The sequence below is a fragment of the Candidatus Pandoraea novymonadis genome (assembly GCF_003004665.1).
Taxonomy (GTDB): domain Bacteria; phylum Pseudomonadota; class Gammaproteobacteria; order Burkholderiales; family Burkholderiaceae; genus Pandoraea; species Pandoraea novymonadis.
This window is the reverse complement of record NZ_MUHY01000003.1, coordinates 1-57,671: the sequence shown is the minus strand read 5'-3', so window position 1 is coordinate 57,671 and position 57,671 is coordinate 1. Positions and strand designations below refer to the sequence as shown.

Here is a 57,671-nt window from a genome sequence, read left to right as displayed (position 1 = left end):
CTAGAGGATGTCAAACTGCGGTCGATTTTTCATTTTTTATTTATTGATATTTACTGAGGCTGGAGTGAGGAATAGTGCTTCGCACTCACATGGGACTCAAAATATGATATCGGAGGCATCGATTTCATGCGGAAATTGTTTTTCGGAGTACTTTTTACCTTAAATCTTGTTTTTCTGAGTCCGGTCGCCCATGCTGTAATGCCCGATGGGGGAAACTTAAATGTTTTCTGGACTTTACCTTTTGTGGGATTGCTTTTATCTATCGCGATTGGGCCATTGTTTGCCCCAGCGGTATGGAATCATCATTTTGGAAAGATTTCAGTATTCTGGACACTGATGTTTTTTGTGCCATTTTCCCTGATTAATGACATTAATGCGGCATGGCACCATGTGGTGCATGCGTTGGTGGAGGAGTACATTCCGTTTATTGTGTTGCTGACTGCGTTGTTTACGACATCCGGTGGTATTTGTTTGCAAGGTAATCTGAGTGGCTCGGCAAAACTGAATGTGGGGTTATTGTTGTTAGGAACTGTGCTATCGAGCATGATGGGGACAACGGGTGCTGCGATGCTGCTGATTCGTCCGTTGATTTATGCGAACAATAATCGAAAACACAATGTACATGTGTTTGTATTCTTTATTTTTCTTGTCGCGAATGCAGGTGGATTACTGACTCCTCTTGGAGATCCCCCATTATTTTTGGGCTTTCTACAAGGCATTGATTTCTTTTGGACCACAATACATTTGTGGAAAGAAATGCTAATTGCGTGTGCGTATCTTCTGGTGATATTTTTCATTATTGACGTTTACTATTGGCGCAAGCCGGGAGAATCTCATATTAAAGGGCATGATTTCATGCTGGATCTAGTGAGTGTGCGTCTTGATGGAAAGCGAAATTTTTTTTTGCTCGCGGCGGTGGTTGGTTTGGTACTGATGAGCGGTTTTTGGCACTCCTGTATTGTATTTAATTTATTTGGTACGTTGATCCAACTACAGAATCTAGTACGTGATGTTGGTTTAATCGTAATTACATTAATATCACTTTTCATTACACCGAAGACAGCGCGTAGGGGTAACAATTTCGATTGGGAGCCGATGAAGGAAGTAGCGAGGTTGTTCGCTGGTATTTTTTTAACTATTATTCCTGTTGCACAGATTTTACGAGAGGGTGAAGCAGGGGCGCTCGGGTGGATGATCCGTTTGCTGACGGATTCGAGTGGTTTACCGAACAATGCAATGTATTTTTGGGCAACAGGTTTGTTGTCGTCATTTCTTGATAACACACCAACCTATTTGGTATTTTTCAACACAATAGGAGGTGATGTTGACGCTCTGATGACGGTCAGTGCGGTCACATTGAAAGCAATTTCTGCTGGCGCGGTACTTATGGGAGCGAACACTTATATTGGTAATGCGCCAAACTTTATGATTAAAGTAATTGCCGAGCAGCATGGCATCAAGATGCCGAGTTTCTTCGGTTATATGTTGTGGTCGGGAGGAGTGCTATTGCCGTTATTTGCCATGATGACAATATTTTTTTTCTAGTCAAACTTAGTAAAGTTAATAAGTTTTTGCACTGCACTTACTATCTTCTCTGATGTGATTTTTAGCTATTCGATCCATAGATCACTCCGAGCGTGAAATGTATTAAGCCAATGTGGTTTGTTTACGGAAGGCATTGGCAAAAAAGCTTATGTGGGGGGTGTTCTGGTGTTCGTTGTGCTATGGGCACATGAAATACATTGTGTATTAAAACACACTTCTCTTGAGATAGGTTGAGTTGCAGGACTCTATGATTGCCAGTATATAGGTAAATTCAATCACAACGTAGCCTATGACGGTGAGTTTATGGACAGATACTTTACCTAATGAATTAGTTATATTTGACGTGTGACTGGTAGGCTAGTCCTTAGGGTGGCTGAAGGGAAAGGATAATTAGCAGTGGAAATGATATTGATAGCACTAGTTGCACTTAGTTTTTTGGTTACTCTTGTATTGGCGGCACGCCTTTGTAAGGGTCCTGGCGGCCGTATTTTTCTCGATGCGATTGTCAGTACTCGGGAGGATTTGCTTCGAGCATTGGAACGTATGGAACGTGGGTTGCGTGAGGAGTTTTATGATACAGCTCGTGCTGGGCGCAGTGAGCAAAATCAGCAGATGGCTCAATTTCAGCAGACATTAATGTCACAAATGACGAGCGTAGTGACTGTGCAAAACCAACAAATTGACAATTTCGCGAGGCAGCTTGCGAAACTCACGGAGACAAATGCTCAGCAGCTGGATGCCATGCGTTTGAGTTTTTTACAAAATGGACAGCAAATGCGTGAGGAACAGACCAAAGTCCTTCGTCAATTTGGTGAGGCACAGTGTCAGCAACTTACACAATTGAGTGAAGGCAACGAGCGACGTCTTACGGAAGTTCGATCTACAATTGAGAAGAAGCTCAAGGATATTGAAGTCGGTAATGCAGTAAAACTCGAGGAAATGCGCCGTACTGTAGATGAAAAACTGCATGCAACGCTTGAATACCGCTTAGGCGAATCATTTAAGTTGGTGTCGGCTAGGCTTGAGCAGGTGCATCGTGGCTTAGGCGAAATGCATACGTTGGCTGCGGGTGTGGGAGATCTCAAGCGGGTGCTAACTAATGTCAAGACGCGTGGTATCTGGGGTGAAGTTCAATTAGAAGCGTTGTTGGAGCAATTACTGACACGTGATCAATTTGCTAAGAACGTGGTGACAGTGCCAGGCAGTACCGAGCGTGTCGAATTTGCGATTGCGTTACCAGGAGTGAATGGTAAGGAAAGCTCACCTATATGGTTACCAATTGACGCGAAATTTCCTCGAGAAGACTATGAGCGTTTGCTTGATGCACAGGAACGCGCCGATGTTCGAGCTATCGAAGATGCATCGAAGGCGCTCGAAGCGAGGGTTCGTTTCGAGGCTCGTCAGATTGCTGAAAAGTATCTTGCACCTCCTAATACGACAGATTTTGCGTTATTGTTTCTGCCTACGGAAGGTCTTTACGCAGAAGTGCTCCGTCGCCCTGGCTTGTCTGATTTCTTACAACGTGATTTTCGTGTTACTTTGGCAGGCCCGACTACACTGACGGCATTATTAAATAGCTTGCAAATGGGTTTCCAGACATTGGCTATCGAGCGACGTTCTAGCGAAGTATGGCAAGTGCTGAGTGCAGTAAAAACTGAATTTACAAAGTTTGGAGATGTGCTGTCAAAAACGAAATTACAGTTGGAAAGTGTCACACGTTCTATCGATCAGGCTGAAGTCCGTACTCGGCAAATGGCTCGAAAACTTAAGACAGTTGAAGCTATGCCTGGAGAACAAGCTGCGGAGTTACTTAGTGTGGGTGAGCTTGCTGAGAAAGATTAGATAAGTTTTTTTATCTGGCAATTTTTGAAGGTGGGCAGTTTCCCCAACTGTCATAGTTGGATTCGTCTATTTATTTTCTTAGAAATTGATATCTTGGCTTGACTCAAATCTATCACGTCCTACTGATTGAAGGCTAAGATTGTCATTCCAAAAGAATTTTGTACGTATGTATTTTCCAAACAGAGCTTAGTATTGCTCTAGGAGCTGTATTCTTGTCATGTTGACGAATATTATTTGCTTTAGGATTTGTTTTGCTGACCTATTGGTCGTAAGGTAATAGGTTACTTCTGGTCGCGGAGGTCAGATAGTGTGATTTCGATACCACCGAAGCGTTCTGCGACCCAGTTGTATGCGTGGCAGGCTATCCATAGCAAAATAAAACCTAAGACTGCATTGAGAAGTAATGCACTAAACAAAGCGATGCCTGGTAATTCGCCATATCGTATGAACGTGGCTAGGAAAGCAAGCAATACTAGCGGAATGCTGAAGGTGAGGTAAATTAGCACCAAGGCTTTCGCTGTCTGGCCTGGGCTGATGTAAGTGATTTGTTTTTTCATATTGGACATTGGGGGATTTTAATTTCAATGGATTAGACTCAGATGAGAATTTCTGCACGTATAGCAATCATAGATGGGGTGTGTTAGACGAGTGCATGAAAAAAGACAATTGTGTGTCGGGAGTTTTACGAGAAAAAAATATCTTTTTTCGTTTTCTTTGTTACAAAGCAGTGGTTTGAGAGATGGTATTCAGGACATCTCTTTTTTCTTATCTAATAAGATCTTTGATGAATAGGCCGGAAGGTTTGTGACTTGTGACTATTGGTAGTGCTCAGGTAGCATTTTCGTGTTCAGAGATTGTGGGATAACACCTATTTATCTACGGTTCATGCACATTGCATGATCAGATGGAAGTGTGAGTGAGTGTGCTATGCTCCAAAAAACATTTTCCGTCCTTGGTTGAATTGCTTTTGGATGAAATCATAATTTACATATGAACTGTGCGTGCGAGTAGTGGCAAAGCACACTTCGTAGCATGAAAGATTCGATTATATTCGCTCGACGGATTGAATGTTAGAGGGCTAGTCTGTTAGGGAGATGAGATAGGGTGAGATTGAGCGTGCAGAGGTCTCTTCACCCAAATCTCTATAGCTTATTGATGATTTTTATTCTATCCTTGCGGTCCGTTTTTTGTGAGCACATATTGCGACTAGATTAGTGCAGTAATATGAAGATCAGATGTTCGCTAATTCCTCTTTATTGCATATAGGATATCTTGTATTTGTAAGAGTCGTCCTATGCTCCTGGTCGTGTGAGGAAATCTTCTGACAACGATGGGTGAAACGGTGCGCTCAGCGAGAATTGGACGGCATAAAATTTAGCCGTCCAATAGTCTCTGTTGGTACTGTTCATTAGCTTGGCATTATTCGGAGTGTGTCTCGATTTGCTCCATTTTTTGGATGTTCAGTTGCTTTACAACACGACGCTCACGTCGTGTGCGCGAGGTTTTTATGCTTTTTTGTAAGTTCTCAATCTGTGCGGCTTTCGCCTTACTGGGCTCTGTTTGTACAAAAACCAGCCCAGTGTTAGTTAACACTGATTGGAGAGATGTTTTTTGAACTGATGCTGATTCGATTTGTTTAATCGGTTTTGTTACGATCTGTGTCAATTGGCTAGTGTTTGGAACAGTTGTCAAACTAGGCGCTGTCTCCACGATGGTAGGTAGTTTAAGCGGGGCTATGGCTACGGTGCGGTCCACAGATTCTGTGAAGGTTTCGATTGAAGCATTATATGGCTCAACTTCTGTCGGGAGATTGACAGGCAGCTGGGAGAGGTTCGTTGGAGTGATTACTTGCTGGGGGGTAGCCGGCAATGAAAGGTTTACGACTTTTTCGCTTGCGTTTTCGATGTAGGCTTCGCCATTAAAGTTGTTTTGCATTTCACGATCACGGCGTCCACCACGACGGCCGCGACGACGGCCGCGACGACGATTTTCACTGTTTTCGATATCTTCAGTACGAAGATTTTGTTGTATCTTTTCTAAAGATGAGGACATGGTTCCGTCTTCTGTCACACTCGCAATTTCAGTGACAGTTGATTCGAATATAGTTTGCGGATCATCAACGGCAACTTTTTCCTGTGGGCGACGTTCACGACGTTCTTGCTGCTCACGACGATGGCTGCTACGATTACCACGTTCCCGTCCTTCACGAGGTTCTCGGGATTTTTCGGTTGTTCGTATTTCTACTTTGACAGAGGAGTGACGTTGCGATGCATCATGTTCCTGTGTCTGACAGGCTTCTTTGTTTTGACGCTCACCATGCAAATTATTGTGTTTTTCACGACCTTCTCGTGGTTCAATGGCGATCATGATATCCTCCTTCTTCACCCTATCTTCACGAGAGTCTCGTCGGGTGAGCTTTTTCCCCGAGTGTTGACGTACATGACTTTCCGTACAAGTGGCTGGTTTAGTTGAGATTTTAGTTGTGTCCTCGCTGCAGGATGCCGTTTCGATGTAGAGTAGGCGCTTGATCCAGTGAAAAAATTTGCCAGGGACTATGTATCGCGAAGTGATTTTTTTTGAATTTGAGCGACGTATCGGTGCCGCAGGCGCAGGTTTTACTGGTGTGATGCTTTTGACCGCAGCCTCTTGACGTGGTCTTATTTCTTCTTTCCATTTGCCGTGACTAATATCGTCCGCTGGAGTTCGGGAAACTTCTTCAGTGAGAGTATAACTTGCTATCGGATCCTCCAGGCGTGGATCTTCGAAACGAAGACGTTCGAGCTTGTAATGCGGCGTTTCAAGGTGTTTGTTGGGGATCATTAGTACGTTGACTTTAAAGCGCGCTTCAATTTTATTGATTTCTTGGCGTTTTTCATTGAGAAGGAATGCGGCGACTTCGAGCGGTACTTGTGTGTGAATTGCTGCTGTATGTTCCTTCAATGCTTCTTCCTGGATGATACGCAGGACCTGAAGCGCTGAGGATTCTGCATCGCGGATGTGACCTGTCCCATTACAGCGAGGGCAGGTGATATGTGTGCCTTCCGAAAGTGATGGACGCAGGCGCTGGCGAGATAGTTCCATTAGACCGAAACGTGAAATTTTACCCATCTGAACACGGGCACGGTCGTGCTTGAGTGCATCTTTGACACGTTGCTCAACTTCGCGCTGACTCTTGGTTGACTCCATATCGATGAAGTCGATTACAATTAGGCCACCAAGATCGCGTAGGCGGAGCTGACGAGTGACTTCGTCGGCAGCCTCCAGATTTGTACGTAGAGCAGTTTCTTCTATATCTAAGCCATTGGTGGCTCGCGCTGAGTTTACGTCGATAGAAACCAATGCTTCGGTATGGTCGATGACAATACTACCGCCTGATGGCAGAGGGACCTGACGGGAATAAGCTGTCTCAATCTGATGTTCAATCTGAAAACGTGAAAAAAGCGGAACATCGTCGCGGTACTGTTTCACACGGTTCAGGTGATCTGGCATGACTACCTGCATGAAATTACGTGCTTGTTCTGAAATTTCCTCAGTATCGATCAGGATTTCACCAATATCAGGTTGGAAATAGTCCCGGATAGCGCGGATCACGAGGCTCGATTCAAGATAAATTAAAGCTGAATCTCTTGGCAGCAAGATATGTTCGGCAGCGCTCTCTACCGCATGCCAAAGTTGAAGAAGATAGTTCAAATCCCACTGGAGCTCTTCCACTGAACGTCCAATACCGGCAGTTCTCGCGATAATGCTCATGCCTTCGGGTATTTTCAACCGGCCTATCGTCTCCCTTAATTCCTGGCGATCTTCACCTTCGATGCGACGTGATACCCCGCCTCCTCTTGGGTTGTTTGGCATCAGTACCAAATAACGACCGGCCAACGAGATAAAAGTTGTCAGCGCTGCGCCTTTGTTGCCACGTTCTTCCTTCTCTACTTGAACGATTAGCTCTTGACCTTCCAAAAGAGCATCCTGAATTCGTGCATTACGAAGATCGACACCCTTTTTAAAAAAGGCACGAGCGACTTCTTTAAATGAGAGAAAACCGTGCCTACCTTCACCGTAATTGACAAAGCAGGCCTCGAGAGAAGGTTCAATACGGGTAATAGTACCCTTATAAATATTGCCTTTTCGCTGTTCTCGACCAGCTGTTTCGATATCGATATCGACAAGTTTCTGTCCATCGACGATTGCTACGCGCAATTCTTCTTGTTGTGTGGCATTAAATAACATGCGTTTCATGAAAACGACTCCCACCCGCCGGAGCTCACAATATCGTGAATAAATCGTCGGGTATGTAATTACGCTGATTATTGAAAACGCATGGTTGGAGTCACCGGGTGAGAAGAATTGCCGAGTAGTCCAGCCTTTTCATGGCATAGGACATAAAGGCATCTGTAAAAATGTTCACACGGTTCGTGCCAAGAAGAGCAACACGATTGCCTACGTCGGTTCCTTGTGAATGATTGCAGATTCGCATTCTGAAACTCGAGAAGCACCATCGTTTTTTCTTCGGGCGTTTGCCAGCACGTGTCATTCTTGTGGCAACGCCTCAATGTTTGACTTTGAGCGTGAGTATTATTTACAAAGCGGCCAGCCTTCTGAAACTCTATAGGTTGTCCGCCAAATTCCATATCCAGTAACTCTATCCGCGGCACTCTAATACAACTGAATCGGCCTATGGGCTCGTTTCTTGCCGTCACTGATGTGCCATACGTCTATCTCTCTGCTCTTTTATATTCCGGGCGAGCAGCCGACCCAGGGTACAAGTAAAATAACGCTTTTGTACTTATACCGGCAAAGATGGGGATTGAGTTTCTTTGCTACCGCCAATCTTTGTTCCACAAATTATATTCATAATGAATGAGTTAGGCAAAAACCGAGAAGAATTATCTTCATTCGTAGCTGTACCTCAGGCGCGAATGCTGCAGATTGACGAAGGTTCTGCTGGTCAGCGAATTGATAATTTCTTGTTGCATGAGTTTAAAGGTGTACCAAAAAGCCATGTTTATCGCATCATGCGCAGTGGCGAAGTGCGTGTCAATAAAGGGCGTATAGATGCTACATATCGATTGATTTTGGGTGATATCGTGCGTGTTCCACCAGTTCGTATGCCGAAGCGTGATGCCCTTTTTGAGGTTCCGAAAGAAAAATTTCCTGTCCTATTTGAGGACGACTATATATTGGCAATTCACAAGCCATCCGGAGTAGCTGTGCATGGAGGCAGTGGAGTCTCATTTGGAGTAATAGAACAGTTGCGTCAATCGCTATCACATCTGAAATTTCTCGAGTTAGTACATCGTCTCGACAGAGAGACATCGGGTATCCTTTTATTGGCAAAAAAAAGGTCAGCTTTACTTGGCTTGCATGAACAGATCCGCAATAATAGACTGGATAAGAGGTATATTGCTTGCGTTGGAAGAGAATGGGTTGAACGTCAGTGTACTGTGAAGTTGCCTCTCTGTAAGTACATCACTGCCGGCGGAGAGCGTCGTGTTCGAGTGCAAAAAGACGGACAAGCCGCGCATACAGTATTTCGGCGAATAGAGTCTTTGCCACCTTATACTTTGCTGGAAGCAGAACTGAAAACCGGTCGCACACATCAGATTCGTGTGCATTTAGCGCATTTGGGCTCGCCGATTTTGGGCGATGATAAGTATGGTGATTTTTCCTTGAACAAAGTCTTAGCTAAACCAGGCCTAAAACCAGGCATTAAACGGATGTTTTTACACGCATGGCGATTGCGTTTTACACACCCTGTGTTGGGGAAATCGATTGCCTTGGAGGCTCCTTTGCCAGAGGATTGCGAACAATTTTTGAAACAACTTCGTGACACTTTGACTAATGCAAAGACCTGAATTTGAAATGATCGCCTTCGACTGGGACGGGACGTTGATGGATTCGACGCCTAGTATTCGCTGTATACAGGAAGTCTGTCGAGATTTTCATTTGCCGGTGCCGGCGTATGAATGTGCTGATCGTATAATTGGCTTTAGTCTGTACGATGCTTTGCAAATAGCTGTTCCAACACTCAATCGGATGTATTATTCACGTTTTTCGGAGCGTTATCGTTATCATCACTTAAGGAGCCGCAGTACTATTGTTCTATTTGAGGGTGTGCGTGAACTATTGGATGAGCTGCACACTCGAGGATGTTTTTTGACTGTAGCTACAGGAAAATCGCGCGTCGGCTTGAATCGTGCGCTTGAGGAAACTGGTCTGATGGGTTTATTTGATGCTACTCGCTGTGCCGACGAGACTTTTTCTAAGCCGCATCCTTCTATGCTTCAAGAGCTTGCATTGGAGTTGGGGCAGGATCTCAGTCGAACAGTGATGATTGGGGATACGACGGACGATTTACAGATGGCTAAAAATGCTGGTGCCGCGAGCGTTGGAGTATGCTATGGGGGAGCGTATTCACGAGAACAGTTGGAGGCTTTTTCGCCAAACTACATTGCCAGCAGTGTGTTTGAACTGTACGAATGGTTGTTGGAGCGTGCCTGATGATTGATATATCTGTAGTCCAAATTTGCCGCGGCGTTGATTTGGTCGATCGTGGACGTGGTGTGCGTTTTGAAATTGAGATTGATGGACACGTTACACCCGCTTTCGTGATTCGGTATGATGGTGCGGTTTTTGGCTACGTCAATCAGTGTGTACATATGTCGATGGAGTTAGATTGGCAGGAAGGTGAATTCTTCGAAAAAACAGGACAATATCTAATATGTGCAACCCACGGTGTAATATTCGAACCGAATACTGGTCGCTGTGTGACTGATTTATGCAGCGGCTCATGGCTACGCAAGCTAAATATTGTAGAGCGTGGCACAGGCGCTGATTCCGTTATTTTTTTTGTTCAGACTGATACTGGAACGTCTATAGACGTTCCAGTATCGTGTGATCATAGTTTGTCTTGATGTAATAAATTTTATTTATTGAACGGGAAGTGTGTTTTTCAGCGTATCGCGCACGTGCTTTTATTTTTGGTGTCGTCGTAGAATGCGCGATTTATGTTTTCACTGGAATTTATATGACTGACAATTTTCTGTCTGATGTCCTTCATCGCAAGTCTATGTCTGTTGGACTTGGGAGTGATCAGGGGACTCATGGGGAGATCGGATCTGCTGGGGAGACAAAGGCGTGGGAGCGTGAAATGCTCGAAAAAGTTTTGATGGAGAGTATCAAGGAACAGCGTCGAGCAAGACGCTGGAAAATTTTTTTCCGTTTTTTTGTATTTGCAATTATTGGTTTGATTGCGTGCTATGTGTTCGATTTTGGCGTTGGTAGTTCCACCGTTGTGGCGGGTAGTGGAAGGCATACTGCTCTTGTCTCGTTGAATGGTGAGATTGGCACAGAAGGGAAGGCCAGTGCAGAAAACATTAATAATGCTTTGGCTTCTGCTTTTGATGATGCGAAAGCTGCAGCGGTGATATTACGTATTAATAGCCCTGGGGGTAGTCCAGTCCAGGCTGGTATTATTTACGACGATATTATGCGCTTGCGGGTCAAATATCCAAAGAAGCCACTCTATGTTGTGGTAGAGGAGATCTGCACGTCAGGTGGATATTATGTTGCCTCCGCCGCAACTCGAATCTACGTTGATAAAGCAAGCCTTGTGGGTTCGATTGGTGTATTGATGGATGGTTTTGGTTTTACGGGGTTGATGGATAAATTGGGAGTCGAGCGTCGATTGCTGACGGCTGGTAAAAATAAGGGTTTCCTCGATCTTTTTTCACCTCAGTCAGATGGACAAAAAGTTCATGCTCAAAATATGTTGGATGAGATTCATCAACAGTTTATCGATGCAGTTAGGAAAGGCCGAGGGGATCGTCTAAAAGACAATCCGGAGATTTTTACAGGACTTTTCTGGACAGGACAGAAAAGTGTTGATCTCGGGCTGGCGGATGGTTTTGGAAGTGTGAGTAGTGTTGCGCGTGATATCGTCAAGGCGCCTCACTTAGTCGACTATACTGTGAAATATGGGTTTCCTGAGCTTATGGTTCGACGATTTTTGGCATTCGTCGGCACGTTTACTATGAATGCATTAATTGCCGAGCTTCCTTTTTTCAGTATGCGTTAGGTGTTTTCTGGAGGTACACCTATCGATTAATAGTACATCAATCGTATTTTGAAATGCCAAGCACTCTTCTTATGTCAATGTGTAAGCACTTATAAAAATGATTTTTTGGCTAGCGTATCGTGGGTGAGATAGATGACGTTGTTTTTTTCGCTCTTGGTAATTTAATACCCACATTCATTAGCATAGTAGTCAGCGTAATTAAAGGTAAGCCGATTAGCGCCGTTGGGTCATCGCTTTCGATTTTTTCCAATAGAATGATGCCCATCGCCTCTGACTTTAGGCCGCCAGCGCAATCGTACGGCATTTCTGCGTGAAGGTATGCATCCAGAATGCTTTCAGGTAAATCGCGAAACTTTACCACTGTAACTACATCTTTTACTTGTGAGAATTTTGTGCGTGCGTCCAATACACAGAGTGCCGAATGAAACTCAACTACTTGTGCTTGCATCATGCGTAATTGAGCCATTGCCGTTTCATGACTAATTGGCTTGCCAATTTGGTGATTATCTAGAGTGACGATCTGGTCCGAACCAATTACGATTGCATCGGGGTGTTTGAGGGCAACGAATTCTGCTTTTTGGCGAGCTAAACGCAACGAGGTATTAGTTGCCGATTCTCCAGTGAGAGGTGTTTCGTCGACGTTTGGTGTGCAAACTTCGAAGTCTAATTGTAGTCGACCCAGTAATTCACGACGGTACTGTGAACTAGAGGCAAGAACCAACGGTGGCGGATTGTTGCCTAAAGTGAGGGAGTAAGTTTGTTGCAACATCGTGTTTTTGTTGTTTGACGAAAAGAAAAAAATTACCTACAATCTTAGCCTCATTTTCTGTCTTCAACGGAAGAATACTACGAAAGAAGAGTAAAATGGTGTGAAATTTCCTGTATTTTTTGTGGTCTTAGGGAATAATTTTGCATTGTGCGTGTTCATTGATTTTCTAAGATGAAGAACATGAATCACGGATACATCATCGATTTGTTTGAGTTCGCACGGAATGGTCGTCTTGTTACAGGGGATGTGCATTTGATGGCGTTGTCCCGTATGTTGACTGCAGTTCCGGAAGATGTTGCAGAAGCTGAATTGGCATCGCAGGTTTTTCATTGGCGTATTGAAGGCTTTGAAAATCTTGTTCCACGGGTCAATAGCATGCCGCAGTCTGAACTTTTTCTTAAATTAGCGCTGAATGGCCCTATGTGGTTAGAGTGTCAACGATGTTTGATGCCATACCAAGAGTTTCTTACATCTGAGACAACATTTAAGATCGTAACTCACGAAGTGAAAGCTGATGATATTTCTCTAGTGGGCCAGGATAAATTCGAAGTGCTTGTTGGATCAAAGCAGTTCGATATGAAAATTTTGATTGAAGAAGAATTATTGCTTTCTATGCCCATAGTCCCCAAGCATTCTGTTTGTCCTGTTGTACATGCCAGCTTAGTTACAGGAAGTGATGGTTTGGTCGAGCCGTTGCCCCAAACTTCGAAAAAAAAGAGAGAAATATGCTCTCCGTTCTCGGTTTTGGCATCGTTGAAGCGACCGTTGGGTAAGCATGGAAAGTAGAGGGTAATATATTTACGTAAGTAGCACAGAATGCATTGGTCGACACCAAAATCGACACTGAACTGTGTTAGAATCCTAAAGCATTTTGAGGAGTTACAATGGCAGTTCAACAGAATAAGAAATCCCCATCAAAGAGGGGTATGCATCGTTCTCACGATTTTTTAACTGGGCCATCGACGGCTGTTGAGCCGACCTCGGGTGAGGTCCATCTGCGTCACCACATCTCGTTAAATGGTTTTTACCGTGGTCGAAAGGTTGTCAAAACGAAGAACGATTAATCGGTCCCCCCGCGAGTCGAATTCGCGTTTTCTCAAATCACTGTGGATACACGAATTGATCGACAAATTTTTCAAAAATGGCTGCAGTGATTCTGCTGCCATTTTTTTTCTCTCAATGTAAGACTCATCAAAAAACGGCGATACGCATGACTGTCACAATGACCATTGACTGCATGGGCGGTGATTATGGCCCATCGGTTACGGTGCCCGCTGCAGTTCTTTTTGTACAGTCCACCTACGATGTTTCGCTTTTGCTCGTGGGGAAGGAACCGGCTATCAACGAGCAGCTTATGAAGTTGCAAGTGACTTCCCATCCGCGTTTGTCTGTGATTAATGCAGACGAAGTGGTCACAATGGATGATTCTGTAGAGACTGCCTTGCGCAGGAAGAAAAATTCTTCGATGCGAATTGCGTTGAATCTTGTGAAAGAGGGGCGTGCGCAAGCTTGTATTTCTGCTGGAAATACAGGGGCACTTATGGCAGTTTCACGTTATGTTTTGAAAACTTTAGCTGGGATTGAGCGTCCTGCAATCGCTACGGTTTTTCCTAATCAGAAGAGCGGTTATACCACGATGCTTGATTTGGGTGCCAATGTTAATTGCCAAGCGACCCACTTGCTTCAATTTGCTGAGATGGGTCACGCGCTTGTAGGGGCTCTCGATGGCAAAGAATCACCGACTATTGGCTTGCTTAATATCGGAGAAGAAGTACTTAAGGGTAATGACGTTATTAAACATGCTGCTGAGTTACTGCGGGCGTCTACTCTCAACTTCTATGGCAATGTTGAAGGCAACGATATCTATAAGGGGACCACTGACATCGTCATCTGTGATGGTTTTGTCGGTAATGTGGCACTCAAAACTTCTGAAGGGTTGGCCCAGATGTTAGGTGACATGATAAAGGAAGAGTTTTATCGCGTTTGGTGGACAAAGTTCATAGCTATGCTTGCCATGCCAGTGTTGAAACGGTTCAAGCATCGTGTTGATCATCGTTGCTATAACGGAGCTGCTTTACTTGGGTTGAGGGGTTTGGTTATAAAAAGTCATGGTTCTGCTGATTCATTCGCATTTGAATGGGCTATTAAACGGGGTTATGATGCAGTTCGAAATGGCGTACTTGAACGCTTGTCTGCCGCTATGAATGAAAATCAAATGGATCTTGAAGGGGCAATTCCCCTGTCGAGCATTGCCCCGTTTTAACCATTGATATAATGACCCAGTCTGCGATGTATTCTCGTGTTATTGGTACTGGAAGTTATTTGCCGCTTTGTCGTGTTACTAATCAACAATTAGTTGATGAGTTGGCTAGGCGTGGTATTCAGACGAGCGACGAGTGGATCGTTTCTCGTACGGGCATTCGGGCGCGTCATTTTTCCGCCCCCGAGCAGACCAGTAGCGACATGGCACTCGAAGCGGCGTGCCGCGCTCTTGAAATGGCGAAGCTGAAGGCAAGCGAGATTGACTTGATCATCGTTGCCACGTCTACACCTGACTTTGTTTTTCCGAGTACTGCTTGTCTGGTGCAGTCGAAGCTTGGTATTAAGAATGGCGGCGCGGCGTTCGACATTCAGGCAGTGTGCTCTGGTTTTGTCTATGCATTCTCGATGGCGGATAATTTGATTCGTTCAGGGGTATACCGTAATGCACTTGTGATCGGTACGGAAGTGTTTTCTCGTCTCCTCGATTTCAATGACCGCACTACGTGTGTACTGTTCGGGGATGGTGCAGGTGCGATTGTTTTACAACAATCGAGGCAGCCTGGTGTGTTGTCGAGTGTATTACACGCTGATGGCAGTCATGCAAATATTCTCTGTGTTCCGGGCAATGTTCAGGGTGGTATGGTTGCAGGGCAGGCATTTCTCCAGATGGATGGTCAAGCGGTTTTTAAACTTGCTGTGAAGGTGCTTGAGAAAGTGGCGCATGAAGTGCTTGATAAAGCAGGAATTGATAGTTCATTGATCGATTGGTTGATTCCTCATCAAGCGAATCTACGAATCATGACAAGCACGGCGAAGAAGCTTGGTGTCTCAGATGAAAAGATGGTGATTACTGTAGATCAGCACGGAAATACCTCTGCAGCGTCAATTCCACTTGCACTGGATGTGGCTGTTCGGGATGGTCGTATTCATTCGGGTCATCGTGTGATGGTCCAGGGAGTAGGTGGGGGTTTTACATGGGGTGCTATTCTGTTCTGCATGTAAATTAGATAAGCGATTTTTTCTGGATGGGATTTTTATCATAGTATTTTACCATCTCAGTGCTTTTCAGAAGCCGATATAGAAGTAATCAACATGATATATGCTTTTGTTTTTCCTGGACAAGGTTCCCAAACAGTCGGTATGCTCGACTCCTTCGGAGATAACGATGCTGTGCGTGAGACGCTTGCCGAAGCTTCGGAGGCCATTGGGCAGGATTTGGAAAAATTGATCTCAATAGGGCCTGCCGAAGATCTGAATTTGACAATCAATACACAGCCTGCGATGTTGGCGGCGGCCTGTGCTATTTACCGTGCGTGGCTTGCAGAAGGTGGTGCTGCACCAGCATTCGTTGCCGGGCATAGTCTAGGCGAATATGCTGCGCTTGTCGCGTCTGGTGTTATTTCATTCAGGGATGCTGTGCCTTTAGTACGCTACCGTGCGCAAGCTATGCAAGATGCTGTATTAGTGGGACAGGGAGGAATGGCTGCCGTACTGGGGCTTGACGATGATGTTGTACGTCAAGTATGTTTGGTAGCATCAGCTGTTGGTCTTGTTGAGCCCGTTAATTTTAATGCACCAGCACAAGTGGTGATCGCTGGTGAGAGGGCTGGCGTGGATAGAGCCTGTGTATTGGCGAAACTTGCTGGCGCCAGGCGCGCACTCGTACTCCCGGTTTCTGCGCCATTTCATTCATCGTTGCTCAAACCGTCATCTGATTATTTGCGTGATTATCTTGCGAGACTAACGTTTACAACTCCGAAAATTCCGTTGATCAATAACGTGGATGTTGCGATTGAGACGGACGTTGACCGCATCAAGGACGCACTTGTGCGTCAAGCTGCATCCCCAGTCTTTTGGGCAGATAGTGTGCAGATGCTTGCAGCTAACGGCGTAACGCATGTGGTGGAATGCGGTCCAGGCAGAGTGTTGACTGGGCTCACCAAGCGTATCAATGGTGAACTTGTTGGCCTATCTATCAACGATCCAGTTTCGTTAACCGAAGCCATGACACTGCTAAAATAAAATCTCGGAGATATTGATGAGCAAGCAACTCGAAAACCAAATGGCGTTAGTCACTGGTGCTTCTCGAGGCATTGGTCGCGCTATTGTATTGGAATTGGCGCGGCAGGGTGCTTTTGTGATTGGAACGGCTACTAGTGATGTAGGCGCTGAAGGTATCAGTGCTTATCTTGCTGAAGCTAACTTGAGTGGTATTGGTATTGTGATGGATGTGACCGATGCTGAAGGTGTAGCTGCTGCAATCAAGAATCTAATATCAATCTACGGTAAGTTAGACATTTTGGTCAACAATGCCGGCATTACACGCGACAATTTGGTGATGCGTATGAAGGACGATGAATGGGATGACGTCATTGACACTAATCTTAAGGCTGTTTTCCGTTTGTCGCGCGCTGGGTTGAAATTGATGATGAAGACGCGTTATGGCCGCATTATCAATATTACATCGGTTGTTGGAGCGGTAGGAAATCCTGGACAAGCTAACTATGCGGGAGCTAAGGCGGGTGTTTCAGGTATGGCGCGTGCGTTGGCGCGTGAGATCGGTAGTCGAAATATTACTGTTAACTGTGTGTCGCCGGGCTTTATCGATACAGACATGACAAAAGTACTGGGGGACACTCAGCATGAGGTATTGAAGCAACAAATTCCGCTTGGCCGTCTGGGGAAACCTGAGGAGGTTGCCTATGCTGTCGGATTCCTCGCGTCGTCACAGGCTTCTTATATTACTGGCGTCACCTTACACGTGAATGGTGGAATGTTTATGGGTTAATTCAAATTTAAGTACGTTATTAAATTTTTAATAATTTTTTGTGTGGTCATGTAGTTTTTTGTGAGCTGGCTTTGTCTGTTAAACCTGTTAAAATGCGCGCATTTCTCTGAATTAATTACCCGGAGGGTCGCATGGATAACATTGAGCAACGCGTCAAGAAGATCGTCGCCGAACAACTCGGCGTTGCAGAAGCAGAAATCAAGAACGAGTCTTCGTTCGTGAACGATCTTGGCGCTGACTCGCTCGATACCGTTGAGCTGGTGATGGCACTGGAAGAAGAGTTCGGGATGGAAATTCCGGACGAAGAGGCTGAAAAGATCACAACAGTGCAGCAAGCAGTTGATTATGCAACTGCTAATGTCAAAGCATAAACTGGTTCGGTGACTTCGTCGCCGGCCGAGGTATCGATAACCCGCAAGCCTGTTAGCTTCAGTGAGCGTAGGGTGGGTATCCTGCCGCTTTTGTGGCTTTTTGATTGTATGAAGCAGCAGAAAAACAAGAGGGAGTATCGTGAGCCGTCGCCGAGTTGTCATTACTGGCCTGGGATTGATTTCACCTGTTGGCAACACTGTTGCAGATGGGTGGTCCAATATTATTGCTGGTCATTCAGGCATCGCTAATATTACGAAGTTCAATGCCGCGAGTTTTCCTGTGCGTTTTGCCGGTGAAGTCAAAGGTTTTGATGTGACGAAATATCTGTCCGTCAAGGATACGCGTCGCATGGATACCTTTATACACTACGGCCTTGCTGCAGGCATTCAGGCTATGGAAGATAGCGGTTTGGAAATCACGGAGGCGAATTCTGAACGGATAGGTGTGATTGTTGGCTCTGGCATTGGTGGTCTGCCGATGATAGAGCAAACACAAACTGATTTGATTAACGGCGGGCCACGTAAAATTTCCCCTTTCTTTGTGCCTGGCTCGATCATTAATATGATCTCCGGGCACTTGTCGATTAAGTACGGTATGAAAGGCCCTAATTTAGCGCTTGTTACCGCTTGTACCACGGGATTGCATTGTATTGGCCAGGCAGCAAGAATAATTCAATACGGCGATGCAGATGCGATGCTAGCAGGGGGTGCTGAGTCGACGGTGTCACCTCTCGGGATTGGTGGATTTGGTGCCATGCGGGCTCTTTCGACACGTAATGATGATCCCATGACGGCTAGCCGTCCTTGGGATAAAGACCGTGATGGTTTTGTGCTTGGTGAAGGTGCTGGCGTAATGATGATTGAGGAATACGAGCATGCAAAGAAGCGTGGTGCAAATATTTACGCTGAATTGATCGGATTTAGTATGAGTGCTGATGCATATCACATGACTGCGCCGTGCGAAGATGGAGATGGTGGACTACGTTCGATGCGTGCTGCATTGCGTGATGCTGGTTTGAGTGCTGATTCTGTGCACTACGTCAATGCACATGGAACATCGACTCCGTTAGGAGATGTCGCAGAAACTCTCGCTGTCAAGCGTTTGATGGGAAGCTTAAAAAAACAGGTAGTTGTTAATTCGACAAAATCGATGACGGGCCACTTACTCGGTGGTGCTGGTGGTTTGGAGTCTGTTTTTACAGTGCTTGCTGTCCATCATCAAATTTCGCCTCCAACCATTAATATCTTCAATCAAGATCCGAATTGTGATTTGGACTACTGTGCCAATGTAGCCAGAGATATGAAGATTGATGTTGCATTGAAGAACTCTTTCGGGTTTGGTGGCACTAACGGTACTCTCGTTTTTAAGCATATCTAACACATAGTGAGTGCCTGTTTGATTTTTATGCTTTCTTAATAATTTTAATGTTGTTGTGAATGGTATTTTTCATCCATATGACTTATCGTTTTTTGTAGATGCGGCGATTGTTGTGGAATTTGATAATCCTTTTTTTCTGCTGGATGGTCTTTACACTGGAAGTTTTTACAGACTCGAGACTTTATGTGTTATCTATAATACAGGTTTACTATTGTAAAAATTTTACAACTCTGCGCATCATAGGCGGTCGATTGTCGTTTGGTATAGATGGCGATATGATGATGTTATTCCAATAATTAATGTTTTGTTGTCATGTCGTGACTGGAAAAGAATTTCTCCAAGGAATGGAGATCTCACGCCCTTAATGAATAGAAGAACGTAGGGGTGATCTGGCTTCATCATATGGGAGTGATTGCTGCATCATTATCAATGTGTATGTTGCTGATGGGGTGAAAAGTATTTTCATCACACTTACCAAGCGTTGCGCTTTGCCATTTAATCTTAAAAATATAAGCACGGTCGCGATCATCAGGGAAAGCGATGTGATTTTGACTGTTTATTCAAACTTTACAAACTTTATGTTGCCATAAATCTGGGAATGTTCTGGATTGATCAATGTGCATGGTTTCATTGTTGTGTTCGTCAGGGGAATCATTGTGAATATTTATGATTCACCGATTTTTCAAAGAGCTCGAAGTATATGGGTGTGAAGTATTGTTGAGTCTAGGTGATACCGAGATTACGTCGGCCAAGTAGTTAAAGGAGATTGTTAAAGCACTTGATGGAAACTACGTAGTGGAATCCTTTTGCGCTGTAGCGGTATTATTCAGTTTGATCTGCTGCATTCGTGAGTGTCATGAGCGAAATAATTTCTACCAAGCGAGAAAATGAATGTATCAATGGTCGTTGCTGATGCTATATCTTCCCCCTGGAATCTTATTTTTTGATGCTTACTGTCGCTTATTAAAACCATTAAGCTTGCTATTTTTTATGAATGTTCAGTTCTACTGTCAACAGATTCCTTGATGTATTTTCTTTCAGCTAAAATTTGGCTGATTTTTTGTGGTTGCCTGATTAAGCTAAATTATTCAGTGCTGCTTTATTTTATTTTTGCTTTATGGATCATATTCGTAATTTTTCGATCATCGCTCATATTGATCATGGAAAATCAACCCTGGCTGATCGCATTATCCAGTTGAGCGGTGGTTTGTCCGGGCGGGAAATGGAAGCCCGAGTGCTTGATTCGATGGATCTTGAGCGTGAGCGAGGGATCACGATCAAAGCACAAACAGCAGCGCTGCAATATAAGGCATGTGATGGTGTTGTTTATCAATTGAATTTAATCGATACACCAGGACATGTGGACTTCTCGTATGAAGTTAGCCGCTCGTTGTCCGCATGTGAAGGGGCATTACTTGTTGTTGATGCTACACAAGGTGTTGAAGCACAGACTGTTGCGAATTGCTATACAGCGATTGAGCTCGGTGTAGAAGTGGTGCCGGTACTCAATAAGATTGACCTACCATCATCGAATCCTGAGAGAGCGATTCAGGAAATTGAAGATGTGATTGGTATAGACGCTACTGATGCTATGCGTTGCTCAGCAAAGACAGGCGATGGAGTAATCGATGTACTTGAGGCTCTGATTAATAAAGTGCCGCCACCTAAAGGCAATCCGGAAGCCCTGTTGCAGGCGCTGATTATCGATTCCTGGTTCGATAACTACGTAGGTGTAGTGATGCTTGTTCGCATCATCAACGGTACGATTAAGCCAAAGGAAAAGATTCAGTTGATGGCAACTGGTGCAGCCTATTTAGTTGAGCAAGTCGGTGTATTTACACCAAAATCTCAATGTCGAAAATCCTTGTCGGCGGGAGAAGTGGGTTTCATTGTTTCCGGTATAAAAGAATTGAGTGCGGCTAAGGTGGGAGATACTGTGACGCATTCTCTTACCACGACAACGCGGCCAGCACAAGAACCTCTTCCCGGTTTTAAGGAAGTGAAGCCGCAGGTGTTCGCTGGTTTGTATCCAATTGAATCCAATCAGTATGGCATTTTGCGCGAATCTTTAGAAAAGCTTCATCTCAACGATGCAGCTTTAAAGTATGAGCCAGAAGTTTCAGAAGCACTAGGTTTTGGTTTTCGTTGTGGTTTTCTTGGTCTGTTGCACATGGAAATTGTGCAAGAGCGTCTTGAACGCGAATTTGATATGAACCTCATCACCACCGCTCCCACAGTGGTCTATGAGGTTGCAAGGCGTGACGGTACGACGGTTATCGTGGAAAATCCATCAAAGATGCCAGATCCATGGGATATTGACGCGGTACTAGAGCCAATTGTCACTGTGAATTTATATATGCCTCAGGAGTATGTGGGATCAGTTATCGGATTGTGTATGGAGAAGCGTGGCGTGCAAATTAATATGAGTTATCACGGTCGCCAGGTGCAGCTGACCTATGAAATGCCCATGGCTGAAATTGTACTCGATTTCTTCGATCGCTTGAAATCCGTATCGCGTGGTTATGCTTCCATGGACTACGAGTTTAAGGAGTATCGTGTCGCAGACGTTGTGAAAGTTGATATGTTGATTAACAGTGAGAAAGTCGATGCTCTGTCAATCGTTGTGCATCGATCGGTTAGCCAGCAGCGCGGACGTCAGATAGCTGCTAGGATGCGTGAGATCATTCCGCGTCAGATGTACGATGTGGCAATTCAAGCAGCAATCGGTGCCAATATTATTGCACGTGAAAACATCAAGGCATTGCGGAAGAATGTGCTGGCCAAGTGTTATGGTGGTGATATCTCTCGTAAGAAAAAGTTGCTCGAAAAGCAAAAAGAAGGTAAGAAGCGTATGAAACAAGTGGGTTCAGTTGAGATCCCGCAGGAAGCTTTTCTTGCCATTTTGCAAGTGGAAGATGACTAATAGTAGGCTTTAAATAAAAGCGGATAGAAGATTTGCGAATGAATTTTACCCTGATTCTCTTCATTCTAGTGATCGTGACAGGCGTAGCCTGGGTAACGGAAAAATTGTTATTGCAACCGAAACGCTTCCGTGCTGCTCGCGCGGCTTTGGTTGATTTTGATCAACAGCAGATTTCGACGGCAGTATCTGGAACCGATAGTGTTCCGTTGCCAGATGAGGTTATGCAGGCTCGAGACAAAGTACAAAACGATCTTTTGCGCGAACCTTGGTGGATCGAATATTCCGCCAGTTTTTTTCCAGTAATCTTTATGGTATTCATTCTGCGCTCTTTTGTTGTCGAACCGTTTAAGATTCCATCGAGCTCTATGGGGCCGACATTGCTTCCTGGTGATTTTATTCTTGTGAATAAGTATCAGTACGGCATTCGTTTACCAGTGATCAACAAAAAGATATTTGATATTGGTGATCCTAAGCGCGGTGACGTAATGGTTTTCCGTTACTCGAAAGATGAATCGATAGATTACATTAAGCGAGTGGTGGGTTTGCCAGGTGATGTTATTGCATACCAGAGTAAACACTTGACGATCAATGGCAAGTCAGTGCCAGAAATTCCCGTATCTGACTACTTTGATACTGAGCACATTGCTTATTTCAAGCAGTACGAAGAAGAGATTGGTGCGGTAAAGCATCGTATTCTTAAAGATCCGAATATGCCGTCTTATATCCTAAATACTGAAGATTTCCCATTTCGTGAGAATTGTACTTATAACAAGGAGGGTGTCATCTGTAATGTACCACTTGGTTATTACTTTATGATGGGGGACAATCGTGATAATAGTGCGGACAGTCGTTATTGGGGGTTTGTGCCCGATAAGAATATTGTTGGCCGTGCATTCTTCATTTGGATGAATTTTTTGGATTTAAAGCGTTTGGGTGTCTTACATTGACGTTTAATGAACGCAAGTTACTGCACTCGTGCGGGGTTTCGAAATATTTATGAATCTTAATAATTCAATATATTTTTGAGTTAGAGTGATTTTTTATGTAGGCATCTTAGGAAACAATGAAATGTTGGCGTACTGTCTGATAGGTAAATCGTTGCTAGATGATTACCTATTCTCCTTGTGAAGACTTTCCTTGATGTATATTTAAAAAGTTTGTTCTTGGCTATGTTTCACACTGGAGCCAGACCCATTACTCTATACTTACTGCATGTCTCAAGTTCTTAATTTGCTGGAAGAACGCCTCCAGTATCATTTTCATGATGCGGAATTGTTGTCCCAAGCACTAACACATCGCAGTCACAGTGCCATGAACAATGAACGTATGGAGTTCCTTGGAGACTCTATCCTGAACTTTGCAGTGGCAATCTTCCTATTTCGTCGCTACCCAAAACTCGACGAGGGTGATCTTTCGCGTGTACGAGCTAATCTTGTCAAACAGCAATCCTTGTGCGAGATTGCACAAATACTTGGGCTTTCCGATTTCCTACGGCTTGGCGAAGGTGAGCTCAAAAGTGGTGGTTTCCGTCGACCTTCGATTCTTGCTGATGCACTTGAGGCATTGTTTGGCGCTGTGTGTCTCGATGGTGGTTTCGATGCGGCTTATGCTCTCATCGAGAGACTTTATGTTGGAGTGCTGGATCGTGTGGATCTCAAAACCTTGGGAAAGGATGCGAAGACCCTATTGCAAGAGTATTTACAGGGATACAAGATTGCATTACCGCAATATTCGGTGATTGCGATACATGGGACTGCCCATAATCAGCAATTTGAGGTGGAGTGTATCGTGCCTAAGCTCAATGTGAAGGTGGACGGATCCGGCCCAAGTCGCCGTGCGGCTGAACAGGTGGCAGCGAAGAAAGCGATTGAAGCAGCAGAGAAAACATTGGCACTTACGTATCCTAAGGCTGAGCGAAAAAAAGAGTGTGTCGCGAAAGTACGTTAACATCTTCGATAGATTTGGATTCGATGCCTCACTGAGCCCCGTGGATTCATGATGAGTGCAAGGAGTTTTAAATGATGGCATGGTAGCTGTGTCTTTTACCATAGAGATTCTCAATGCTGTAATTCTTATTAAGGACACGTTGTACTACTACTGGCCAACGCTTCAAGTGTTGAGTTTGGATATTGTTGATTCCTATTGCGCTGATTCAGCTGCTTTTGTACCTAAAGAAAGAGACTGACATGAATGAAATCTCAGATTTTCGCTGCGGTACGTTGGCGATTGTCGGGCGTCCCAACGTGGGCAAATCAACGTTGCTGAATGCATTGGTTGGCCAGAAAATTAGCATTACGTCACGTAAGGTACAGACGACGCGGCATTGTATTATCGGTATACGCACTACTGATGATGCACAATTCGTATTTATTGATACTCCTGGTTTCCAAACTCGGCATACTACGCCCTTGAATCGCTCACTCAATCGTGCAGTGACATCAACCCTTTCGGGTGTTGATGTTGTGGTGTTTGTAATTGAAGCAGGTAAATTTGGCGTAGACGACGAGAGGGTACTTAAATTATTGCCAAATAATGTTTCAATTATTCTCTTGCTCAATAAGATGGATCGTATCTATGACAAGCGTAGCTTTTTTGCTTTCCTGCAAAAAATGAGCGAATTGCGTGATTTTCGGGAGGTTATTCCTATGTTTGCGAAACGTCAGGATTACATTGAGCGTTTGCTGGTGAGTTTGCGTCCATATCTTTTAGAAGGGAAACCGATGTATGGTGTAGATGACCTTACCGATCGTAGTGAGCGTTTTTTGGCTGCCGAAATTTTGCGGGAGAAGATTTTTCGTTCGATGGGTGATGAGCTGCCTTATACCAGTACGGTTATCATTGATAGGTTTGAGCAGGAAGGCAAGCTGCGTCGTATTTTTGCAACTATTTTGGTCAATCGTGATAGTCATAAAGTCATAATCATTGGTGCGAAGGGGGTAAAGCTTAAGAAGATCAGCACCGAAGCCCGACTCGATATGGTGAAGCTATTCGATGGACCGGTATATCTCGAAGTCTTTATTAAGGTCAAGAGCGGTTGGGCAGATAACGAGACAAGTTTACGAACGTATGGCTATGAATGACATTGATGCCGATGGTGCCGCAGTTGCTTCTCATGTTAGCGTTAGTGTCGTACCTGATTTGTTGGAAAAAAGAGAACTAAAGTCAACTGTTCCTCGAGGTTCATCACGTCGGACAGTGCATCTAAACACACGCGTGTTAGAGCAGCCTGCATTTGTGCTGCATAGCTATCCATATCGTGAAACTAGTTTAATTATTGATGTACTTACCCGTGATTATGGGAGGTTGGCTCTAATCGCAAAAGGCGCAAAGCGTCCACATTCTGCTTTGCGTGGTGTGCTGCAGAAGTTCCAGCCGTTTGCTTTAGCATGGAGCGGTAAAGCTGAACTTCGGACACTCATTAAAGCCGAGTGGGTTGGTGGTTTACGGCCACTTGAAGGTGATGCGTTGTTATCGGGTTTTTATCTGAATGAGCTGATCGTTAGGTTCTGTGCCCGTGAAGATTCCCATGAAAAACTTTTCAACCGTTATCTTGCGACACTGCATCATTTGGCGCAAGATGAGTCACCTGGCATTATTTTACGTGTATTTGAGCGCGTGTTACTGTGTGAGACTGGCTATGCTGTCGCATTCGATCGATGCGTTCAGACGGGCTCACGTGTATTACCGGAACGGCATTATGTGTTTGATCCAGAATGTGGTGTTCGGCCGACGTATGGTGATGAGCCTGTGGAGTGGCCCATTGTTACAGGACAAACGCTCATCGATATTCAACAGGATGACTACTCGCGAGTGAAGACTGTGCAACAATGCAAATCCTTAATGAGATTTTTGCTTAATTATCATTTGGGTGGAGTACCGTTGAACACGCGAAAAATCCTACTAGATCTTCAAAAATTCTAATTTTATGAATCTTTTCCATCATTCTTCTGGCATCAATTTGGGTGTGAATATCGATCATGTCGCAACCTTGCGGAATGCACGTGGTACTGTTTATCCTGATCCCATTCAAGCTGCGTTGCTCGCTGAAATGGCAGGTGCTGACTTCATTACGTTGCACTTACGGGAGGATCGTCGTCATATTAAGGATGTTGATGTGATTAATCTGCGCACTCGACTGGTCACCCGAATGAATCTAGAGTGTGCAGTCACGGAAGAGATGTTGAGTATCGCTTGCCAAGTAAAGCCGCAAGACGTTTGCCTTGTGCCGGAGAAGCGTGAAGAATTGACTACTGAGGGAGGGCTCGACATTCTGGGATTGTACGACAGTGTTGCTGCTGCGGTTGAACGACTGACAGCAGTTGACAGTCGTGTTTCATTATTCATTGATCCTGATGAAGTATCTATTCGTGCGGCTGCTCGTATAGGTGTACCGGTGATTGAGCTGCATACCGGTCGTTATGCTGCAGCGCATGATGAAGAAATGCGGCAACTAGAATTATTACGTATTGAGCGTAGCGTATTACTGGGACTATCGCTTGGACTCAAGGTGAATGCGGGACATGGGTTACATTATCAGAATGTAGAGGCGATCGCAGCGATCCAGGGGATTACTGAGCTGAATATCGGTCATGCGATTGTTGCGCACGCTATCTTTTGTGGTTGGGAAAACGCCGTACGTGAGATGAAGGCAATTATTATTGGTAGCAGATTGTCGGCGAGGCACTGATTAAGATGATCACTGTGTTTTTCAAAAAAAACATGTCTTAATATGATCTACGGAATTGGTACGGATATTCTGGATATAAGGCGAATCGTTCGTGTGATGGAGCTCACGAAAGGTCGTTTCGCTACGCGTGTACTTGGTCCTGATGAATTGAAGATTTATCATGAGCGTAATGCATGCTCGGTGATGCGTGGACTTGCTTATATATCGACGCGTTTTGCGGCTAAAGAGGCCGTATCCAAGGCGATTGGTCTTGGTATGCACATGCCGATGACGTGGCGTTCGATGCAAACGTTGAATGAGCCATCCGGTCGACCACTGGCAATTGTTTCTGGTGTGTTGGCTGATTGGCTGGCAGCTCGTGATCTTGTGGTCGATATTACGATTACAGATGAGAAAAACTATGCAGTCGCGTTTGCGATCGCTTCGATCACCTCCCCTGAGAGGATTGGTCGAAAATAATCAAATGCAAACTGGGTCCCGTGATGCTTTATATTAGTGCTACTAACACTTGGCCAGTATGAAATAGCCACCCACAAAATATTAATTGCAGACTAAGGTGTTAGTACGGTTCTGTATTAGATCAATTTTGAAGATTGATCTAATCTCTTTACGTTGAAAAAGAATATTTACCCCGTAATAAAAAAAGAAAAATATTGTGTTTACGATGAAACACTGTGCGCAGCAATTCCGTATATTGTGCATTTGAGTTCCACACCCGTGCGGGATTCCGATTACGGTGTATCAGAGGTGATGGCGAGCGTACGTTCGATCGCCATATGTATCTCGTTTAGCTATAGCTGTTAGTATGTGCGGTACTGCGATTGATTTTGACAAGGACCTCCCTTAGCCAAGATTTCGTGGCGAGTGATTCACATCAGAGATTTTGACCGACCAGTATGCGTTTGATTGTATCCCGTCCCTCTCTGTACTGACGCGATGCCTTGGGCTTTTTATTCGCAACGTCGACTTAACTCTAGTCTAGAAAAAATGGGATGGAAATAAATAAATCCCAATATTTTTCTTGAGGGGGTGACTATTGCTAAGAACTGGTCAGTATTCGCTGTTCGCTTACTTCGCACCTTATGTACTTTGCACTTATCTCTAAAAAGTAGTTTGTAGTTACTCGGATCATCTTAGTGATTATATAAGTTGCGTATTTTAATAACATTTACCGATGAGAGTGTTAAGCACTCAAAACTGTAATAGCGATCTTGGTGGGGAAAGTTTATCTTAATTAGGAAATTTTGGTGAGATAAGACAACCTGTTATTGGTGGAATCTGATAAATATTTCTAACTATGTCATTCATATACGCAGACTCGCATCGGCTAGGAGGGCACTGGCGCGGTCGGTAGACTCCCACGAGAATTCAAACTCTTCACGACCGAAGTGGCCGTAGGCAGCGGATTTTTCGTAAATGGGGCGCAGGAGGTTGAGCATGTGGATAATGCCCTTCGGACGCAGGTCGAAATGCTTCTCGACCAATTGCGTGATTTTGGTGTCACTGATTTTTCCAGTGCCGAAGCTATTGACCATCACTGATGTAGGACGGGCCACCCCAATGGCATAGGATACTTGGATCAAGCACTTCGAAGCGAGTCCAGCAGCGACGATGTTTTTCGCCACGTAACGGCTGGCGTAGGCGGCTGACCGATCTACCTTCGAAGGATCCTTCCCAGAGAATGCACCCCCGCCGTGTGGCGCAGCACCGCCATAAGTGTCGACGATAATTTTACGACCGGTCAAACCAGCGTCCCCTTGCGGACCACCGATGACGAAACGGCCTGTTGGATTGACCAGAAATTTGATATCGCCTTTGACTAAATTTTTTGGTAAGACCGGTTTGATGATTTCCTCGATTACGGCTTCACGCAATGTCTTGAGTGAGACATCTGGATAATGCTGTGTCGATAGTACGATGGTATCAATGCTGTACGGTTGTTCGTTAACATAGCGAATAGTAACCTGGGATTTCGCATCTGGGCGTAACCATTTTAGACGTCCGTCACGTCTAACCTGAGACTGTCGTTCTACTAAACGGTGTGCCAGGTGGATTGGAAGTGGCATAAGTTCGGGTGTTTCATCACATGCGTAACCAAACATTAATCCTTGATCACCGGCTCCTTGGTCAAAATTATCATCCTGTGCAGAGTCAACGCCTTGTGCGATGTCAGGCGACTGGCGATCGTAAGCGACCAGGACCGCACAACCTTTATAGTCGATACCGTAGTCCGTATTGTTATAACCAATGCGGCGGATTGTTTCACGCGCAATCTGCTGATAGTCGACAGTAGCGGTGGTGGTGATTTCGCCTGCGAGTACCACTAAACCTGTGTTGCATAATGTTTCAGCGGCGACACGGGCGTATTTATCCTTGGATAGGATCGCGTCGAGTACGGCGTCAGAAATTTGATCTGCCACTTTGTCCGGATGGCCCTCGGAAACAGATTCAGAGGTAAATAAATAATTGTTTGCCACTTCGAATTCCTCAAATGATGAAAGTGAAGTCACGTGGCCGTCATCGGAGTGTGAAGCGGCGACGATTTAGCGGAAAAATAGGCTTTCAAGTAAAAAATAAACTTTCGCAGCCTTAATGAAGGACATCGCCCCGCAATTTGTCATTTAACTCGGCGATGTCGGTTATTATATCTCATTGTGGTACATGGCAATAGTCTCTTAACCAGTAGTGTTTGATTCCCATATTCCTCTATTCTAAGTATATAAGGAAAAATTTGATGCCAACCAAAAAAACTATTGTCCATTACTGCATGTATTTTTTACGGGGGCTGAATTTATTACCTTATAGTTGGATCGCACGTTTTGGAGTAGGTTTAGGGTACTTACTTTATATAATTCCTAGTCAACGGCGCCGTGTTGTTCATGCTAATTTACGCTTGTGCTTTCCTGATTGGGATGAGGCCACACGAGAGCGAGTTGCCTGTGCAGCATTTGTTCATGCTATTCGTAGTTATGTTGAACGTAGTGTGCAATGGTTTGCGAGTGCGAATAAGCTAACTCGGTTAATTGAGGTTGATTCAGTGGTAGATCTGAGTGATCCGAATTTGCCCCCGACTATTTTTTTAGGTTTTCACTTTGTTGCCATTGAAGCAGGCTCACTTTTTTTGAATTACTCGTTGAAACGCCCTTGTGTTTCACTTTATACCCCGATGTCGAATGTGGCTTGTGATATTACGGCAAAGCGCCAGCGGGCGCGTTTCGATGCGGAAATGATTCCACGTGCCGACAGCGCTCGTGATGTACTGCGTGCTTTGAAAAAGCGTAAACCGGTGATGCTCGCAGCAGATATGGATTATGGTGTGCGCAACTCCACGTTTGTATCATTTTTCGGGGTGCAGACGTGTACTTTGACGGCGATTTCACGATTAGCAAAAGCGGGTCGTGCTCAAGTGGTGCCATTCATTACTGAGGTATTGTCGGGCTACCGAGGGTATCGGATCAAAATTTTCCCGGCCTGGACGAATTATCCGACAGGGGATGCAACAGCCGATGCGCGTTTTATGATGATTTTTCTTGAACAGCAAATTCTGAAAATGCCGGAGCAGTACTACTGGATGCATAGACGTTTCAAAACTCGACCAGCAGGTGAGCCGGGAGTATATTGAACGGGGTATCTTTTGCATTTCACTTACTTGTTGAGTCTGACATCTCTGGGGATTAATGCATGACTAACTCTATTATAGTAGCATCATGAAGCTCAAATTCACGAAGATGCATGGGACGGGCAATGATTTTGTCGTAATTAATGGCATCCATCAGACCATCAATTTTTCTTCTGAGCAATGGCGAGCGCTTGCCGATCGGCATTTTGGTATTGGTGCGGATCAGCTATTGTTAGTTGAGAGCTCAAAACTTGATGATGTTGATTTCCGCTATCGCATTTTCAATGCTGATGGCACTGAGGTCGAGCATTGTGGCAATGGAGCTCGCTGTTTCCTGAAATTTGTTCGTGAAAGAGGGTTAACCAATAAATGCTCGGTACGTGTACAAGTGCAGCAAGGTGTGATCATTCTTACGATGCGTGAAGATGGTCAGGTTAACGTCGATATGGGGGTGCCGAAGCTCACGCCATCAGAAATTCCTTTCGATGCCAGCGATTTGACTGGTCGGCAGGAAGGTGCTGATACTTTATGGCCCCTGGTAATCAGGGATAAGACCGTGTGGGTTTCTGTTGTATCGATGGGTAACCCTCACGCGGTGCAGGTGGTCGAAAATATTGATACCGAGCCGGTCGAATTTGATGGGCCGTTGATAGAGGGTCATTTGCGTTTTCAGAAAGGTGTGAATGCTGGATTTTTGGAGATTGTTGATTATCATCGTGCTCGCTTGCGAGTCCATGAACGTGGCGTAGGAGAGACACTTGCGTGTGGTACAGGCGCTTGTGCAGCCGCAGTCGCGGGGATTCGTAGAGGTTTACTGATGACGCCTGTGACTATTGAAATGTATGGAGGTGCATTAGTCATCGATTGGGATGGTGGACAGGGTGCTGTTGTCATGAGAGGTCCGGCCGTCACGGTTTTTGAAGGTGAAATTGATCTTGCTGATGTTGAACGACAGTATGCATGCAGTGCGTAATACTTTAACTCATGCATTTTCTGTTCCTATTGGATGGGTATGTAATGAAATAACGGATCAGAATGGATATCCTATAGATATTGATCAACGAACGAAACGGTATCCTGAATTTTTCAGTTTTGTCCGCATATATGGCCATATATTGAAGTATGGAGCGATAAAACCAAGGAAATTGAAGGCCGTTCCGATTAATTGCTGAGAGTCTAGTGACGGCATGCGGTGGATAAATAATAGTTTTGATGTAGCTAATCCTATAGCTTGGTATATCGAGTTTCCCCCCGGTATTTGGTCTGATCGTGATGATTAAGGAAGATTCTGGCCATGTTAATTTGAGAGTATGTTGACATTTTTTGGTCAGCTTATCGAGCTGGCTATCTTTGTAACTGGTTAAGTTCGGCGTACACGATTAATTAAGAGGTTGATTCTGACGATAATCCATAAAGCTTCTGTGACACCATCACTGGTTTTGACTGCAGAGCCGCTCGCGGCATTACAAAAAAATAGCTGTATAGGTTGTACTCCCTTTGAAGGGCATGGTATCTCGTTGATTGATTACCTTACGAGCCTTGCTATCGAACGTAAGCTTTCAACCTACACCCTGAGGTATTATGCTCGTGATCTGGCACAGCTCCAGACTTTGGCGAAAGGGCGTATGTTAACCTCGCTTAAGCATATAGATTTCCGACATTTTGCGATGCAACTGCATGCAGTAGGACTAGTTGGGAGATCTATTTCTCGTAAGCTATCTTCCTGGCGTGGGTACTACGCTTGGCTCGGGTTGCATGGTGTTTTGTCTGTGAATCCAGTCGAGGGTGTGCGTGCACCGAAGCATCCTAAGTTATTACCGAAGGTGTTGTCTCCTGATCAAGCTGGTGCATTGATGCGCTTTGAGCGTCGGACATCGGATAACAGACTACGTGATCGGGCAATGTTCGAGTTGCTTTATTCATCAGGTTTACGGTTGTCAGAATTGACGAGTCTTGATCACCGTTATGTGGAATGCCAGGGGTATAGATCAATCAGTTGGTTGGATTTGGATGAGTGTGAAGTGGTTGTGACAGGTAAAGGGGGAAAACGAAGACGTGTACCAGTGGGATCAAAGGCTATTGAAGCATTGTCAGAATGGCTGACGTTGAGGACCACATTGGCTGCAATTGAACCCTACGCATTATTTCTTTCTGTGAGGGGATTGCGTATTGGTGCACGTGCAGTCCAGCAAAGTTTGTCGCGTCATGCATTGGTCGCGGGATTGCCCACGCATGTGCACCCTCACATGCTAAGACATTCGTTCGCTACACATGTGCTACAGTCTTCAGGTGATTTGCGTGCTGTACAAGAAATGCTAGGCCATAGTAGTATTTCGACCACACAGATTTACACGAAACTCGATTTTCAACATCTTGCCAATGTTTATGACCAGGCACATCCACGTGCTCGGAAAAAGCACCGATAGTCTTTAGTTTGATAAACGATTATTTTTTGGTAGACATTGGTGAGGCATCAACGATCGTGGGTTTTGGTTTTTTTCAGGTATTTCTCACAGTTGTCCCCGTTTTTGGCCCTATTCGACAGATATAGAATTGCAGGTAATTTTTTATCTCCTGATTCTGTCCTTATAGATATCAATATCTTTGTTTTTGTATCTATGCCTAGAAGAATCTGCTTCTATGTAATCCTTGATTGATTTAACACCTAGATGACACGAGGCTTCATGAGGAAGATCATTTTCCTGTGGAAAATAAGATTTGTTGTAGTTTAGGAAATTCGTTGTAATACTACTTTAGATGTTCATATGAGGCCGTACTACGTATTTTTTCTTGTGAGGTGAAAGATAGCCTAGTACGAGACGCACTCATGACCGAAGTGCCTTACATTAACTTTGTGTGTGGGTTTTTACGTTGTAGTGGTGAATATTCTCCCACTATTTCCTCCTAGCATGGACAATTGAGTGAGTGTGAACTTCATCATTTCTATGAAGGTTTTTTCCTTCAATAGTAGAGTGATAATGATGTATCACGTGATTGTCTTGACGGTACATTTAACACAATCTTTTCAAAGGACCTGATTCATGATCCCCGTCACAATATTGACTGGTTTTCTCGGCAGTGGAAAAACCACGCTACTCAAGCGTATTTTGACTGAAGCACACGGCATGAAGATTAGCGTGATTGAAAATGAATTTGGGGAAGAAAATATTGATAACGAGATTTTGGTGCATGAAAATACTGAACAGATTGTGCAGATGAGTAATGGGTGTATTTGTTGCACAATTCGCGGAGATTTGGTGCGGACGCTTTTGGATTTGAATCGACAGCGTGATCAAGGGAAATTCTTGTTTGATCGAGTCATTATTGAGACAACCGGTCTTGCGAATCCTGGTCCGGTAGCACAAACTTTTTTTGTGGACGATGAAATTGCTGAAACTTACCGACTTGATGCAATTATCACTTTGGTGGATGCGAAGTACGGCCATCAACACCTTGATCAAAACGAGGTAGTACAGAGGCAAATTGGTTTTGCTGATAGTTTATTCATTACCAAAGGAGATTTGGTTAGTGTCGATGTGCTTTCTGATCTTAAGTATCGCCTAACTCAGATGAACCCACGGGCACCGCAGCAATTGGTCAATTTCGGTCGTGCTGATTTAAAAAATATATTTGATATTCATGGTTTTAATCTAAATGATAAGCTTAATATAGATTCAGAATTTCTTGCGACTGATGGTTGTGAATATGCGCATTGCGATCATCCACATCATGATGATGCGATCAAATCATTCGTTTTTTGTAGCGAGAGGGCATTTAATCGAAGCAAACTTGAAGATTTTCTGAGGAGTGTGCTGCAGAAGTACGGTGATTGTTTATTGCGTTATAAAGGAATATTAAATATGGACGGTATCGATCACCAGATTGTATTTCAGGGTGTTCATCAACTGATGGGTACTGATGTGGGTAGGCCATGGCAGGGTGGTGAGACCCCAAATACGAAGATGGTCTTCATCGGAGTTAATCTGCCGAAGGCAATGATTCTCGAAGGATTAGAGCGCTGTCTAACCTAGATAGGAATTGCCGAAATATCAGTAAAAAGCGGTTTATAAAGATTGCTTCGGGTACAATGTCGGCGAACCGGTTTTGCCTACCAATGTACTTATGAGCTTTAGTTGGGTAGAGAGCATGTGTATGTATATCGTAACGTTGCTAGAATGGAATCGGTTAAGTTGGCTGGTATTAAGTAATTAAAGAAGAAGCCGGCCGTGCGACACTTGACTATCGGGCTGTCCACGATTAAAGAGACAAGGGCCACGGCACAGATAATTACAAAGAGATGTTACAAACCATGAGTAAGAAAAAAATTTTGACTGAGGCCGAAGTCTTAGGGATGGGTGAGAAGGATTACATGAATGCTGAGCAACTTGCTTTTTTTAAACAGCGCTTGGAGCATCTTCAGCAGGAAATTCTCAAGAATGCGGGTCAAACAATCGAGAATTTACGTGAAACGATTCTTGTTCCAGATCCGGCTGATCGGGCGACGATTGAGGAGGAGCACGCTCTTGAGTTGCGTACACGTGAGCGTGAACGTAAGCTATTGAAGAAGGTTCAACAGTCACTTGCGCGCATCGAATCTGGCGAGTACGGTTGGTGTGAAGAGACGGGTGAGCCGATTGGCTTGCCACGTTTAATCGCACGCACGACCGCAACATTGTCGCTTGAAGCGCAGGAACGCCGTGAACTTCGTCAGAAGTTATTCGGTGATTAAGGTATCTGTCTAGGGAATATTTGTATTTTACGGTGTTGTGATGACATTTCACCTATGGTAATCGTGAACGAAAGTGCCCCGATATTTTTTGCAGTATCGTCATGTATCGAATTCTAATTTGATGAGAATTATCAATTATATGAATTCTTCCATGTGAGCAATATATTATCAAACTCAAGAAAGCTGTGTAATTCTCCGTAATTGCTGCGCTGAGGATTTCAGAATGGTGTGCTCTAAAGTTACTGAACGTTAAGAAAGCACGTCTAAGAATATCCTAATGATTGATTTGGCCAATAAGTTAGGAAAATTTCAGAAATAGAAATAAGAAAAATATTTAGTGAGGATGAGGATCCTATTTTTAGGATATCTGGACAGATTGTAGAAAATTATTTTTTCAGTCAACGAGAAAAAAGAGTAAATGCTTGTTAGCCGTGGTTACCTTTCACATGGGTTTTTGTCCTAATGACCTGGCAATGAGTACAGTGCTAGTTGCTTAAATTTTGGTGATCTATATGTGAGTTGTGCGTAGATATAGAAAATTGATCGCGTAGCTTAGATTGAGTGAGATATATTGGAGGTTTTGCACTTGTTAGTGCTTATAGTGAAGTCGGCGTGTTGAAAATTTTTAAATCTCTTAACTCTCAATATGCAACATTATATGAAATGTTGCATATTGAGAGTCAGTGATGGATGTCTTCAATGACGATAATGTACCGAAAATCGTGAGTCAACGTTACATCCGAATTTCCGGTTAGAAATGGCATCATACTTCTGAAGTTTAACGCCGCCTAGCGTTTCGAGTCTCATTCCTTCGATTAGCAAGTTCTATCATTCTGCAGCATAATACGAGAACTGAGGCGTGTTGTATTATAGAAACAGCAGCGCTGTATTGGCTTGTAGTGATTTGTAGGGATAGTCTGCGTCGTATCCAAAAACTATTTTTCTCCATTCTAAAGTGTTTGCTAAGCGTCGTTCCCGATATCAGTATTATCTACATAATCGATTTTGCTATCGATTCAGTCTACTATCATCTGCGTCGATACGAATTTTATTGTATTTTTTCGAGGAGAAGATATGAAAAAGAAAATATGGCTTGGGGTAATTTTGAGTTTAAATATTACTGCTGCTATGGCTGCTCAAGTCGATGTGAGCGGTGCCTGGGTCCGTGGCACGGTTCCAGGACAGAAGTCAACTGGGGTATTCATGAAGTTGAAGGCACATGAGCCGACGACACTTGTGAGTGTTTCGACACCGGTAGCCGGTTTTTCCGAAATTCATGAAATGAAAATGGAAGGTAGGCTTATGAAAATGCGTGAGCTGAAGAAAGGCCTCCCACTGAGGGCAATGCGCACAGTAAAACTTAAGCCAGGCGGCTATCATATTATGATCATGGATTTGAAGGAACAGCTCAAAAATGGTGATACTGTGCCTCTGACATTGCGCTTTGAAGATGCGAGGCATGTGGTGACGGATCAACAGGTCAACGTTCCAGTACGTGATCTTGTTTCTGGCGCGCCTGCTGGATATCGTAAGAGTGTTGTGAGACAACATGATAAGTAATGTGAGGTATCTAGCTCTATGCTACCTCGCCCGATGGGCATCGGGCCCTGATTATTATTTAATCTCGTCCCGACTTATGCAACAACTACTATCTATCTGCAGGTTTTCGGTTCTTCCGAGTACAATGCGGCGTGTTTTAGTTCCCGGAGCGAAATATTGCTTCGATGTGTGATCATCCTGTTGTTTTGAATCTTGATGCTATGGCTCCCGTTCTGAAAGCTGAAATTTTAGCCGAGGCAATGCCTTATATACGTAAATATCACGGTAGAACTATTGTGATCAAATATGGGGGCAATGCTATGACCGAAGAGCGTCTGAAACAAAGTTTCGCGCGTGATGTTATTCTACTGAAGCTGGTCGGGATAAATCCTGTAGTGGTACATGGTGGTGGGCCACAAATTGATCAAGCGCTCAAGAAAGTTGGAAAGCAAGGAACCTTTATTCAGGGGATGCGAGTGACTGATGAGGAAACCATGGAGGTGGTTGAGTGGGTATTGGGAGGAGAAGTGCAGCAAGATATTGTTATGCTTATCAACCAGTACGGGGGGCAAGCTGTTGGATTGACTGGAAAGGATGGAGGAATGATCCACGCACGCAAGATATTGATACCGGACCTTGAAAATTCTGGTGAATTTCTTGATATTGGCTTTGTTGGCGAAGTTGCCTCGATCAATCCAGCAGTTGTTCAGGCGCTGCAGGATGATGCTTTCATTCCTGTGATCTCTCCGATTGGGGTGGGGGAAGATGGTCAAGCATATAATATTAATGCTGATTTGGTCGCCGGTAAACTTGCAACGGTGCTCGGTGCTGAGAAGTTGGTTATGATGACGAACATCCCTGGTGTTATGGATAAAGACGGTAATTTACTGACGGATTTATCTGCGCGGGAAATTGACGAACTATTTGCTGATGGCACCATCTCTGGTGGTATGCTGCCAAAGATTGTGTCCGCACTTGACGCAGCTAAGAGTGGTGTTAAATCTGTGCACATTATTGATGGGCGCATCGAGCATTCGGTGTTGCTCGAAATCTTGACTGAGCAACCCTTCGGTACGATGATTCGTTCGCATTGAGCTATTTGTGGTTAGCTGACCTTCGAAGTGGAAGGTAGTTGTCTCTTTCGAGAAACTTTCTTCGATTATCCTGGATGGATCTCTTTCAGCGATAAATCTTTTTGGCTTCGCTTTCAAAGTTTAAAGCGTGTGGTGATCTAGCTTGTATTATTTATTTAATCAATACCCATTCGTAGAAAGATACTTTGATATACAGACATGCTTTCGGCCATTCAGCAGGAGAGGGATGGGCGCACAACATAGCCACAGGGCATTTCTTGTCCCCCAATATTGTGATTGTGATCTGGTTGCAAACTTATTTAGAGTGTTTTCGAGAAGATTGAGTGCTTAGTCTATCATTTTAAATTTCTTGACGGTTTCATGCTCAATCTCAGTATTTTCTTAGATTACTGAGACTTTCGGGTGATTGCATGATGGATTGATTATTAGCCGCAAGTGTTTGATGTTGTAGTATCCGAGGTCTCATGCCTGTATGATTGCTCATGGAAGTAATCGATGTGGTCGGTGTGTTGTTACATCTCATGCTCTAATTCAGAAAATACGAATGCGGTTTTTTTTGAGTAAAGCCATAGGTTCTGTACCGTGATTTTGCGGGATATGCTGTAGCCTATTCAGGCAATTTTGTACATAAGACTGTGTAAGTGGTGGAATTTCTGTCCCGAGTCGTCGTTGTTAAAACGTGAGCACTTCCTTACAAATATTTTTTACACATATCTTATTATTACCTCACGGCCCGATGATGTTTACTAACAGTGGGTATGTGTTTCATCCGATACGCATGCTGATTTGTGCGATCCTTGGGTTTACCTCTGGTTTACCTCTCTTTATCCTACTTAATCTATTACAGGCCTGGTTGCGCAGTGAGCATGTCGATTTGAAATCCATCGGTTTGTTTGCGTTGACTCAATTCCCATATACATGGAAATTTCTCTGGGCACCGTTGATGGATCGTTACGCACCAAGACTCCATGGATGGAAGCCTGGGCGGCGGCGTGGCTGGATGTTTTTAATGCAACTTTTGGTGGTTGGTGTAGTGATTTTGATGGGGTTGCTCTCTCCACAACGCGATCTGATGACTATTGCGGTACTGGCAGTTGCATTAGCCTTCTTCAGTGCGAGTCTCGATATCTCTCTCGATGCTTATCGTCGTGAATTGCTATTTGATCGTGAGCAGGGGCTTGGAAACGCTATACACGTAAATGCCTATAAAGTGGCTGGAATCGTACCTGGTTCATTGGCGCTAATTCTTGCAGATCACTTGCCGTGGGCGGAGGTGTTTTTCATTACGGCTGGATTTATGCTGCCGGGTATTATGATAACACTCGCTGTCAAGGAGCCTTGCGTTGTATGCAGAACTCCGAAGACATTGTGTGAAGCGGTAATTGAACCATTTCACGAATTCATTTCGCGTGATGGATGTATAAATGCGCTGTGGGTATTTGTATTTATCTTCTTATATAAGCTTGGGGATTCATTGGCGACGGCCTTATCCACCTCGTTTTATCTCGATCTTGGTTTTACAAAAACGCAAATTGGTGTGGTGGCTAAATCGACGAGTCTCTGGGGTAGTATTGCCGGCGGTATTATTGGGGGTATTTGGCTTATAAAGCTAGGTATCAATCGTGGATTATGGGTATTCGGCGTACTTCAGTTAGTCGCAATCATGGGATTCGCTTGGTTGGCTGAAGAAGGGCCGGTGCTTGTAGGATTGGGTATAGTGATTGCGACAGAAGCGTTTACATCAGGTTTGGGGACCGCAGCATTCACTGCGTATATCGCGAGAACAACGGATTCGCGCTACACAGCTACGCAATTGGCTTTATTCACGAGTATTGCATCGGTACCACGTACTTTTGCGAATGCTGGTGCCGGTTATCTTATTGATGGTACTGGTTGGTTTGTTTTTTTCCTGATTTGTACGATGCTTTCTATACCGGGTATGATCCTCTTGCCCAAGGTTGCCCCTTGGAAGACAGACGATAAGGAATATATGCAGAAAAAAGGCAAGTAAAGTTCGCGAAGGATGTGTGAGGGTTACCCTTGATTGCCTACCCGCGACTTATTGATTCACAAATATTGATTCTACACCGATTTCAACCTGTGATGATAATCAATGGTCAGTGGTGCGTGGTCACTGAACTTGATGTCGCGGAAGATCGATGCCATATATGCTTTCTCGGCAATCCTAGTAGTTGCGATCTGATAATCAATGCGCCAACCTACGTTCTTCGCATATGCTTGTCCACGGTTACTCCACCAAGTATATTGTTCCGCACGTGTGTCTAAGGCACGAAAAACGTCGACGTAACCACCTTCGTTAAATAATTGGGTGAGCCATGCACGTTCTTGTGGTAAAAAGCCTGAGTTTTTCAAGTTGCCTTTCCAATTCTTAATATCAATTTCTTTATGTGCGATATTAATATCTCCACACAAGATGATTTCACGTCCTCCAGCTCTTAATGCTTCTAAATGTGGCATAAATACAGCCATGAAACGGTATTTAACAAGTTGGCGTTCTTCAGAACTGGACCCTGATGGTAGGTAAACAGACAGTATCGATAGATTACCGAAGCGTACTTCGACATAACGGCCTTCCGAGTCGAATTCTGAGTAGCCGAATCCTAACAGAATCTCATCTGGCTGATAGCGTGTATAGATGCCCACACCGCTATAGCCTTTTTTCTCGGCATAGTGAAAATAGCCATGATATCCATATGGTTTCAGAAAATTTGGAGTCATATCCGGCAATATTGCCTTTAATTCCTGTACGCAGAGGACGTCGGCATCTTGCTTTCCAAACCAATCGAAAAAGCCTTTTTTGGCTGCTGAGCGTACTCCATTAAGATTTCCGGTTATGATTCGCATGAACAAGGAGTTGCACTACAAAAAGCAGTGCTAAAGAAGTGAAATTAGCGTTGAGCATACCGTAATTTGAGAATTGATAGTCACTAATCACATCCTCGAGTTTTACGGTTAATTAATCGCTCACTGACAATTCAGCCAAGCCAATATTGATGGTGGGAGTTGTTGCACTGCTAAAAGATATCCTATACTAGGGCTAGTTATCGATGCTGCTGATGTATTTGAAGTTTCGTGCACTTCATTCAACCTAAATCTTTTGCATGAAAAGCCTGCATAAAATAGTTCTTTTTTGTTCTATTATTTTTTTGATATCGTAGGTATTGTTGGTACTTTATTTGAATAACATAATCCGGCTATTTAGATAGCAATGAATGAAAAGGATTACCTTGCGTGTAGACCAAGCACTTGTGGACCGTGGTTTTGTGGTTTCTCGCACTGCTGCACAACGATTGATTTATAGTGGTAGAGTATTCTTTGCCGGTGCTGAGAATCCATTCAAGAAAGCTAGTCAATGGGTAGATGTTAATGATGTGCTTGAGATACGTAAAAATCTCGATGATCATGTGCCTGATGAAGACCGTTATGTATCGCGTGGTGGGCTCAAGCTCGCTGGGGCGCTATCGCAGTCTAAGATTGATCCCATTCGTTGCATCGCGCTTGATGTTGGTTTGTCGACAGGTGGTTTTTCTGATTGCTTGTTACAAGCGGGTGCTAAACGCGTGATTGGAATTGATGTTGGTCATGGACAATTGCATGAAAAGTTAGCTTTCGAATCACGATTGTGTTCGTTAGAGGGTATCAATGCACGATACATAACCCGTGGAATGCTCGATGCTAAATTGCATGAGCATGATAGTGAGCCTCTCCCTGAGGCAGGCTTCTCGCTGATAGTCGGTGATGTGTCATTTATATCACTGGCTTTGATTTTGCCAGCACTGACGCCATTGTTGTCTGAGATTGGCGATTTACTAATGCTTGTTAAGCCACAGTTTGAGGTTGGCCGTGCATATATCGGTCGAGGGGGGGTGGTACGTGATTCACTACACTACGGAGTAGTGGAAGAAAAACTGAGACGTGTATGTGAAGAACTTGGTCTGAAGGTACAGGCTTGGCTTGATAGTCCGATTGTGGGTGGTGATGGTAACCGTGAGTTCTTCATACATGCCAAGCATGGTATTATTTCTTAATAATTAATCCTTAAGAAGCAACGTTTTTGTAGAACATGCATTGGCCGCAGACTGTGTACTATACTGTGAGTGACCCAAAAGTCTTGTGCTCTGTGAGGATGATATTTAATGGTAGATCGTGTGATTCGACCTCTAGTTCAGAAATTTCGAGTGCATCGAAAGCGAGACCTACAGTAACTGTCTCTGGTCCTAACACACTGAGTGTGCGGTCATAAAATCCGCCGCCATAGCCGAGTCGGTAACAGTCGCGTGTGAAGCCAATACAGGCTAATAGTAAAAGATCTGGAGTTACCTTTTCGGTACCTAATGGCACCGGAATCTGATAGCGCCCGCATGTCATCGGTGTATCGCGTTGCCACAGATGGAAGTTGAGATGTGGAGTTAAGGTATCGATGACTGGGAGTGCGGCGAGTCTTGGTTTGGATGTATTGGATTTTTTTTTTCTTCAGTGAGCCAAGTATTGATAACCGGGCGTGTGTCGAACTCATCATGGATAGGCCAATATAAACCAATGCAGCGGGGCTGCCACTCCTGTAAAAGAGACGCTAAACGTCTTGATAGTTTAGCATCGAGCAACTCCCGATCAGGTAAATTCTTGCGGGTTGCCAGCAGTATTTTACGTAATCTATTTTTCTGAGAGATAGGAGGCATTTTGCGGTCTGATTCCGATGTTATTAGCTACTAGCGCTCATCCAGAAAAAATATCTGTGATCTATGATTTTTTTCGTGATGGGTATAGTGAGTCAGGATCATTGCTGATCTGAGCTTATCCGTTGCTTTTGGCATCATTCAATAACTGCAACGGTGCCGTGATGTGATATGAATCACTGCTAACGGTTGGCGCTCGGTTCATGTTCATCCTACGAGCTACCTATATAACTCTGAATATTTGTATATTAAAGGATACCCCTGAGTGTATTTCAGTACTGACCCAGACATAATATAGCCTATCTTAGGCTACTTGAAGCAATTTCCGAACGTTTTTTTCAGTATAACGTAATAGAATTTTTTAAATAAATTTTTAGAGGGTGAATATTTTTTATTAAATCATTACGTGAATGGCTGGTGCTTAATCCAAGCACAAGGTGTAAAAAATGTATCAAAACCTTGTTTCAAACTAGTGCTTTTATCCAATCGAATGCCATAACAAAAAATATTTTTTATGGCTCGTGTTTGAATATTTCGATTCCCTATCTATTCTTCATGGCGGCTGTGAAGTGTTTCCTGACTTGTGTGGATTATATTTGGTAAGTTTTGGTGCTGAAAGAATGGAAAATTCAGCAAATCTTTTTCTATGACTTTGCCTGTGAAGATTTATGTCGTGGGCGGTGCAATCCGTGACGAGCTGATGGGGATGTCAGTCAAAGATTGTGATTATGTCGTGGTTGGTTCGACTCCAGAAGATATGTTGGCAAAGGGCTTCAAACCTGTTGGACGTGGTTTTCCAGTATTCTTGCATCCTGAAACGCATGAAGAATATGCACTCGCACGTACTGAGAGCAAGACCACATTTGGGTATCATGGCTTCGTGTTTTTCTATGCGCCTAGCGTTACTCTTGAACAAGATCTGGCTCGTCGTGACTTCACGATGAATGCGATAGCACGCGAGCTTATGGATGATGGTTCGCTGTCAGACACATTGATTGATCCGTATGAAGGAGTCAAGGCTATAGAAGCACGCCTATTCCATCATGTCAGCGAGGCGTTTGTCGATGATCCAGTGCGGATTTTAAGATGTGCGCGGTTTGCAGCACGTTTCCCAGATTTTACGGTGGCACCAGAGACCTTGATATTGATGCGTCGTATGACGAAAAACGGCGAAGTGGATGCCCTGGTGCCGGAGCGTGTATGGCAAGAGTTATCCCGCGGCTTAATGGAAAAAAAGCCATCACGTATGCTTGATATCCTGCGTGATACTGGCGCCGCAACGCGAATATTGCCTGAGGTTGACATAGATATTCACGTGTTGACCGCACTTGATTTTGCGGCGATAAAGATGTTTCCTTTGCCTGTACGCTTTGCTATATTGATTCACAGTCTTGGAAAAGAAATGATGTTAGATGGATCTTCTCTACGAAATATCGCGTATGAAGGGCGCAGCGTTGATTGTTTGAAGTTCTTGTGTGAACGGCTTTGCGTGCCGGCCGAGTGTAGGGAGCTCGCGAAGATAGTGGTGCGTGAGCTCAACCATATTCATGGAAGTGAACGTTTAAGCGTGTCGGAGCTGGTGTCTTTGCTAGAGAGATGTGATGCTTTTCGTAGGCCGAAACGGTTCGAAGGAATTCTGCAAGCTTGTGAATCATTGGATGTCCACAGTGGTGGTAGAAATACGTCTTATTCACGACGGCATTATTTGATGCAAACGCTGGAGGTCGCGCGGTCAGTTAACGCTGGTATTTTTGCAGAGAGGTATGCTGGAAACGGTGCGAAGATCAAGGCAGCATTGCATGCTGCTCGTGTCGATTTTCTTTCAGTCTGGCTTGACGTCCATTCAGATTGAGCTCTTTTAGTCCCTGCAGTGTAGTGTTGCCTTTCTAGGCATATTTTCGAGTTTTAATGAATTTTAACACAAGTTTTTTTGAAAATTTTTACTATGTTTGGGAAAGATTTTCTGTGGTCTGTGAAGAAACTCTGTCGTGTGTAATATCAGTTTTGAGAGTAGATTTTTTGCATGTATTCTTCTTATAGATATAGATGATTCAGAAAAACGAATACTCATGGAGAGCATGCTGACATAGCAATCTGGTATAGTACAATTTGAGAGGAAATCTATAAACTTGGTCACAATGTGTGGCTGCGGTCCCCTTTTGAAAAACCCGTCAATAAAGTTGTATCACCAAGCCCACGACCGAAGGCGATGACCTTAAATAACTCGCCCATTTCAGCTTCGGATAGCAGTTTTTGCGCAGCAGCTGTTGAGGGTAAAAAAGTGCTTAAGTCGTTCGGATCCAGTTTCTCGAGGAGTCTTGTGATGCCGTTGTTTAACAAGAAGCGTGCTTGAGAAGTGTAACCCAATATCATCAGACCTACTTCGCTAGCTGTTTTCGCAATTCCTGTAAATTCGACATGTGCGGTGATGTCTTGCAAACCTGGGTAATAGAAAGGGTCACCATGTGCGTGATGGCGGTAATGACACATCAAGGTTCCTTGTCTCCGCTGAGGATGATAGTACTCGGTTGCAGGAAAACCGTAATCAATCAATAGGAGAACGCCATTAGTTAATAGTTCACCAATGCTGCGTATAAACGCAGAGCCAGCTTCGTGGATTTCTGTGAAATATTCTATGCTTCTTGGCAAAGCATCTATGGCTCTTAGAGCATTGATTGGTGTGGTATTTACGGGGCGAGCTTCCCAAACGAACTGCCCCGATTGGTGAGTAACGCCTAACTTCCACCAACTTCCCTTCTGACGAACGCACAGATTTACTGGCATCGCATCTAAGACTTCGTTGCCAATAATAACACCGGAAAATGTTTTTGGTAGCACGTCTAGCCATTGCACCCGGTCAAGCATGTGGGGTGCTAAACGGGATATCGTTTCATATTGACGTGCTCGGAGTTCGCCAGAGAGTTCAATAATGGCGTATTCAACACACGGCGTACCTTCTTCTTCCAATGTTAACAGAAGGTCGGTTGCTAGGCGACCTGATCCAGCGCCGAACTCGAGAATTTTTGCATGGCCGATCAGCGCAAAGATTTCACTGAGTTGCAGTGCTAAAGTTTGGCCAAAAAGCGGACCTAATTCGGGTGCTGTAACGAAGTCACTGCCATCTACAGCTAAATGGCCCAACTTCGTAGCACCTGCGGTGTAATAGCCAAGCTTTGGTGTGTAGAGTGCTAGCTCCATATAATAGTCAAATGGTACCCAACCACCATTCTTTTCAATGCTCTGAGTAATGTACTTAGTTAATTTACGTGATTGTTCCAGTGCGATAGGCTCTGGAACAGGTAAACTATGAAATTTAGACATGTCTGGATTCATTTGGCAATTGTAACGGAGTAAAGGAAATATTTCTGCTAGTGAAGTTTTTGCATAGTGTTCCTTCGAGAGTTGACGATATGAGCAGTTCATTTTTTATGTCTGACGGCGTTATGCCGATTACCATGATGCGTGTTGCGTTGGTAACCGGTGCTGCTCGCCGCATTGGTCGTGCCATTGCACTTGAACTTGCTAGATCCGGTTGGGATGTTGCTGTGCATTGTTCAACGTCGGTCGAAGCAGCAAATGAGACTGTGTCTGAGATCAAGGCTCTCGGACGTCGTGCGGTCATGTTACAGGCGGATCTGTCGAAAGAAGATAACGCTGCAGGTTTAATCGTTCGTTGTGGTGAAGAGCTTGGTATACCAATGTGCTTGGTCAATAACGCCTCATGCTTCGAGTATGATAACGCTGAATATTTCAGCTACGCGGCGCTCGAACGTCATATGCGTGTGAATGTTGGTGCGCCATTGATTCTTGCCAAAACCCTATATGAGATTTTACCTTCTGAGGCGCGTGGTGTAGTGGTGAATATTTTAGATCAGAAGCTTGCAAATCTAAATCCTGATTATTTATCGTATACGTTGTCTAAGTCTGCATTGGATACAGCATGTATGACATTGGCACAGGCGTTTGCACCAAGATTACGGGTCGTTGGAGTTGCACCGGGTATCACAATGATGTCTGTGGACCAAACTCCATCTGGTTTTGCGGCAGCGCATGCGGCCACTCCGCTTGGAGTATCTTCAACATCTCAGGATATCGCGCGCGCCGTGGTCTATTTGACATCAGCAGTGGCGATTACCGGTACGGTGCTGTATGTGGATGGCGGCGAACATTTGGTTGGATCCTCACGCGATGTAAAATTCCGTACCGAATCGTCAGTAGATTAGTTATTGGATTTGTTGTAATAACAATAAGTCTGGTAATGCAGACTATCATGAATGAAACTTTGAGTAGAAATTATGCATGGTGCTTTTTTCCACCCCCGTCTGATGGATTGCCGTCGCATGTATTTGCGAGATTATGAGGTATTAATAAATATTGGTGTGTACGAACATGAGAAAAAGGGTGAGCAGCGCGTGTTGATTAATGTCCAGTTGTTCGTTCCACTTGATTTGAGCACGCCAGTGGCGGATAGCTTAGATGAGGTCGTGGATTACGATTTTATGCGGCAAACAATTGCGAAACACGTAACGCAATCACATATCCATCTACAAGAAACTTTGTGTGATGGTATCGCAAAGATGATGCTATCCCACCCGCATGTGCGGGCTGTAAGCGTTTCTACAGAAAAGCCTGATGTATACTCCGATTGTCAATCGGTTGGCATCGAAGTCTTTATGATGAAGGATGTCTGATATGCCTGTGGTTCCATATCAGATGAAACGGGAATTTTTCGCAACGGTCATTGAGCGAGTTGAAAAAGTAAAGAAGTTGGCATTTGATAACCATAAACTGGAAAAACGGCTTTGCCGTCTGGTAGGCCAAGCGACTGGGGACTATCGCATGCTTGAGGCAGGTGATCGTTTGATGGTTTGTATGTCTGGCGGTAAGGACAGCTATGCAATGCTGGACATTCTAATGAAGCTACGGGAACGAGCACCAATCGATTTTGAGATCGTGGCAGTGAATTTAGACCAGAAGCAGCCAGGATTTCCTAATTATATTTTGCCTGATTACTTGCGTTCACTCGGAATATCATTTCATATTGAGTATCAGGATACATATTCGATTGTAAAGCGTTTGGTTCCTGAAGGTAAAACGACATGTTCCCTATGTTCACGTTTGCGTCGTGGCATTCTTTATCGAATCGCCGGTGAATTGCGTGCAACGAAGATTGCACTTGGCCATCATCGCGATGATATTGTTGAGACGTTCTTCCTAAATCTTTTCTACGGTGGCAAATTGAAAGGTATGCCCCCTAAGCTACGGTCTGACGACGGGAAAAATATCCTTATTCGCCCACTTGCTTATGTGAAGGAGTCTGATCTAGAACGCTATGCAGTATATAAGCAGTTCCCAATTATTCCCTGCAATCTTTGTGGTAGTGAGTCTAATTCGAAGCGTGCGCAAGTGAAGATGTTGATTGACGAATGGGAAAAGCAATATCCGGGACGGATAGAATCGATTTTTAGAGCATTAGGCAATGTGACTCCTTCTCATTTGATGGATGACAGACTTCACGATTTCAAAAGTTTGGGTCTGAGCGAGATGTCGATCTGAAAAAAGTGAAGTTATGTTTGATGGATTCCCTTGTGCTGTGGAAGGGGCATTGAACATGGGCGTGCACCATTCAGTGGATGAAATATTACCAGGGGATTGTTCACAGGGGTCCTACTATTTTTCTCGAAAGTTACATATTAATTTTAAAATGAACATCGTCATTCTCGCTGCAGGTATGGGGAAACGCATGCGTTCGTCTCTTCCCAAAGTGTTACATTTGTTAGCTGGTCGCTCGCTATTGTCTCACGTGATTACGACAGCACGTGAGCTTATACCAAATCAACTCATTGTAGTGGTAGGGTGCGGTGCGACAAGGGTCCGAGAGACCATTGTGGGCGATGACATACAATTTGTCGATCAGTTCGAACAACTCGGCACAGGACATGCTGTTAAGCAATCTATTGCTTTGCTTCATGAGGATGTCTCGACCTTGGTTCTATATGGTGATGTTCCGCTGACGCGTGTGGAAACGCTACGCGCCTTGCTCTGTAAAGCTGGTCAAGACAAGCTGGGTTTATTGACTGTCGAGATGACAGACCCGACTGGATACGGGAGGATTGAACGTGATACGGGGGGCAACATCATGCGCATCCTCGAGCAAAAAGATGCAGATGAAGCCCAACGTGAGATTCGTGAGGTCAATACTGGAATCATTGTTGTACCGACCCTATTTCTTAAAGGCTGGCTATCTGGGCTTCAGAATAAGAATGCACAGGGTGAATATTATTTGACGGATGTAGTGGAATGTGCGGTGGCTAATGGTATACCCGTTGTGACAGAACAGCCTGCACATGAATGGGAGTCTCTCGGCATAAACAGCAAGGCGCAATTGACAGCTTTAGAACGCATTTATCAGCGCAATTTGGCGGAAACTTTGCTTGATACGGGGGTAATGCTCGCGGATGCGAATCGTTTTGATGTACGAGGTGAACTTGTTTGCGGGACGGATGTTAGCATTGACATTAATTGTGTGTTCGAAGGCCAAGTGATACTTGGAGATGATGTGTCGATTGGACCGAATTGCGTGATCCGTAACGCTACGATTGCCACTGGCACTCGGATTGAGGCTTTTAGTCATCTCGATGGAGCTAAAATTGGTGTGCAGGCACATATTGGTCCCTATGCTCGCCTTCGTCCGGGAGCAGATTTGGCTGACGAAGTGCATATTGGCAACTTTGTGGAGGTTAAGAATACGACCCTTGCAAAGGGTGTAAAAGCTAACCATCTGAGCTACCTCGGCGATGCGACGGTGGGTACGCGAGCCAATATCGGAGCGGGTGTAGTCACGTGTAATTACGATGGTGCAAAAAAGCACCGCACAATGATTGAGGATGATGTATTCGTTGGTTCGTCGACACAATTGGTTGCTCCCGTCCGGTTGCGCCGTGGGACAACGGTTGCTGCTGGCACGACCATCTGGAAAGATACATCAGAAAACTCGCTTGTTATGAATGAAAAGATACAAACGACGAAGAACAATTATATTCGTCCACGTAAAGGTAAGTGAGCGGTGGTCGTTTTTTGTTGTATGTGGGGATACACTATGCGAAAGTCTGATTCAGATTGAACTCCACCCATTACAAAAGTAGGATGCTCGTCAAATAAGAGAAAAGGGAACGAATATGTGTGGCATTGTTGGTGCAGTAGCAAAACGCAACGTCGTCTCGATTTTGATGGAGGGTTTGCGGCGCCTTGAATATAGAGGTTATGACTCATGCGGTATTGCTGTTCTGAAAGACGGTGCATTGCATCGTGCTAGGAGTGTCTCTCGTGTGATTGATCTGGCCACTCAGGTCGAAGCCACTGCGATAAGCTCTGATATGGGGATTGCTCACACACGCTGGGCCACGCACGGCGAACCTGTTGTGGTTAATGCACATCCAATTTTTTCATGTGATGAACTTACGATAGTGCACAACGGAATCATCGAGAATCACGAATCCTTGCGTGAAGAATTAAGCAGTCAAGGATACGAATTTTTTTCGCAAACCGATACGGAGGTTATTGCACATTTGATTCATGCGTTGCTGCAAAGTGGTGTGGCGGAGGATCTGTTTAAAGCCGTTCGCCTTGCAACGAAACGTCTTGATGGGGCCTATGCTATCGCTGTGTTCCGTAAACAAGAACCACACCTGATGGTTGGTGCAAGAGCTGGGTCACCCTTGATAGTTGGGTTTGGCGATGGAGAAAACTTTTTAGCTTCTGATGCATTAGCATTGGCAGGAACGACGGATAAATTTGCGTACCTAGAAGAGGGCGACGTGGTTGCATTGACACGAGACTCCGTGACAATTATTAATCGCAAGGACATCAGTGTTGAGCGCCAAGTGCGCAGGGTACATGCATACAGTGGGGCGATTGATCTTGGCCAGTATCGTCATTACATGCAGAAGGAAATTATCGAGCAGCCACATGCGATCGCAGATACGATGGAAGGCGTTAGCGGTATTGTGCCTGAGCTATTCGGTTATGAAGCCGAACATATTTTTAAGCATATTAATTCGATCCTAATTCTTGCCTGTGGCACTAGCTATTATGCGGGTCTGACGGCGAAGCATTGGCTTGAGTCGTTGGCAAAGATACCAACCTCAGTAGAAGTGGCCAGCGAATATCGCTATCGGCAGAGTGTGCCTAATCCAAGGTCACTTGTCGTGACGATTTCGCAATCAGGAGAGACGGCTGATACGATCGTCGCACTTCAATATGCAAAAGCACTTGGACAAAAGCATACGCTTGCAATTTGCAATGTGAGTACGAGCGCTATGGTGGGTCAGACGACACTGCATTATCTGACTCGTGCTGGAGTGGAAATAGGTGTTGCATCGACTAAGGCATTTACTACTCAATTGACAGCATTGTTTTTGTTAACTCTGACACTTGCCAAGCTACGCAATCGTTTGTCCACAGCAGAGGAGGATGCTTACCTCAAGCAGCTACGGCATCTGCCGATGGCGCTGTATAGTGTGCTCGCATTAGAGCCGCAAATTATTGCTTGGTCGGATGATTTTGCAAAATGTGAGCATGCGTTGTTCTTGGGACGTGGGTTGCATTATCCGATTGCTCTAGAAGGTGCGTTGAAGCTTAAGGAAGTTTCATATATTCACGCAGAAGCCTATCCAGCAGGGGAATTGAAGCACGGCCCACTTGCGTTGGTTACTGACAAGATGCCCGTTGTGACTATTGCGCCGAACGACGCGTTGGTTGAAAAGTTGAAGTCAAATATTCAAGAAGTGCGTACGCGTGGTGGCCGATTGTATGTTTTTGCTGATGCCGACTCGAACATCCAGCATGATGATGGTGTGCATGTAATTCGTATGCCTGAGCATTATGGTCAGCTATCGCCGATTTTGCACACTGTGCCACTGCAGTTGCTAGCCTATCATACGGCTTGTGCGCGTGGAACCGACGTTGATAAGCCGCGTAATCTTGCAAAATCTGTCACGGTCGAGTAGAGCACACAGACCAAGGTAAAGAAAGGGACCATTTATTTTTCCGTATTTATGTGAGAAGCAGGAGCGATTTTTTTATTTCAAAAAACCGATTCTATGATTTATATCACGATAACTCTCATCCTAAATTAAACACTTTTTTAGATGGCGAGTATTTAGAGTATGTTCGTCAGATCGGATTTGACATATCGTTTCTAGTCTCTCAGAAATTATTTTCTTTTTTTATAGGATGATGTCGATCGTTTAGGTCATGAATAAAAAAGATTCTGATGTATTATGAAAATCAAGCATTTCACAAATATTTTGAATTGAAACCAATGAAATTCGCCTGCTAATTAAGAATCGAAAAAATGACCTTTTAAATAAGGATGGGCCCGGTTACAGCAGTAAGAAAGTGACGGTAAATCATCTTTAGCATTACAACTACTGATGTGATTATTTTCCTGGTGAGGGTGTTATCTACGGCACTGCACTGAATCGCAAGGTTGAATCTGGCAATTCCTAAGATTTGATGGCAAACAGCACTAAGGAAATACCATGCTTGTCATGAAACAAGATCAGTCCAGGCGATTATTCATTAATCGCTTTCGGGACTTTTCCTGGCGTTTATCTAAATTATTCCTTCTTAGTGTTCTCCAAGTGTGGCAATTTACTGTTGTTACTTGTGGTGATTAGGCCTAATTTTTTATAGGTTACTAGCTTGTCTTTAGTGTCGATGATGTCGAGTGTACGCATCGTTAATTGACCAATACGATCGAGCGGTGAGAAGGTCGATTGCCATTTTTCCATTGTTAAGCGTTCTGGTTTGTATGTCAGATTTTGCGATTCTGTATTCAGTAAAGAATAATCATTTCCACGGCGTAGCTCGATGGTCACTTCTCCGGTGATGGCACATGCCACCCAGCGCTGCGCCATTTCACGCAGCATAATAGTCTGAGGATCGAACCAACGGCCTTGATAGAGTAAGCGCCCCAAACGACGACCGTTGTCGCGATATTGCTCGATTGTGTCTTCATTGTGGATGCCGGTGACTAGGCGCTCATAAGCAATAAAGAGCAATGCAAGGCCTGGAGCTTCGTAAATACCACGACTCTTCGCTTCAATGATCCGGTTCTCGATTTGATCGCTCATACCTAAACCGTGACGACCTCCGATCACGTTGGCTTCGGTAAATAATTCAACGGCGTTGGCAAATGTTTTTCCATTCAAGGCTACTGGTTGACCTTCTTCGAAACGAACAGTGACGGTTTCTGACTTGATGATGCAATCATCTCTCCAGAACGCAACACCCATTATCGGCTGAACAATTTTGATGCCAAAATGAAGATATTCGAGATTTTTAGCCTCATGCGTTGCGCCTAGCATATTCGAGTCAGTTGAGTAGGCGTTTTCTTCTGACATTTTGTAGGTGAAACCATGTTGTTGCATGAATTCCGACATTTCTGTACGCCCGCCGAGTTCATCAATGAACTTTTGGTCCAGCCATGGTTTGTAAATTTGTAAGTCTGGATTTGCTAATAGGCCATATCGATAGAATCGTTCGATATCATTGCCCTTGTAAGTGCTGCCATCACCCCAGATATTGACACCATCTTCTTTCATTGCGGCAACTAATATAGTACCCGTGACAGCACGGCCAATCGGCGTTGTATTAAAATATGGAACACCTGCGGTCGAGATATGAAAGGCACCACATTGCAGCATAGCAATTCCTTCACTCACCAGCTGAGCGCGACAATCAATCAGACGAGCATCTTCAGCGCCATATTCTTTAGCTCGACGTGGAATGTCGTCATAGTCGGGTTCATCCGGCTGACCGAGATTAGCTGTATAGGCGTAGGGAATGACACTTTTGGTACGCATCCAAATAAGTGCTGCGCTGGTGTCGAGACCGCCTGAGAAGGCGATGCCGACGCGTTGTCCCTTAGGGATATGCTGCAAAATCGTGGTCATCGAAGTGAAAGGCTAACGTTATTAAGTAGTCAAGTAGTATCCCGTGTGAGGCATAGACGGTCAAGTCTCACCTATGCTTGCCGTTTCTCGGGGGAGGCTTTTTACGAAAAATTCGTATTTTATGCGTATGATGGGTGTGGATTTTTAGGTAATTTGCAATGGTGTTAGTAAGGTATCAAGTCTTTTCATTGTAGCTTGTCAGTTGATATCAGGGTAACCTCATGAAAACTGAAAAGAAGCAGTTATGAGAGATGTTTACCGGTGCTGTCGATTAGTGAAGTAAACCGCTGATCGAAGTGGTGTAAAGTTGCTGGCGCACTGCGCCCGTGGGTGTTGGTAGTTTGGGATACGAAAATGTACTCGCTGTTATCAGCTATGTCGTGGCCTTGGATAATTTGCTTTCATCTAATACATCTAATAGTTAATTCACGTCATTTTAAACTTGTTTTGATTGTGCTACTGCCATAAATTTTTGAGTCGTTCAGATTTCTTGGTGCAAATACACTTTTGATTATTAATTATTGAAGATATAGCAGTATTTTTTCTATTAATCATAAATTGAAATTTCAAATTTATTTTGAATGTGAAATTTTCATGCAATAGAAGTCATGCATAGATTTTTTATTTGACATATTTTTGATAGTGACGTGTTTTTGAGTTATAGAATGATGGCTACTCTAGTGAGATGATGTGGATCGTCTTCGAAATCGTTTTTTGGGTTGCTTTCAGCTCGTGAGTGGTATCTTACAGACATTCGCTCATGCGTGTGGGGTATATCAGCAACTGATAAATGACTGTGCGGACCGATAGGGCGGTGATTTTTTACTAAATTTTCAGCCGTCTTGATGCTTTTTAATATAAGAGATACAATATAAGATGATCTTTTGGCCTGAGAGGCTCGAAAGCCTTCATGGTTTTGCTTAGGTCTAAAAACGGATGGGTTTGAAGATGTATTTGGGCCCGCCGTGGCTGTAATGCTTTTGACATATTTTGGAAAGATAATGCCAACAATTAACCAATTGGTCCGCAAGCCGCGGGCTTCTGCTCGGATTAAGAGTAAGAGTCCTGCTCTGCAGGACTGTCCGCAGCGTCGCGGTGTATGTTCGCGTGTATATACGACAACGCCTAAAAAGCCTAATTCTGCTTTGCGTAAGGTTGCTAAGGTTCGTCTGACGAACGGTTTCGAGGTTATTTCATACATCGGCGGTGAAGGACATAGCCTGCAAGAACACTCTGTTGTACTGATTCGTGGTGGGCGTGTCAAAGACTTGCCTGGTGTGCGTTACCACATGGTGCGTGGTAGTCTTGATACACAAGGTGTTAAGGGGCGCAAACAGTCACGTTCGAAATACGGTGCAAAGCGTCCAAAGAAGGCTTAGATTTTTCTGGTTCTGTAATAGCTAATTGATTATTTTCGAGTAAGTGGTCTCCCGGCAATTTTCGCTAGTTGGAGGCCTGGAGCTTGACTCCAACTGAATTTATTGAGGAAAAAGATATGCCGCGTCGTCGAGAGGTTCCTAAACGGGAAGTGTTACCAGATCCTAAGTTTAGCAATGTTGAAGTCGCAAAATTTATGAATGTATTAATGTTGTCCGGTAAAAAATCTGTTGCTGAACGTATTGTTTATGGTGCATTTCAGCAGATCCAGGCTAAGACGGGCGGTAAGGATCCTCTGGATATTTTTAATATTGCTCTGGGCAATGTGAAGCCAGTTGTTGAAGTGAAAAGTCGCCGTGTGGGTGGCGCAAATTACCAGGTTCCAGTTGAAGTGCGTCCCTCGCGTCGTATGGCATTGGCGATGCGTTGGTTACGTGAGGCTGCAAAAAAGCGTAGTGAGAAGTCGATGGCTCTACGTCTTGCAGCTGAGTTGATCGAGGCCTCAGAAGGTCGGGGTGGTGCCATGAAGAAACGTGATGAAGTTCACCGCATGGCTGAGGCGAATAAGGCATTCTCGCACTTTCGCTTCTGACGCCGGCAAGGTATAAGGTATAAAAAAGTAGAGACTGGGGCGGGCGCGCATAAAAGTGCGGCTCGCCCGTTTTTGTTAGTGGCCATGCTCAAATTGGCTTGGTTACATTGAAAGAGGTTTAAAGTGGCTCGCAAAACTCCTATAGAGCGCTACCGCAACATCGGTATTAGCGCTCACATCGACGCAGGTAAAACCACGACGACCGAACGTATTTTGTTCTACACCGGCGTGAATCATAAAATCGGCGAGGTGCATGATGGCGCCGCTACGATGGATTGGATGGAGCAAGAGCAAGAGCGTGGAATTACGATTACGTCTGCTGCGACGACATGCTTTTGGAGTGGTATGGGGAATAATTATGCTCAGCATCGTGTGAATATTATTGACACGCCGGGGCACGTTGATTTCACAGTGGAGGTTGAGCGTTCGATGCGGGTGCTTGACGGTGCTTGCATGGTCTATTGTGCTGTCGGTGGTGTGCAGCCACAGTCTGAAACTGTTTGGCGTCAAGCTAACAAGTACAAGGTTCCGCGTCTGGCTTTTGTCAATAAAATGGACCGCACTGGCGCGAATTTTTTCAAGGTCTATGATCAATTGAAAACACGTCTGAAGGCTAATCCTGTACCTGTGGTGCTACCGATTGGCGCGGAAGAAAATTTCTCTGGCGTTGTCGATCTTATTAAAATGAAGGCTATCCTTTGGGATGACGCTAGTCAAGGCATGAAATTCAACTATGCAGAAATTCCTGCTGAATTATTTGAAAACGCAAAAGAATGGCGTGAAAAAATGCTGGAAGTGGCTGCTGAGGCGAATGAAAGCCTGATGAATAAGTATATCGAGACGGGTGATCTAGTCGAAGAAGAGATTATCAAGGGGTTGCGTGATCGTACTATCGCTTGTGAAATTCAACCGATGTTGTGTGGTACTGCCTTCAAGAACAAGGGTGTGCAGCGCATGCTTGATGCGGTAATTGATTTTCTGCCTTCTCCTGTTGATATTGATGATGTAAAGGGGGAGAGCGAGGCTGGTGAGCCGATTACGCGCCGCGCTGCTGATGATGAAAAATTCTCCGCATTGGCGTTTAAGATTATGACGGACCCGTTCGTTGGTCAACTAATCTTCTTCCGGGTGTATTCGGGTGTGGTTAATTCGGGTGACACGGTTTATAACTCGGTGAAAGGAAAAAAAGAGCGTTTAGGCCGTATTCTCCAGATGCACGCTAATCAACGTGAAGAAATCAAGGAAGTACGCGCTGGTGACATCGCGGCTGCTGTTGGTTTGAAAGAAGCAACGACAGGCGACACGTTGTGTGATCCGGCTGCCGTGATTGTGCTTGAGCGTATGGTGTTCCCAGAGCCGGTCATTTCGCAGGCGGTCGAGCCAAAGACCAAAATCGACCAGGAAAAAATGGGTCTTGCTCTTAAGCGTTTGTCGGATGAGGATCCAACGTTCCGTGTCCAGACTAATGAGGAATCTGGGCAGACAATTATTTCTGGCATGGGTGAGCTCCATCTGGAAATTTTGGTTGATCGCATGAAGCGTGAGTTCGGTGTGGAAGCTAATATCGGCGCGCCTCAAGTGGCTTACCGAGAAACAATTCGTAAGAGCTCAGAAGATGTGGAGGGTAAGTTTGTTAAGCAGTCTGGTGGTCGTGGTCAGTATGGTCATGCGGTCATCACGTTGGAGCCAAATGAGCAAGGTAAAGGTTATGAATTTGTTGATCTTATCAAAGGCGGTGTGATTCCGCGTGAGTATATTCCGGCAGTCGATAAGGGTATTCAGGAAACACTGAAGGCTGGTGTTCTGGCTGGTTTCCCGGTCGTAGATGTTCGTGTGAAATTGACGTTTGGTTCTTATCACGACGTTGACTCGAACGAAAATGCATTTCGCATGGCTGGTTCGATAGCTTTTAAGGAAGCGATGCGCCGTGCAAGTCCGGTTATTCTGGAGCCGATGATGGCTGTTGAGGTTGAAACACCAGAAGACTATATGGGCAACGTGATGGGTGACTTATCGAGCCGTCGTGGAATCATCCAGGGTATGGATGACATGGTCGGTGGCGGCAAGATTCTCCGTGCAGAAGTTCCACTTTCTGAGATGTTTGGCTATTCGACCTCACTTCGTTCTGCAACGCAAGGTCGCGCTACGTATACAATGGAGTTCAAGCATTACGCTGAAGCTCCTAAAAACGTCTCGGATGCCATCATTAATGCAAAGAGCAAGTAAGTTGTCAAACAGAGTGAATCATGATGATTCACTCTGTTATTAATAAAAATTAATTTTATGTAATCAAGGATGAGAAATGGCAAAGGAAAAGTTCGAGCGGACTAAGCCGCACGTGAACGTTGGTACCATTGGTCATGTCGACCATGGGAAGACGACCCTGACGGCCGCGATCGCAACAGTGCTATCAGCCAAATTTGGTGG

46 protein-coding genes and 3 pseudogenes are annotated in these 57,671 nt (G+C 44.5%); 41 read left to right on the top strand and 8 right to left on the bottom strand.

The features are described 5' to 3' along the window. The first annotated feature begins 126 nt into the window (after window positions 1-126). Together BZL35_RS04270 and BZL35_RS04265 are read left to right on the top strand one after the other, a co-directional pair. Window positions 127-1,545, top strand: a complete 1,419-nt coding sequence (locus BZL35_RS04270; protein ID WP_106183012.1) for a sodium:proton antiporter — start codon at window positions 127-129, stop codon at window positions 1,543-1,545. 402 nt (window positions 1,546-1,947) lie between these two features. Further along, window positions 1,948-3,387: a DNA recombination protein RmuC gene (locus tag BZL35_RS04265; protein ID WP_106183047.1), complete on the top strand. Its 1,440-nt coding sequence runs from the start codon at window positions 1,948-1,950 to the stop codon at window positions 3,385-3,387. A 281-nt stretch (window positions 3,388-3,668) separates the two neighbouring features. Here BZL35_RS04265 and BZL35_RS04260 read toward each other — a convergent pair whose 3' ends face one another. Both BZL35_RS04260 and BZL35_RS04255 read right to left on the bottom strand, forming a co-directional pair. After that, a complete protein-coding gene (locus tag BZL35_RS04260; protein WP_106183011.1) occupies window positions 3,669-3,944 on the bottom strand; it encodes a hypothetical protein in 276 nt (91 codons plus the stop codon). 862 nt (window positions 3,945-4,806) lie between these two features. Next, on the bottom strand, window positions 4,807-7,623 hold the full coding sequence (locus BZL35_RS04255) for an Rne/Rng family ribonuclease (RefSeq protein ID WP_106183010.1): 2,817 nt from the start codon (window positions 7,621-7,623) through the stop codon (window positions 4,807-4,809). 617 nt (window positions 7,624-8,240) lie between these two features. Between BZL35_RS04255 and BZL35_RS04250 the strand changes: the two genes are divergently transcribed. The 4 genes from BZL35_RS04250 (at window position 8,241) to BZL35_RS04235 (ending at window position 11,461) form a co-directional block, all read left to right on the top strand. After that, window positions 8,241-9,239: an RluA family pseudouridine synthase gene (locus BZL35_RS04250; protein WP_106183009.1), complete on the top strand. Its 999-nt coding sequence runs from the start codon at window positions 8,241-8,243 to the stop codon at window positions 9,237-9,239. Further along, the gene (locus BZL35_RS04245) at window positions 9,226-9,885 is read left to right on the top strand and encodes an HAD-IA family hydrolase (RefSeq protein WP_106183008.1); all 660 of its coding nucleotides are present in this window, start codon (window positions 9,226-9,228) and stop codon (window positions 9,883-9,885) included. The genes BZL35_RS04250 and BZL35_RS04245 overlap by 14 nt, the downstream gene beginning before the upstream one ends. Then, window positions 9,885-10,298, top strand: a complete 414-nt coding sequence (locus tag BZL35_RS04240) for a Rieske (2Fe-2S) protein (protein WP_181276557.1) — start codon at window positions 9,885-9,887, stop codon at window positions 10,296-10,298. Before BZL35_RS04245 ends, BZL35_RS04240 begins: the two co-directional genes overlap by 1 nt. 155 nt (window positions 10,299-10,453) lie before the next feature. Next, window positions 10,454-11,461, top strand: coding sequence for a S49 family peptidase (locus tag BZL35_RS04235; RefSeq protein WP_420837023.1), 1,008 nt, complete (start codon window positions 10,454-10,456; stop codon window positions 11,459-11,461). Window positions 11,462-11,570: 109 nt separating this feature from the next. Here the strand turns inward: BZL35_RS04235 and BZL35_RS04230 are convergent, their stop codons facing one another. Beyond that, window positions 11,571-12,230: a Maf family nucleotide pyrophosphatase gene (locus tag BZL35_RS04230; protein ID WP_106183006.1), complete on the bottom strand. Its 660-nt coding sequence runs from the start codon at window positions 12,228-12,230 to the stop codon at window positions 11,571-11,573. 171 nt (window positions 12,231-12,401) lie between these two features. On the opposite strand from BZL35_RS04230, the gene BZL35_RS04225 reads away from it, so the two are divergent. The 16 genes and pseudogenes from BZL35_RS04225 to acpS all read left to right on the top strand — a co-directional run bounded on the left by BZL35_RS04225 (window position 12,402) and on the right by acpS (window position 27,098). Continuing rightward, window positions 12,402-13,016 (top strand): DUF177 domain-containing protein, encoded by a 615-nt coding sequence (locus BZL35_RS04225; protein ID WP_106183005.1) that lies wholly within the window; start codon window positions 12,402-12,404, stop codon window positions 13,014-13,016. 98 nt (window positions 13,017-13,114) lie between these two features. Continuing rightward, window positions 13,115-13,294 (top strand): 50S ribosomal protein L32, encoded by a 180-nt coding sequence (gene rpmF, locus BZL35_RS04220; protein WP_106183004.1) that lies wholly within the window; start codon window positions 13,115-13,117, stop codon window positions 13,292-13,294. A gap of 146 nt (window positions 13,295-13,440) precedes the next feature. Further along, window positions 13,441-14,454: pseudogene (gene plsX / locus BZL35_RS04215) on the top strand (phosphate acyltransferase PlsX); the annotation flags it as partial. Window positions 14,455-14,504: 50 nt separating this feature from the next. Then, window positions 14,505-15,494 (top strand): beta-ketoacyl-ACP synthase III, encoded by a 990-nt coding sequence (locus BZL35_RS04210; RefSeq protein WP_106183003.1) that lies wholly within the window; start codon window positions 14,505-14,507, stop codon window positions 15,492-15,494. Between the two features lie 90 nt (window positions 15,495-15,584). Then, window positions 15,585-16,514, top strand: a complete 930-nt coding sequence (gene fabD, locus BZL35_RS04205; protein ID WP_106183002.1) for an ACP S-malonyltransferase — start codon at window positions 15,585-15,587, stop codon at window positions 16,512-16,514. A gap of 16 nt (window positions 16,515-16,530) precedes the next feature. Continuing rightward, the gene (fabG, locus tag BZL35_RS04200) at window positions 16,531-17,280 is read left to right on the top strand and encodes a 3-oxoacyl-ACP reductase FabG (protein WP_106183001.1); all 750 of its coding nucleotides are present in this window, start codon (window positions 16,531-16,533) and stop codon (window positions 17,278-17,280) included. Window positions 17,281-17,411: 131 nt separating this feature from the next. Then, window positions 17,412-17,651, top strand: a complete 240-nt coding sequence (gene acpP / locus BZL35_RS04195) for an acyl carrier protein (protein WP_106183000.1) — start codon at window positions 17,412-17,414, stop codon at window positions 17,649-17,651. A 139-nt stretch (window positions 17,652-17,790) separates the two neighbouring features. Further along, window positions 17,791-19,029: a beta-ketoacyl-ACP synthase II gene (gene fabF / locus BZL35_RS04190; protein WP_106182999.1), complete on the top strand. Its 1,239-nt coding sequence runs from the start codon at window positions 17,791-17,793 to the stop codon at window positions 19,027-19,029. Between the two features lie 1,117 nt (window positions 19,030-20,146). Further along, complete coding sequence (gene lepA / locus BZL35_RS04185) at window positions 20,147-21,952, top strand: translation elongation factor 4 (protein ID WP_106182998.1); 1,806 nt, start codon at window positions 20,147-20,149, stop codon at window positions 21,950-21,952. Between the two features lie 38 nt (window positions 21,953-21,990). Further along, window positions 21,991-22,899 carry a signal peptidase I gene (gene lepB / locus BZL35_RS04180; RefSeq protein ID WP_106182997.1) on the top strand — a complete coding sequence of 303 codons (909 nt, stop codon included), beginning with the start codon at window positions 21,991-21,993 and terminating at the stop codon, window positions 22,897-22,899. A 265-nt stretch (window positions 22,900-23,164) separates the two neighbouring features. Then, window positions 23,165-23,875 (top strand): annotated as a pseudogene (gene rnc, locus BZL35_RS04175) (ribonuclease III); the annotation flags it as partial. A gap of 103 nt (window positions 23,876-23,978) precedes the next feature. After that, a complete protein-coding gene (locus BZL35_RS05045; protein WP_181276556.1) occupies window positions 23,979-24,137 on the top strand; it encodes a hypothetical protein in 159 nt (52 codons plus the stop codon). Between the two features lies 1 nt (window position 24,138). Next, on the top strand, window positions 24,139-25,032 hold the full coding sequence (gene era, locus BZL35_RS04165) for a GTPase Era (RefSeq protein WP_106182994.1): 894 nt from the start codon (window positions 24,139-24,141) through the stop codon (window positions 25,030-25,032). Beyond that, window positions 25,019-25,873 (top strand): DNA repair protein RecO, encoded by an 855-nt coding sequence (gene recO / locus BZL35_RS04160; protein ID WP_420837022.1) that lies wholly within the window; start codon window positions 25,019-25,021, stop codon window positions 25,871-25,873. The genes era and recO overlap by 14 nt, the downstream gene beginning before the upstream one ends. Window positions 25,874-25,877: 4 nt before the next feature. After that, on the top strand, window positions 25,878-26,639 hold the full coding sequence (gene pdxJ / locus BZL35_RS04155; RefSeq protein WP_106182993.1) for a pyridoxine 5'-phosphate synthase: 762 nt from the start codon (window positions 25,878-25,880) through the stop codon (window positions 26,637-26,639). A 42-nt stretch (window positions 26,640-26,681) separates the two neighbouring features. Further along, window positions 26,682-27,098: a holo-ACP synthase gene (acpS, locus tag BZL35_RS04150; protein ID WP_106182992.1), complete on the top strand. Its 417-nt coding sequence runs from the start codon at window positions 26,682-26,684 to the stop codon at window positions 27,096-27,098. Between the two features lie 845 nt (window positions 27,099-27,943). Here acpS and metK read toward each other — a convergent pair. Next, a complete protein-coding gene (metK, locus tag BZL35_RS04145; RefSeq protein WP_106183043.1) occupies window positions 27,944-29,116 on the bottom strand; it encodes a methionine adenosyltransferase in 1,173 nt (390 codons plus the stop codon). 257 nt (window positions 29,117-29,373) lie between these two features. Between metK and BZL35_RS04140 the strand changes: the two genes are divergently transcribed. The 8 genes from BZL35_RS04140 to BZL35_RS04105 all read left to right on the top strand — a co-directional run bounded on the left by BZL35_RS04140 (window position 29,374) and on the right by BZL35_RS04105 (window position 39,631). Next, window positions 29,374-30,261 carry a lipid A biosynthesis lauroyl acyltransferase gene (locus tag BZL35_RS04140; RefSeq protein WP_106182991.1) on the top strand — a complete coding sequence of 296 codons (888 nt, stop codon included), beginning with the start codon at window positions 29,374-29,376 and terminating at the stop codon, window positions 30,259-30,261. An 85-nt stretch (window positions 30,262-30,346) separates the two neighbouring features. Then, window positions 30,347-31,231 carry a diaminopimelate epimerase gene (gene dapF / locus BZL35_RS04135; protein ID WP_106182990.1) on the top strand — a complete coding sequence of 295 codons (885 nt, stop codon included), beginning with the start codon at window positions 30,347-30,349 and terminating at the stop codon, window positions 31,229-31,231. Between the two features lie 538 nt (window positions 31,232-31,769). Further along, window positions 31,770-32,684, top strand: coding sequence for a tyrosine recombinase XerC (xerC, locus tag BZL35_RS04130; RefSeq protein WP_106183042.1), 915 nt, complete (start codon window positions 31,770-31,772; stop codon window positions 32,682-32,684). A gap of 615 nt (window positions 32,685-33,299) precedes the next feature. Beyond that, complete coding sequence (locus BZL35_RS04125; protein WP_106182989.1) at window positions 33,300-34,289, top strand: CobW family GTP-binding protein; 990 nt, start codon at window positions 33,300-33,302, stop codon at window positions 34,287-34,289. 278 nt (window positions 34,290-34,567) lie between these two features. Then, the gene (gene dksA / locus BZL35_RS04120) at window positions 34,568-34,987 is read left to right on the top strand and encodes an RNA polymerase-binding protein DksA (RefSeq protein WP_106183041.1); all 420 of its coding nucleotides are present in this window, start codon (window positions 34,568-34,570) and stop codon (window positions 34,985-34,987) included. Between the two features lie 1,074 nt (window positions 34,988-36,061). After that, entirely contained in the window at window positions 36,062-36,547 is a 486-nt protein-coding gene (locus BZL35_RS04115) for a copper chaperone PCu(A)C (protein ID WP_106182988.1), read from the top strand. Window positions 36,548-36,711: 164 nt separating this feature from the next. Next, window positions 36,712-37,620 (top strand): acetylglutamate kinase, encoded by a 909-nt coding sequence (gene argB, locus BZL35_RS04110; protein WP_106182987.1) that lies wholly within the window; start codon window positions 36,712-36,714, stop codon window positions 37,618-37,620. A gap of 736 nt (window positions 37,621-38,356) precedes the next feature. Next, on the top strand, window positions 38,357-39,631 hold the full coding sequence (locus BZL35_RS04105) for an AmpG family muropeptide MFS transporter (protein ID WP_106183040.1): 1,275 nt from the start codon (window positions 38,357-38,359) through the stop codon (window positions 39,629-39,631). 71 nt (window positions 39,632-39,702) lie between these two features. Here BZL35_RS04105 and BZL35_RS04100 read toward each other — a convergent pair whose 3' ends face one another. Beyond that, window positions 39,703-40,485, bottom strand: coding sequence for an exodeoxyribonuclease III (locus BZL35_RS04100; protein ID WP_106182986.1), 783 nt, complete (start codon window positions 40,483-40,485; stop codon window positions 39,703-39,705). A gap of 368 nt (window positions 40,486-40,853) precedes the next feature. Between BZL35_RS04100 and BZL35_RS04095 the strand changes: the two genes are divergently transcribed. Further along, entirely contained in the window at window positions 40,854-41,669 is an 816-nt protein-coding gene (locus tag BZL35_RS04095) for a TlyA family RNA methyltransferase (protein ID WP_245916351.1), read from the top strand. Window positions 41,670-41,727: 58 nt separating this feature from the next. Here the strand turns inward: BZL35_RS04095 and BZL35_RS04090 are convergent, their stop codons facing one another. After that, the gene (locus tag BZL35_RS04090) at window positions 41,728-42,030 is read right to left on the bottom strand and encodes a 5-formyltetrahydrofolate cyclo-ligase (protein ID WP_245916353.1); all 303 of its coding nucleotides are present in this window, start codon (window positions 42,028-42,030) and stop codon (window positions 41,728-41,730) included. Between the two features lie 945 nt (window positions 42,031-42,975). Between BZL35_RS04090 and BZL35_RS04085 the strand changes: the two genes are divergently transcribed. Next, a complete protein-coding gene (locus BZL35_RS04085) occupies window positions 42,976-44,169 on the top strand; it encodes a multifunctional CCA addition/repair protein (RefSeq protein ID WP_106183038.1) in 1,194 nt (397 codons plus the stop codon). Window positions 44,170-44,450: 281 nt separating this feature from the next. On the opposite strand, the gene BZL35_RS04080 is transcribed toward BZL35_RS04085, so the two are convergent. After that, window positions 44,451-45,650, bottom strand: a complete 1,200-nt coding sequence (locus BZL35_RS04080) for a class I SAM-dependent methyltransferase (RefSeq protein WP_106182984.1) — start codon at window positions 45,648-45,650, stop codon at window positions 44,451-44,453. 95 nt (window positions 45,651-45,745) lie between these two features. On the opposite strand from BZL35_RS04080, the gene BZL35_RS04075 reads away from it, so the two are divergent. From BZL35_RS04075 to glmS, 5 genes and pseudogenes are all read left to right on the top strand, one after another. Further along, on the top strand, window positions 45,746-46,540 hold the full coding sequence (locus tag BZL35_RS04075; RefSeq protein WP_181276555.1) for an SDR family oxidoreductase: 795 nt from the start codon (window positions 45,746-45,748) through the stop codon (window positions 46,538-46,540). A gap of 72 nt (window positions 46,541-46,612) precedes the next feature. Then, window positions 46,613-47,008, top strand: coding sequence for a dihydroneopterin aldolase (locus BZL35_RS04070; protein ID WP_106182982.1), 396 nt, complete (start codon window positions 46,613-46,615; stop codon window positions 47,006-47,008). Between the two features lie 22 nt (window positions 47,009-47,030). Beyond that, window positions 47,031-47,910 (top strand): annotated as a pseudogene (ttcA, locus tag BZL35_RS04065) (tRNA 2-thiocytidine(32) synthetase TtcA); the annotation flags it as partial. A gap of 111 nt (window positions 47,911-48,021) precedes the next feature. After that, window positions 48,022-49,380 carry a bifunctional UDP-N-acetylglucosamine diphosphorylase/glucosamine-1-phosphate N-acetyltransferase GlmU gene (glmU, locus tag BZL35_RS04060; RefSeq protein WP_106183037.1) on the top strand — a complete coding sequence of 453 codons (1,359 nt, stop codon included), beginning with the start codon at window positions 48,022-48,024 and terminating at the stop codon, window positions 49,378-49,380. Between the two features lie 115 nt (window positions 49,381-49,495). Then, window positions 49,496-51,325, top strand: coding sequence for a glutamine--fructose-6-phosphate transaminase (isomerizing) (glmS, locus tag BZL35_RS04055; RefSeq protein ID WP_106182980.1), 1,830 nt, complete (start codon window positions 49,496-49,498; stop codon window positions 51,323-51,325). A gap of 612 nt (window positions 51,326-51,937) precedes the next feature. Here the strand turns inward: glmS and argG are convergent. Continuing rightward, window positions 51,938-53,275, bottom strand: coding sequence for an argininosuccinate synthase (argG, locus tag BZL35_RS04050; RefSeq protein WP_106182979.1), 1,338 nt, complete (start codon window positions 53,273-53,275; stop codon window positions 51,938-51,940). 1,001 nt (window positions 53,276-54,276) lie between these two features. On the opposite strand from argG, the gene rpsL reads away from it, so the two are divergent. The 4 genes from rpsL to BZL35_RS04030 form a co-directional block, all read left to right on the top strand. Beyond that, on the top strand, window positions 54,277-54,654 hold the full coding sequence (gene rpsL, locus BZL35_RS04045; protein WP_106183036.1) for a 30S ribosomal protein S12: 378 nt from the start codon (window positions 54,277-54,279) through the stop codon (window positions 54,652-54,654). 116 nt (window positions 54,655-54,770) lie between these two features. Then, on the top strand, window positions 54,771-55,244 hold the full coding sequence (gene rpsG / locus BZL35_RS04040; protein WP_106182978.1) for a 30S ribosomal protein S7: 474 nt from the start codon (window positions 54,771-54,773) through the stop codon (window positions 55,242-55,244). A gap of 123 nt (window positions 55,245-55,367) precedes the next feature. Further along, entirely contained in the window at window positions 55,368-57,470 is a 2,103-nt protein-coding gene (fusA, locus tag BZL35_RS04035; protein WP_106182977.1) for an elongation factor G, read from the top strand. Between the two features lie 76 nt (window positions 57,471-57,546). Next, window positions 57,547-57,671: GTP-binding protein (locus BZL35_RS04030; protein WP_230081277.1), on the top strand; the 125-nt coding region annotated here is incomplete at its 3' end.

What these genes read in the sequence shown, in the direction of transcription:
- BZL35_RS04270 (WP_106183012.1), top strand. Translation starts at nt 127, where the DNA reads ATGCGGAAATTGTTTTTCGGAGTACTTTTTACCTTAAATCTTGTTTTT.
- BZL35_RS04265 (WP_106183047.1), top strand. Translation starts at nt 1,948, where the DNA reads ATGATATTGATAGCACTAGTTGCACTTAGTTTTTTGGTTACTCTTGTA.
- BZL35_RS04260 (WP_106183011.1), bottom strand. Translation starts at nt 3,944, where the DNA reads ATGAAAAAACAAATCACTTACATCAGCCCAGGCCAGACAGCGAAAGCC.
- BZL35_RS04255 (WP_106183010.1), bottom strand. Translation starts at nt 7,623, where the DNA reads ATGAAACGCATGTTATTTAATGCCACACAACAAGAAGAATTGCGCGTA.
- BZL35_RS04250 (WP_106183009.1), top strand. Translation starts at nt 8,241, where the DNA reads ATGAATGAGTTAGGCAAAAACCGAGAAGAATTATCTTCATTCGTAGCT.
- BZL35_RS04245 (WP_106183008.1), top strand. Translation starts at nt 9,226, where the DNA reads ATGCAAAGACCTGAATTTGAAATGATCGCCTTCGACTGGGACGGGACG.
- BZL35_RS04240 (WP_181276557.1), top strand. Translation starts at nt 9,885, where the DNA reads ATGATTGATATATCTGTAGTCCAAATTTGCCGCGGCGTTGATTTGGTC.
- BZL35_RS04235 (WP_420837023.1), top strand. Translation starts at nt 10,454, where the DNA reads ATGTCTGTTGGACTTGGGAGTGATCAGGGGACTCATGGGGAGATCGGA.
- BZL35_RS04230 (WP_106183006.1), bottom strand. Translation starts at nt 12,230, where the DNA reads ATGTTGCAACAAACTTACTCCCTCACTTTAGGCAACAATCCGCCACCG.
- BZL35_RS04225 (WP_106183005.1), top strand. Translation starts at nt 12,402, where the DNA reads ATGAAGAACATGAATCACGGATACATCATCGATTTGTTTGAGTTCGCA.
- rpmF (WP_106183004.1), top strand. Translation starts at nt 13,115, where the DNA reads ATGGCAGTTCAACAGAATAAGAAATCCCCATCAAAGAGGGGTATGCAT.
- BZL35_RS04210 (WP_106183003.1), top strand. Translation starts at nt 14,505, where the DNA reads ATGACCCAGTCTGCGATGTATTCTCGTGTTATTGGTACTGGAAGTTAT.
- fabD (WP_106183002.1), top strand. Translation starts at nt 15,585, where the DNA reads ATGATATATGCTTTTGTTTTTCCTGGACAAGGTTCCCAAACAGTCGGT.
- fabG (WP_106183001.1), top strand. Translation starts at nt 16,531, where the DNA reads ATGAGCAAGCAACTCGAAAACCAAATGGCGTTAGTCACTGGTGCTTCT.
- acpP (WP_106183000.1), top strand. Translation starts at nt 17,412, where the DNA reads ATGGATAACATTGAGCAACGCGTCAAGAAGATCGTCGCCGAACAACTC.
- lepA (WP_106182998.1), top strand. Translation starts at nt 20,147, where the DNA reads ATGGATCATATTCGTAATTTTTCGATCATCGCTCATATTGATCATGGA.
- lepB (WP_106182997.1), top strand. Translation starts at nt 21,991, where the DNA reads ATGAATTTTACCCTGATTCTCTTCATTCTAGTGATCGTGACAGGCGTA.
- BZL35_RS05045 (WP_181276556.1), top strand. Translation starts at nt 23,979, where the DNA reads ATGGTAGCTGTGTCTTTTACCATAGAGATTCTCAATGCTGTAATTCTT.
- era (WP_106182994.1), top strand. Translation starts at nt 24,139, where the DNA reads ATGAATGAAATCTCAGATTTTCGCTGCGGTACGTTGGCGATTGTCGGG.
- recO (WP_420837022.1), top strand. Translation starts at nt 25,019, where the DNA reads ATGGCTATGAATGACATTGATGCCGATGGTGCCGCAGTTGCTTCTCAT.
- pdxJ (WP_106182993.1), top strand. Translation starts at nt 25,878, where the DNA reads ATGAATCTTTTCCATCATTCTTCTGGCATCAATTTGGGTGTGAATATC.
- acpS (WP_106182992.1), top strand. Translation starts at nt 26,682, where the DNA reads ATGATCTACGGAATTGGTACGGATATTCTGGATATAAGGCGAATCGTT.
- BZL35_RS04140 (WP_106182991.1), top strand. Translation starts at nt 29,374, where the DNA reads ATGCCAACCAAAAAAACTATTGTCCATTACTGCATGTATTTTTTACGG.
- dapF (WP_106182990.1), top strand. Translation starts at nt 30,347, where the DNA reads ATGAAGCTCAAATTCACGAAGATGCATGGGACGGGCAATGATTTTGTC.
- BZL35_RS04125 (WP_106182989.1), top strand. Translation starts at nt 33,300, where the DNA reads ATGATCCCCGTCACAATATTGACTGGTTTTCTCGGCAGTGGAAAAACC.
- dksA (WP_106183041.1), top strand. Translation starts at nt 34,568, where the DNA reads ATGAGTAAGAAAAAAATTTTGACTGAGGCCGAAGTCTTAGGGATGGGT.
- BZL35_RS04115 (WP_106182988.1), top strand. Translation starts at nt 36,062, where the DNA reads ATGAAAAAGAAAATATGGCTTGGGGTAATTTTGAGTTTAAATATTACT.
- argB (WP_106182987.1), top strand. Translation starts at nt 36,712, where the DNA reads ATGTGTGATCATCCTGTTGTTTTGAATCTTGATGCTATGGCTCCCGTT.
- BZL35_RS04105 (WP_106183040.1), top strand. Translation starts at nt 38,357, where the DNA reads ATGATGTTTACTAACAGTGGGTATGTGTTTCATCCGATACGCATGCTG.
- BZL35_RS04100 (WP_106182986.1), bottom strand. Translation starts at nt 40,485, where the DNA reads ATGCGAATCATAACCGGAAATCTTAATGGAGTACGCTCAGCAGCCAAA.
- BZL35_RS04095 (WP_245916351.1), top strand. Translation starts at nt 40,854, where the DNA reads ATGAAAAGGATTACCTTGCGTGTAGACCAAGCACTTGTGGACCGTGGT.
- BZL35_RS04080 (WP_106182984.1), bottom strand. Translation starts at nt 45,650, where the DNA reads ATGAATCCAGACATGTCTAAATTTCATAGTTTACCTGTTCCAGAGCCT.
- BZL35_RS04075 (WP_181276555.1), top strand. Translation starts at nt 45,746, where the DNA reads ATGTCTGACGGCGTTATGCCGATTACCATGATGCGTGTTGCGTTGGTA.
- BZL35_RS04070 (WP_106182982.1), top strand. Translation starts at nt 46,613, where the DNA reads ATGCATGGTGCTTTTTTCCACCCCCGTCTGATGGATTGCCGTCGCATG.
- glmU (WP_106183037.1), top strand. Translation starts at nt 48,022, where the DNA reads ATGAACATCGTCATTCTCGCTGCAGGTATGGGGAAACGCATGCGTTCG.
- glmS (WP_106182980.1), top strand. Translation starts at nt 49,496, where the DNA reads ATGTGTGGCATTGTTGGTGCAGTAGCAAAACGCAACGTCGTCTCGATT.
- argG (WP_106182979.1), bottom strand. Translation starts at nt 53,275, where the DNA reads ATGACCACGATTTTGCAGCATATCCCTAAGGGACAACGCGTCGGCATC.
- rpsL (WP_106183036.1), top strand. Translation starts at nt 54,277, where the DNA reads ATGCCAACAATTAACCAATTGGTCCGCAAGCCGCGGGCTTCTGCTCGG.
- rpsG (WP_106182978.1), top strand. Translation starts at nt 54,771, where the DNA reads ATGCCGCGTCGTCGAGAGGTTCCTAAACGGGAAGTGTTACCAGATCCT.